Here is a 41,567-nt window from a genome sequence, read left to right as displayed (position 1 = left end):
AGCTCCCACAGGTTCCGATGTCGAGCACACAATCGTGTTCCAACCGAAAACCCTGTGGGAGCTGGCTTGCCAGCGATGAGGCCAGTAAGGCCACTGAAGATTTAGCGTTCGTGCAGTGCCTCGGCCCGCGCGCGGATGATCGGTTTGAGCAGATAACTCAACACCGACTTCTTGCCAGTGATGATATCCACCGACGCGACCATCCCCGGAATGATCAGCAACGGCTTCTCATCGGTGCCCAAGTGGCTGCGCTCGGTGCGGACCTTGATCATGTAGTAGGTGGTTTTCTTGTCTTCGTCGGTGATGGTGTCAGCGCCGATCTGCTCCAGCTGGGCCTTCAGCCCGCCGTAAATGGTGTAGTCATAGGCAGTGAATTTGACGATGGCTTCCTGCCCCGGATGCAGGAACGCGATGTCTTGCGGACGAATCTTCGCTTCGACGAGCAAGGTGTCATCCAGCGGGACGATTTCGACCATGTCACTACCCGGCTGGATCACGCCACCGATGGTGTTGACCAGCAACTTGTTGACGATGCCGCGCACTGGCGAGGTGACCAGCGTACGGCTGACACGGTCTTCCAGTGCCTTGCCGGTGGCCTGGGCCTTGTTCAGGTCGGTGCGGGCTTCGTTGAGTTGTGTCAGCGCTTCACTGCGGAATTTGCCACGGGTTTCGTCGATCTTGCGCTGCACTTCCTTGATCGCCGATTCGGCGCGGGGAATCGCCAGCGTAGTAGCGTCGAGCTGACCACGGGTTTCCACTTCGGCACGCTTGAGGCGCAGCACCTCTACCGGGGACACCGCGCCCTGCGCCACCAACGGCTCGGACATGTTGATTTCCTGGCGTTGCAGGCCGAGTTGCTGGCGGTATTGCGCCTGTTTGGAGGTGAACTCGCGCAGCTCTTGCTGACGCTGGATCAACTGCTCCTGCAAGCCGCCAATCTCGTCGTGCAGTTGCTGGCGGCGGCTGATGTAGAGGGATTCTTCGCTATTCGCCTGACCCGGCACGGCTTTGAGCACGTCCTCGGGGAACGCCAGCGGACGGTCATCGACCTCGGCGCTCAGCCGCTCGACGCGCAGCAACATCGACAGCCGATCGGCCTCGGTTTCGCCGACGTTGGAAGCGAATCGCGTGTCATCCAGACGAATCAGCGGTGCGCCGGCTTCGACGATCTGACCTTCCTTGACGAACAGTTCGGAGACGATCCCGCCCTCGAGGTTCTGGATTTTCTGAATTTTCGACGAAGGAATCGCCTTGCCGTCGCCCTTGGTCACTTCGTCGATCACGGCGAAGTTGGCCCAGAGCAGCAGAAACACGAAGAAGCCGATGATCGCCCAGATCGTCAAGCGCACGACGCGCGGGGCGTCTTCGATCAGCGCTTTGTTGACCTCCGGCAGCGGCTGACCCTGCAAGGATGCAGAGCCTTTGAAGTAGCGACGGATCGAATCCTTGAAACCCGACTTAAGCAACACTGATCTGCCCCTTCTTCAACGCTTCCATCACGGCGGCTTTCGGGCCATCGGCGAGAATTTGTCCACGGTCGATCACCAGCAGGCGATCCACCAGCGACAACAGAGATGCCCGGTGCGTCACCAGCACCACGGTCTTGTTTTCAATCACGGCGGCGAGGCGTTGCTTGAGGCGTTCTTCACCGGTGTTGTCCATGGCGCTGGTCGGCTCGTCCATCAGCAGGATCGGCGGATTGAGCAGCAGCGCCCGGGCCAGTGCAACGTTCTGCCGTTGACCGCCGGAGAGGTTCTGCCCGCGCTCACCCACTTGCAGCTCATAACCTTGCGGGTGCAGACGGGCGAATTCATGGACACCGGCCAGTTCGGCGGCTTGCAGGACAAGCTCGTCTTCTACATAACGCGCACCGGAGACGAGGTTGTCGCGCAGGGTGCCGGCGAGCAGCTGGATGTCCTGCGGCACGTAGCCGATGTTGTAGCGCAGTTCGCTGACGTCGATCTGGCGGATATCCACGCCGTCGACCAGCAACGCGCCGTCGTCCGGCTGATACAGGCCGACCAGCAGCTTGGCCAGCGAGCTTTTGCCCGAACCGCTGCGGCCGATGATGCCGATCTTCTCGCCGGGACGGATCACCAGGTTGATGTTCTTCAGCGCCGGATTCTGTTGTTCCGGGTAGGTGAAGTTGAGCTGGCGGCATTCGATGGCGCCTTGCAGCACCTTGCGGCTCAGCGGGCGCTCTTCGAAGTTGCGCTCCTGCGGCAGCTCCATCATCTGGTCGACCGAGGTCATGGTCACGCGGGCTTGCTGGTAACGGGTCAGCAGACCGGACAGCGACGCCAGCGGACTCAGTGCACGACCGCTGAGCATGTAGCAGGCAATCAGGCCGCCCATGCTCAAGTGGCCATCGATGATCTGGTACACGCCGAAGACGATCATGATCACCCCGGCCAGTTGCTGGATCAGCAGGGTAATGTTCATCGCCAGACCGGAGAGCATTTTCACCCGCAGTTCGAGGCGGCTGAGGGTGCCGATGGTCTGTTCCCACTGGTATTGGCGTTCGCTTTCGGCGTTGTTGACCTTGACCGCGTCGAGACCGGCGAGGGTTTCGATCAGGCTCGACTGACGCTCGGCACCGAGGGCCATGGTGCGTTCCATGGTGGCCACCAGCGGCTTCTGCAACGCGTAGCCGATCAGCAGCGCAATCGGGAACGCCAGCACCGGAATCCACACCAGATGCCCGCCGAGAATGGCGATGACAATAAAGATGAGGATGGTGAACGGCAGATCAATCAGGCTGGTCAGGGTCAGCGAGGCGAGGAAGTCGCGCAGGCTCTGAAACTCATGGATGTTCTGGGCGAAGCTGCCGACCCGCGCCGGGCGGTATTTCATCGCCATGCCGACGATGCGCTCGAACAGCGTGGCCGAGATGATCAGGTCGGTTTTCTTCCCGGCCAGATCCAGGCACAGGCTGCGCAGGCTTTTGAGGATCAGGTCGAAGATGTACGCACCCGTGATGCCCAGGGCGAGTACCCACAGGGTCGCCTCAGCCTGGTTCGGCACCACGCGGTCGTAGACGTTCATCACGAACAGCGGCGCGGCCATGGCGATGATGTTGATCAGGAAACTGGCGGCGATGGCGTCGGCGTACAGCCAGCGCGAACGCTTGAGAGTGTCGCGGAACCACGAGCGGGCACGCGGAATCAGCGTGCCGTGGTTGACGTCGAATTTGTGTTGCGGCTGGGCGAAGAAGACTTTGCCGGTGTAATCGTCGGCCAGCAGTTCGCGGCTGACCACGGACTCGCCACCATCGCTTTCGCTGAGCAGCACCCGCGCTTCGTTATCACCCTGCCAGCCGAGCAGGACGGCACTGCGACCATCCTTGAGCAGCAACAGCGCCGGCATCGCAATCGGCGGAATCTCCTCCAGCTTGCGCTGCAGCACCCGACCTTGCAGGCCGGCGCGAGCCGCCGCGCGGGGCAGCAACTCGACACTCAAACGTTGTTTGGGCAGCGGCAGGCCGGTGGTCAGCATCGCCGCGCTGGCGGGCTTCTGGTGCAGCATGCAAAGGGCGAGCAGACCGTCCAGTAACGGATCGTCGTGCAACGCGCGTGGATCATGACTGAGTTGAACTCGACTGACTTCTGATTCCACGCTCGACACTCTTTGACAGTTGAAAAGGGATAACTCAATTCATCCCAGGCAGCTGGACCTTGGGCTTCACGTCGTTTTGCACAACGGATGCCAACGGTGCGACCACTCCCTGGCTTCTGAGCAACTCGCCCATGGTCGCCTTGATTCGATACTGAGTAAATAACTGAATGTTTTTGATTTCCGCCAGACGCCGCGAAGCGGTGAACAACTCGTTTTCGCTGTCGAGCAAATCGAGCAGGGTTCGCTCGCCGAGGCTGAACTGGCGCTGGTACGCGGTGCGCACCGAGGTGCTGTGATCGACGTACTGCTGCGCGATCGGCACTTGCGCATTGGCGTTGTTCAAGGCGTTCCAGGCCAGGCCCAGTTCTTCGTTCAACTGACGCAGGGCGTTGTTGCGGATGTCCAGCGCCTGGTTCGACAGGTACGACTTGGATTCCAGATCGGCCTTGTTGCTGCCGCCCGAATACAGGTTGAAGCGCATGCGCAGCATGGCCTGCCATTCGTTGTTGTGACCGTTCTGGCCGTCGAGATCGTTATCGGCGGTGCGGCCCAATTCAGCATCGAAACGCGGGTAGAAGGTCGACTTGGCGGTTTCGTACTGCTTTTCGGCAGCGGCGATGTCGGACTCGGCCGAACGCAAGATCGGGCTGTTTTCCAGCATCTGCTGGCGCGCCTCATTGAGGTTGGCCGGCATCATCGCCATGAACGGCGCCGGACGCTCGAGCTGGTCAGGCATCTGGCCAACAGCGCTGAGGAAGTTGGTTTCCGAGTCGGCCAGATTGGTCTGTTCGGTGATCAGATTGTTGCGGGCCTGGGCCATCCGCGCTTCGGCCTGATCGAGGTCGGCACCGCTGCCGACGCCGCGCTGGGTGCGCAACTGGATCTGGTCGTAGATGCGCTGGTGGCTCTTGAGGTTTTCTTCGGCCAGACGCACGAATTCACGGCGGGTCAGCACGTCCAGATACACCTGGGCGACGGTCAGCGCAGTGCGCTCGGAGGTGCCGAGCAGCGAGTAGGCGCGGGAGTTAACGGTGGCTTGTTGACGCCCGACCTCGCTGGACGTCGCAAAACCGTCAAAGACCATTTGCGAGAGACGTAAACTTGACTCGCTGCGGTTCAGGGTTTCCCAGTGATTGCCGCCGCCATTGGCGCGGGTGGTCACGCTGTCGGTGCCTTCACGGCCGTAACCGCCGAGCAGATCGACCTTGGGCAGGTATCCACCTTTTGCAGCCTTTAACTGATAATCCGCGGCCAAACGACTGTTAACCCCTGCCTGGATTTCCGGATGGACATCCAAGGCCTGTTGCATGGCTTCTGGTAAGGATTGTGCTTGTGCGAATGAAGCGGCGAGAGCGAAAGGTAGAGCCTTGAACAAATACGAACGCATGGTAACGATTTCCCAGAACTACTTGTCTTGAATCACAGCAAAACGTGGTGCTGCGGCGGATGATGGCAACCGGAATGACCGTATGTCGGAAAGTTCAAAACAGGAACTGGATCACACGCTGAAGGACAGGTCGCCGCGGAAATATCAATGTGACATTAGTGGGGCGATTGTTTAGGATGGCACCCAGAAGGTCAATAGTTTGGCATAAAGTTAATAGCGAAAGAATCTAGCCAAATTATTGACGAAGAGACGCGTCAAACTTGATTCGCAAATTTTTAAAGTACGTCCAGACTGAATCGGCGCCGAGCCATCAGGCAATGGAAGTCAACTGAACGTAACACCCGGAGAGTCTTCAATGAGCAGTGTTGTTGCCATCGTCAAAAGCATTGTCGGTCAGGTATTCGTGGTCTCCCCTGAGGGTGTACGCCGCGTGCTCGTTGAAGGCGATCGTCTGTTCGTCGGCGACCAGATCGACACCGGCCTCTCCGGCGCCGTGTCGCTGGAACTGGCTGATGGCCGCACTCTGGATCTGGGTCGCGAAACTCAGTGGAGCGCCAACGCGCCCGACTCCAGCACTGACCTGGCCGAAGCCACCGCGCAGGCTGCGCCGTCGGTAGCAGAACTGCAGCAAGCGATTGCCGCGGGTGTCGACCCGACTACTGCTCTTGAAGCCACCGCTGCCGGCCCTTCAGCTGCGGGTACTGGCGGTGCGGCTGGCGGCGGCCACAGCTTCGTGATGCTCGATGCCACGGCGGGTCGCGTTGATCCGACCATTGGCTTCCCGACGGCGGGGATCAACTCCGGCGCGCAAGCGGCGCAAAACATCACTGGTGGACAGACCACCGACACCACCACCAACGCCCTGCGTGAGTCGACCCTGAGCCTCAGTGCTACGCCGACCATCACCGAGGCCGGCGGCGTGCTGGTGTACACCGCGACCCTGACCCAGGCGCCGCTGACCGACCTGACCGTTACCCTGTCCAACGGCGCGGTGATCGTGATTCCGGCCGGTTCCACCACCGGCACCGTCAACGTGCCGCTGGCACCGAACGACACCGTTTATAACGACCCGACCCAGATCGACGTGACCGTCACCGGTACCACCGGCGGCAACGGCATCACCGTGACCCCGCCGACCACTCCGGCCACGACTCAGGTCACCGACACCATCGACACCACCACCGTCACCCTGACGGCGGGCCCGAGCGTCACCGAAGGCGGCCAGATTACCTACACCGCGACCCTGACCAACCCGGCGCAAACCCCGGTGACCGTCACCCTGTCGAACGGCTCGACCATCACCATCGGCGCCGGCCAGACCACTGGCACCGTCAACGTGCCGACGCCGGCCAACGACGTCTATAACAACGGCAGCACGGTCACCACGACCATCACCGGTGCCACCGGCGGCAACTTCGAAAACCTGGTGCCGAACCCGACTCCGGCGGTGACCACCATCACCGATTCGATCGATAACACCGGCCTGACCCTGACCGCTACCGGCACAGTGGTCGAGGGCGGCCAGATCACCTACACCGCGACCCTGACCAACCCGGCGCAGACGCCGGTCACCGTCACTCTGTCGAACGGTTCGACCATCACCATTGAAGCCGGCCAGACCACTGGCACCGTCAACGTGCCGACCGCACCGAACGACGTCTACAACAATGGCGGCACCGTCAGCACCACCATTACCGGTGCAACCGGCGGCAACTTCGAGAACCTGGTTCCGAACACGACGCCAGCGACCACCACCGTGACCGACTCGATCGACACCACCAGCGTGAGCCTTACCGCCACCGGCACCGTCGTCGAAGGTGGCGAGATCACCTACACCGCGACCCTGACCAACGCTGCGCAGACACCGGTCACCATTACCCTGTCGAACGGTTCGACCATCACCATTGAAGCCGGCAAGACCAGCGGCAGCGTCAACGTGCCAACCGCGCCGAACGACGTCTACAACAATGGCGGCACCGTCAGCACCACCATTACCGGTACATCCGGTGGCAACTTCGAGAACCTGGTGCCGAACACAACGCCAGCGACCACCACCATTACCGATTCGATCGACAACACCGGTCTGAGCCTCAGCGCCACTGGTTCGGTGGCCGAGGGTGGCTCGATCGTTTACACCGCGACCCTGACCAATGCCGCGCAAACTCCGGTGACCGTGACCCTGAGCAACGGTTCGGTGATCACCATCGAAGCGGGCAAGACCACCGGCACCGTGACCGTTCCAGCGCCTGCCGATGATGTCTATAAAGATGCCGGCAAAGTCGAAGTGACGATCACGGACGCTACCGGCGGCAATTTCGAGAATCTGGTGCCGAGCACCGTTCCGGCCGTTACCGAAGTCACTGACACCATCGACACCTCGACCGTAAAACTGACCGCCGACACTACCGTGGCTGAAGGTGGCACCGTCACTTACACCGCCACTGTCGGCGCACCAGTGACCGGTTCGCCAGTCGTCGTGACCCTGGCCAACGGTCAGCAGATCACCATCGACATCGGCAAAACCACTGGCACCGTGACCACCACCGCGCCTAACGACGCGTTGGCCGGCAATGCGCCGCTGACCAACTCGATCACCGGTGTTTCTGGCGGTAATTACGAAGACCTGGTGGCCGACAAAACCCCGGTTTCGACCACTGTCACTGACGTCACCGACACTACCGACCTGACACTGAGCGCGACTGGTTCCGTGGCTGAGGGCGGCTCGATTGTTTACACCGCGACCCTGACCAACCCGGCCGGCACGCCGGTGACCGTGACCCTGAGCAATGGCTCGGTGATCACCATCGAGGCGGGCAAAACAACCGGTACCGTGACTGTTCCGGCCCCTGCCGATGACGTCTACAAGGACGCCGGCAAAGTCGAAGTGACCATCAAGGACGCTACGGGCGGCAACTTCGAGAATCTGGTGCCGAGCACCGTTCCGGCCGTTACCGAAGTCACTGACACCATCGACACCTCGACCGTGAAACTGACCGCCGACACTACCGTGGCTGAAGGTGGCACCGTCACTTACACCGCCACCGTTGGTGCGCCGGTGACCGGTTCGCCAGTTGTGGTGACTTTGGCCAACGGCCAGACCATCACCATCGACATCGGCAAAACCACCGGTTCCGTAACAGCCACCGCGCCAAATGACGCCTTGACCGGCCACGCGCCGATCACCAATGCGATCACTGACGTGAGCGGCGGCAATTACGAAGACCTCGTCGCCGATAAAACCCCGGTCAGCACCACAGTCACTGACACGACTGACACCACAGACCTGACGCTGAGCGCGACGGGGACCGTGGCCGAAGGCGGCCAGATCACTTACACCGCCACGCTGACCAACGCAGCAGGCTCGCCCGTCACCGTAACGCTGTCGAACGGTTCGGTGATTACCATCGACGCCGGTAAAACCACCGGCACCGTGACCGTTCCGGCACCTGCCGATGACGTTTACAAAGACGCCGGCAAAGTCGAAGTCACCATCAAGGACGCCACGGGCGGCAATTTCGAGAACCTCGTTCCGAGCACCGTCCCAGCCGTCACTGACGTGACCGATACCATCGACACCTCGACCGTGAAACTGACGGCCGACACCACCGTGGCTGAAGGTGGCACCGTCACTTACACCGCGACTGTTGGCGCGCCAGTCACTGGTTCGCCGGTTGTCGTGACCCTGGCCAACGGCCAAAGCATCACCATCGAAGTGGGTAAAACCACTGGCACCGTCACCACCACAGCGCCGAACGACGCACTGGTGGGCCAGGCACCACTGAGCAACTCGATTACTGGCGTCACCGGCGGCAACTACGAAAACCTCGTGGCCGACAAAACCCCGGTCAGCACCACCGTGACTGATACCACCGACACCACCAACCTGTCGCTGAGCGCGACCGGTTCCGTGGCTGAAGGCGGCCAGATCACTTACACCGCCACGCTGACCAACGCAGCAGGCTCGCCCGTCACTGTGACCCTGAGCAACGGCTCGGTGATCACCATCGAAGCGGGGAAAACCACTGGCACCGTAACGGTTCCAGCGCCCGCCGATGACGTCTACAAAGACGCCGGCAAAATTGAAGTGACGATCAAGGACGCCACCGGTGGCAATTTCGAGAATCTGGTGCCGAGCACCACTCCGGCCGTCACCGAAGTCACCGACACCATCGACACTTCGACCGTCAAACTGACCGCCGACACCACCGTGGCTGAAGGTGGCACCGTCACTTACACCGCGACCGTTGGCGCGCCAGTCACTGGTTCACCTGTCGTAGTGACCTTGGCCAACGGCCAACAGATCACTATCGAAGTGGGCAAAACCACCGGCACCGTGACCACTACTGCGCCGAACGATGCGCTGACCGGCCACGCGCCGCTGAGCAACTCGATCACCGACGTGAGCGGCGGCAATTACGAGAATCTCGTTGCCGACAAAACCCCGGTCAGCACCACCGTGACCGACACCGTCGACACCACCAACCTGTCGCTGAGCGCGACCGGTTCCGTGGCTGAAGGCGGTTCGATCGTTTACACCGCGACCCTGACCAATGCGGCTGGCTCGCCGGTCACCGTGACCCTGAGCAACGGTGCAGTCATCACCATCGAGGCTGGCAAAACCAGCGGCACCGTGACCGTTCCGGCGCCGGCGGATGACGTTTACAAAGACGCGGGCAAGGTCGAAGCGACCATTTCGACTGCCATTGGCGGCAATTTCGAGAACCTGGTGCCGAGCACCGTTCCGGCCGTTACTGAAGTCACCGATACCATCGACACCTCGACCGTGAAACTGACGGCCGACACCACCGTGACTGAAGGTGGCACCGTCACTTATACCGCCACCGTTGGTGCGCCAGTCACTGGTTCGCCGGTTGTCGTGTCCCTGGCCAACGGCCAGAGCATCACCATCGAAGTCGGTAAAACCACCGGCACCGTTACGACCACTGCACCAAACGACGCTTTGGTTGGCCAGGCGCCACTGAGCAACTCGATTACTGGCGTCACCGGCGGCAACTACGAAAACCTCGTGGCCGACAAAACCCCGGTCAGCACCAGCGTGACCGACACCACCGACACCACCAATCTGACGCTGAGTGCGACCGGGACTGTGGCTGAGGGCGGCTCGATCGTTTACACCGCGACCCTGACCAATCCGGCCGGCACGCCAGTGACCGTCACTCTGAGCAATGGCTCGGTGATCACCATCGAAGCGGGCAAGACCTCCGGCACCGTCACCGTTCCGGCGCCTGCCGATGACGTCTACAAAGACGCCGGCAAAGTCGAAGTCACCATCAAGGACGCTACCGGCGGCAACTTCGAGAACCTGGTTCCGAGCACCACGCCAGCCGTGACCGATGTCACTGACACCATCGACACCTCGACCGTCAAACTGACCGCCGACACCACCGTGGCTGAAGGTGGCACTGTCACTTACACCGCTACCGTTGGTGCGCCAGTCACCGGTTCGCCTGTCGTGGTGACGTTGGCCAACGGTCAGCAGATCACCATTGAAGTCGGCAAAACCACTGGCACCGTGACCACCACCGCGCCAAACGACGCTTTGGTTGGCCAGGCACCACTGAGCAACTCGATCACCGGTGTGACGGGCGGCAACTACGAAAATCTCGTAGCAGACAAAACCCCGGTCAGCACCAGCGTGACGGACACCACCGACACCACCAACCTGTCGCTCAGCGCCACCAACTCGGTCGCCGAGGGCGGTTCGATCACGTACACCGCGACACTGACCAACGCCGCTGGCTCGCCAGTGACCGTAACCCTGTCGAACGGCGCCGTGATCACCATCGAAGCTGGCAAAACCACCGGCACCGTGACCGTTCCAGCCCCGGCTGATGACGTTTACAAAGACGCAGGCAAAGTCGAAGCGACCATTTCGACTGCCACGGGCGGCAATTTCGAGAATCTGGTGCCGAGCACCGTTCCGGCTGTCACCGAAGTCACCGATACCATCGACACCACCACCGTCAAACTGACCGCCACCGAATCGGCATCTGAAGGTGGCACCGTTACTTACACCGCGACCGTTGGCGCGCCGGTGACCGGTTCGCCTGTGGTTGTGACCCTGGCCAATGGTCAGAACATCACCATCGAAGTCGGCAAAACCACTGGCACCGTCACCACCACCGCACCGAACGACGCGTTGACCGGCCACGCGCCGCTGACCAACGCGATCACTGACGTGAGCGGCGGCAATTACGAAAATCTGGTTGCCGACAAGACCCCGGTTTCGACCAACGTCACCGACACTGTCGACACCACCAACCTGTCGCTGACGGCGACCGGTACTGTGGCTGAAGGCGGTTCGATTGTTTACACCGCGACGCTGACCAACGCGGCAGGTTCGCCGGTCACCGTAACGCTTTCGAATGGTTCGGTAATCACCATCGAGGCAGGCAAAACAACGGGCACCGTGACCGTTCCGGCACCTGCCGATGACGTCTACAAAGACGCCGGCAAAGTCGAAGTGACGATCAAGGAGGCAACCGGCGGCAACTTCGAGAACCTCGTTCCGAGCACCACGCCAGCGGTAACTGACGTCACTGACACCATCGACACTTCGACCGTGAAACTGACGGCCGACACCACCGTGGCTGAAGGTGGCACCGTCACTTACACCGCGACTGTTGGCGCGCCGGTGACCGGCTCGCCGGTTGTCGTAACGTTGGCCAACGGCCAGAACATCACCATCGAAGTGGGTAAAACCACCGGTACCGTCACCACCACCGCGCCAAACGACGCGTTGACCGGTCACGCGCCGCTGACCAACTCGATCACTGACGTCACCGGCGGCAACTACGAAAACCTCGTGGCCGACAAAACCCCAGTCAGCACCACCGTGACCGACACCGTCGACACCACCAACCTGTCGCTCAGCGCCACTGGCACGGTGAACGAAGGTGGCCAGATCACCTACACCGCGACCTTGACCAACGCGGCCGGCAGCCCGGTCACCGTAACGTTGAGCAATGGCGCGACCATCACCATCGAGGCCGGTAAAACCACCGGCACCGTGACCGTCGACGCACCGAAGGACGACGTCTACAAAGACGCCGGCACTGTTGAAGCGACCATCAAGGGCGCGACCGGTGGCGACTTCGAAAACCTCGTCACCGATACGACTCCGGCGGTCACCACCGTCAACGACACCATCGACACGTCCACCGTGTCGCTGACCGCCACGGCCAACGTCGCCGAAGGCGAAACCGTGGTCTACACCGCGACCGTCACTGCGCCTGTGACCGGTTCGCCGGTTGTCGTGACCCTGTCCAACGGCCAGACCATCACCATCGCTGTCGGTGAAACCAGCGGTACCGTGAATTTCGTTGCGCCGAACAGCCCATTGGCGGGCGGCAGCTCGTTGAGCGTGACCATCGACGGCGCGACTGGCGGCAACTACGAAAAACTGGTGACCGACGGCAAGTCGGCCGACACCACGGTTACGGACACCACCGACACCACCAATCTGAACCTGACCGCTACCGATTCGGTGGCTGAGGGCGGTTCGATCGTTTACACCGCAACGCTGACCAACCCGGCCGGCACACCGGTGACTGTGACCTTGTCGAACGGCGCCGTAATCACCATCGACGCGGGTAAAACCACTGGCACCGTCACTGTCCCGGCTCCGGCTGATGACGTTTACAAAGACGCGGGCAAAGTTGAAGCGACCATTTCGACTGCCACCGGCGGCAACTTCGAAAACCTGGTGCCGAGCACTGTGCCGGCTGTGACCAACGTCACCGACACCATCGACACCACCACCGTCAAACTGACCGCGACCGAGTCGGCGGCTGAGGGTGGCACCGTTACTTACACCGCAACTGTCGGTGCTCCTGTGACCGGTTCGCCGGTCACCGTGACCTTGGCCAATGGTCAGAACATCACCATCGAAGTGGGTAAAACCACCGGCACCGTGACCTTCACTGCGCCGAACGATGCATTGACCGGCCACGCACCGATTACCAACTCGATCACCGGGGTAACCGGCGGCAACTACGAGAACCTGGTCGCCGACAAGACGCCGGTTTCGACCACGGTTACCGACACCGTCGACACCACCAACCTGTCGCTGAGTGCGACCGGCACCGTGGCCGAAGGTGGCCAGATCATCTACACCGCGACCCTGACCAACGCTGCTGGCTCGCCAGTGACCGTGACCTTGTCGAACGGCGCCGTGATCACCATCGAAGCAGGCAAAACCACCGGCACCGTGACTGTTCCAGCTCCGGCTGACGACGTTTACAAAGACGCCGGCAAAGTCGAAGCGACCATTTCGACTGCTACCGGTGGCAACTTCGAAAACCTGGTGCCGAGCACTGTTCCGGCCGTTACCGAAGTAACTGACACCATCGACACCTCGACCGTGAAACTCACGGCGACCGAGACCGCCGCTGAAGGTGGCGCGGTTGTTTACACCGCGACCGTGGGTGCGCCAGTCACTGGCTCTCCAGTTGTGGTGACGCTGGCCAATGGTCAGAACATCACCATCGAAGTGGGTAAAACCACTGGCACCGTGACCTTCACTGCACCGAACGATGCATTGACCGGCCACGCACCGATTACCAACTCGATCACCGGTGTAACCGGCGGCAACTACGAGAATCTGGTTGCCGACAAGACCCCGGTTTCGACCAACGTCACCGATACCGTCGACACCACCAATCTGTCGTTGAGCGCCACCGGTTCTGTCGCTGAGGGCGGTTCGATTGTTTACACCGCAACACTGACCAACGCTGCTGGCTCGCCAGTGACCGTGACCTTGTCGAACGGCGCTGTAATCACCATCGAGGCTGGCAAAACCACTGGCACTGTGACCGTTCCGGCACCGGCCGATGACGTCTACAAAGATGCAGGAAAAGTCGAAGCGACCATTTCGACCGCTACTGGCGGTAACTTCGAAAACCTGGTGCCGAGCACTGTTCCGGCCGTGACCGAAGTGACCGACACCATCGACACTTCGACGGTGAAACTGACTGCCGATACGTCCGTGGCTGAAGGCGGCACTGTCACTTACACCGCCACTGTTGGCGCTCCCGTGACCGGTTCTCCGGTCGTGGTGACATTGGCCAACGGTCAGCAGATCACCATTGAGGTCGGCAAAACCACTGGCACCGTGGCCACCACTGCGCCAAACGATGCATTGACCGGCCATGCGCCGCTGACCAACTCGATTACCGGCGTGACTGGCGGCAATTACGAGAACCTCGTTGCCGACAAGACCCCGGTCAGCACCACCGTGACCGATACCGTCGACACCACCAATCTGTCGTTGAGCGCTACCAACTCGGTCGCCGAAGGTGGCTCGATCGTTTACACCGCCACGCTGACCAACGCCGCTGGCTCGCCAGTGACCGTGACGTTGTCGAACGGTGCTGTGATCACCATCGAGGCTGGCAAAACCACTGGCACCGTCACTGTTCCGGCTCCGGCTGATGACGTTTACAAAGACGCGGGCAAGGTTGAAGCGACCATTTCCACCGCAACCGGTGGCAACTTCGAGAACCTGGTGCCGAGCACTGTTCCGGCCGTTACCGAAGTGACCGACACCATCGACACCTCGACCGTCAAACTGACTGCCGATACGTCCGTGGCTGAAGGCGGCACTGTCACTTACACCGCCACTGTTGGCGCCCCCGTGACCGGTTCACCGGTTGTCGTGACACTGGCCAATGGTCAGAACATCACCATCGAAGTGGGTAAAACCACCGGCACCGTGACCACCACCGCACCGAACGATGCGTTGACCGGCCACGCGCCGATTACCAACTCGATCACCGACGTGAGCGGCGGCAATTACGAGAATCTGGTTGCCGACAAAACGCCGGTTTCGACCACGGTCACCGACACCGTCGATACCACCAACCTGTCGTTGAGCGCTACCCCATCGGTCGCTGAAGGTGGCTCGATTGTTTACACCGCGACCCTGACCAACGCCGCTGGCTCGCCAGTCACCGTGACCCTATCGAACGGCGCCGTGATCACCATCGACGCTGGTAAAACCACTGGCACCGTTACTGTCCCGGCTCCGGCTGACGACGTCTACAAAGACGCCGGCACCGTGCAGGCAACCATCAGCAACGCCACCGGCGGCAACTTCGAGAACCTGGTGCCGAGCACTGTGCCGGCAGTCACCAGCGTCACCGACACCATCGACACCACCACGGTCAAACTGACCGCGACCGAGTCGGCGGCTGAGGGTGGCACCGTTACCTACACCGCGACGGTTGGTGCCCCTGTTACCGGTTCGCCGGTGGTCGTGACACTGGCCAATGGTCAGAACATCACCATCGAAGTGGGTAAAACCACCGGCGCCGTGACCACCACCGCACCGAACGATGCGTTGACCGGCCACGCGCCGATTACCAACTCGATCACCGACGTGAGCGGCGGCAATTACGAGAATCTGGTTGCCGACAAAACGCCGGTTTCGACCACGGTCACCGACACCGTCGACACCACCAACCTGTCGTTGAGCGCTACCCCATCGGTCGCTGAAGGTGGCTCGATTGTTTACACCGCGACCCTGACCAACGCCGCTGGCTCGCCAGTGACCGTAACCCTGAGCAACGGCTCGGTCATCACCATCGAGGCAGGCAAAACCACCGGTACCGTAACCGCTCCAGCGCCAGCCGATGACGTTTACAAAGACGCCGGCACCGTGCAGGCAACCATCAGCAACGCCACCGGTGGCAACTTCGAGAACCTGGTGCCAAGCACTGTGCCTGCCGTGACCAACGTCAGCGACACTATCGACACCACCACCGTCAAACTGACGGCGACCGATACAGCGGCTGAAGGCGGCAATGTCGTCTACACCGCCACGGTCGGCGCGCCAGTGACCGGTTCGCCGGTTGTCGTGACTCTGGCCAATGGTCAGCAGATCACTATCGACATCGGCAAAACCACCGGCACTGTCACCACCACCGCACCGAACGATGCGCTGACTGGCCACGCACCTCTGACCAACGCCATTACTGGCGCAACCGGCGGCAACTACGAAAATCTCGTAGCCGACAAAACACCGGTCAGCACCACCGTAACCGACACCGTAGACACCACCAATCTGTCGCTCAGCGCTACCCCATCGGTCGCTGAAGGCGGTTCGATTGTCTACACCGCCACGCTGACCAACGCCGCTGGCTCGCCAGTCACCGTGACCCTATCGAACGGCGCCGTGATCACCATCGACGCTGGTAAAACCACTGGCACCGTTACTGTCCCGGCTCCGGCTGACGACGTCTACAAAGACGCCGGCACCGTGCAGGCAACCATCAGCAACGCCACCGGTGGCAACTTCGAAAACCTGGTGCCAAGCACGACACCGGCCGTCACCAGCGTGACCGACACCATCGACACCACCACCGTCAAACTGACCGCGACCGAGTCGGCTGCTGAGGGTGGCACCGTTACCTACACCGCGACGGTTGGTGCTCCTGTTACCGGTTCACCGGTTGTCGTGACACTGACCAATGGTCAGAACATCACCATCGAGGTGGGTAAAACCACTGGCACCGTGACCACCACCGCGCCGAACGACGTGTTGACCGGCCACGCGCCGTTGACCAATGCGATCACCAACGTCAGCGGCGGTAACTACGAGAATCTGGTTGCCGACAAGACGCCGGTTTCGACCACGGTCACTGACACCGTCGACACCACCAATCTGTCTCTGTCCGCAACCGGCACCGTGGCCGAAGGTGGCCAGATCACCTACACCGCGACCCTGACCAACGCCGCTGGTTCGCCAGTCACCGTAACGCTGTCGAACGGCTCGGTGATCACCATCGAAGCGGGCAAAACCACCGGCACCGTGACCGTCCCGGCTCCGGCTGACGACGTCTACAAAGACGCCGGCACCGTGCAGGCCAATATCAGCAACGCCACCGGCGGCAGCTTCGAGAAACTGGTGACCAGCAACACCCCGGCGGTCACCAGCGTCACCGACACCATCGACACCACCACGGTGAAACTGACCGCGACCGAGTCGGCGGCTGAGGGCGGTACCGTCACCTATACCGCCACGGTCGGTGCGCCAGTCACCGGTTCGCCGGTCACCGTGACCCTGGCCAACGGTCAGAACATCACCATCGAAGTGGGCAAAACCACTGGCACCGTGACCACCACCGCGCCGAACGACGTGTTGACCGGCCACGCACCGCTGACCAATTCGATCACCGGCGTGACTGGCGGCAACTACGAGAATCTGGTTGCCGACAAGACGCCGGTTTCGACCACGGTCACCGACACCGTCGACACCACCAACCTGTCCCTGAGTGCCACCAACTCGGTCGCCGAGGGCGGTTCGATCGTTTACACCGCCACGCTGACCAACGCCGCTGGCTCGCCAGTCACCGTGACCCTGTCGAACGGCGCCGTTATCACCATCGACGCTGGTAAAACCACCGGCACCGTGACCGTTCCGGCTCCGGCTGACGACGTCTACAAAGACGCCGGCACCGTTCAGGCAACCATCACTGGCACCAGCGGCGGCAGCTTCGAGAACCTGGTGACCAACAACACACCAGCCGTGACCAGCGTCACCGACACCATCGACACCACCACCGTGAAGCTGAGCGCAACCGGCACAGCGGCCGAGGGCGGTAACGTCGTCTACACCGCCACCGTCGGCGCACCTGTGACCGGCTCGCCGGTCACCGTGACCCTGGCCAACGGTCAGCAGATCACCATCGACATCGGCAAAACCACCGGCACCGTGACCACCACCGCACCGAACGATGCGCTGACCGGCCACGCACCGCTGACCAACTCGATCACCAACGTCACCGGCGGCAACTACGAAAACCTCGTAGCCGACAAGACTCCGGTCAGCACCACCGTGACCGATACCGTCGACACCACCAACCTGTCCCTGAGTGCCACCAACTCGGTCGCCGAGGGCGGTTCGATCGTTTACACCGCCACGCTGACCAACGCTGCAGGCTCGCCAGTCACCGTGACCCTGTCGAACGGCGCCGTGATCACTATCGACGCTGGTAAAACCACCGGCACCGTGACCGTTCCGGCACCGACTGACGACGTCTACAAAGACGCCGGAACTGTGCAGGCGACGATCAGCACCGCAACGGGCGGCAACTTCGAAAACCTGGTGCCGAGCACGACGCCAGCCGTGACCAGCGTCACCGACACCATCGACACCACCACCGTGAAGCTGAGCGCAACCGGCACAGCGGCCGAGGGCGGCAACGTCGTCTACACCGCCACCGTCGGCGCACCTGTGACCGGCTCGCCGGTCACCGTGACCCTGGCCAACGGTCAGCAGATCACCATCGACATCGGCAAAACCACCGGCACCGTGACCACCACCGCACCGAACGATGCGCTGACCGGCCACGCACCGCTGACCAACTCGATCACCAACGTCACCGGCGGCAACTACGAAAACCTCGTAGCCGACAAGACTCCCGTCAGCACCACCGTGACCGATACCGTCGACACCACCAACCTGTCGCTGTCCGCGACCGGCACCGTGGCCGAAGGTGGACAGATCACCTACACCGCGACCCTGACCAACGCTGCTGGCTCGCCAGTGACCGTGACCCTGAGCAACGGCTCGGTGATCACTATCGAAGCGGGCAAAACCACCGGCACCGTCACCGTTCCAGCGCCAGCCGACGACGTCTACAAAGACGCCGGTACCGTGCAGGCGACGATCAGCAACGCCACCGGTGGCAACTTCGAAAACCTGGTACCAAGCACGACTCCGGCCGTGACCAGCGTGACCGACACCATCGACACCACCACAGTCAAACTGACCGCAACCGGTACAGCGGCCGAGGGTGGCACCGTCGTCTACACCGCCACTGTGGGCGCGCCAGTCACCGGCGCACCTGTCGTCGTGACCCTGGCCAACGGTCAGCAGATCACCATCGACATCGGCAAAACCACCGGCACCGTCACCACCACCGCACCGAACGATGCGTTGACCGGTCATGCGCCGCTGACCAACTCGATCAGCAACGTGACGGGCGGCAACTACGAAAACCTCGTGGCCGACAAAACCCCGGTCAGCACCACCGTGACCGACACCGTCGACACCACCAACCTGTCGCTGTCGGCGACCGGCACCGTGGCCGAAGGTGGTTCGATCACCTACACCGCAACGCTGACCAACGCCGCTGGCTCGCCGTTGACCGTGACCCTCAGCAACGGTTCGGTGATCACCATCGAAGCGGGCAAAACCACCGGCACCGTGACCGTTCCGGCACCGGCTGACGACGTCTACAAAGACGCCGGCACCGTGCAGGCAACCATCACTGGCACCAGCGGCGGCAACTTCGAGAACCTGGTGACCAACAACACACCAGCCGTGACCAGCGTCACCGACACCATCGATACCACCACCGTCAGCATCACCGGCAGCACCTCGGTGACCGAAGGCCAGACCGCCAGCTACACCGTCAGCCTGAACCACCCGGCGCAAACCGAAGTGACCCTGAAAATCGTCTACAGCGGTACCGCCGCCGACGGTTCCGACTTCACTGGCGTTTACACCGTGAAGATTCCGGCAGGTGCGAGCAGCGCGCAGTTCAACGTCGCCACCATCGATGACAAGATCACCGAAGGCACCGAGAACTTCGTGGTCAAGATCGACTCGGCCACGGGCGGCAACTTCGAGAACCTCGCGGTCAGCAGCACCAACGGCAGCGTCAGCACCTCGATCATCGACAACGATGCGCCGCCGGTCATCGACCTGGATGCCAACAACTCCAGCGGGGCGACCGGTGCCGACTACAAGGTGACCTTCACCGAAAACACCCCGGGCGCCGGCGTGTCGATTGCTGACACCGACATCAGCATCACTGACCCGGACAGCACCATGCTGACCGGCGCCACCGTGGTGCTGACCAACCGTCAGGACGGCGATGCGTTGAACCTGGGCAACAGCGTCAACGGCATCACCATCAATGCCAACAGCACCAACGGCACTGTGACGCTGACCCTGTCGGGCAATGCGACGCTGGCCGACTACATGCAGGCCATCAAGAACATCAGCTTCACCAACGGCAGTGAAAACCCGAGCACCGTGCCGCGGATCATCACCGTGACCGTGACCGATGGCGGCAACTACTCCAACACCGCGACCACCACGGTCAACGTGGTAGCGGTCAACGACGCACCGGTCGCCGCACCGAGCAACGTCACCGGTACTGAAGACACCCCGCTGGTACTCGGCTGGTCGACCTTCGGTGTGACCGACGTCGACAGCCCGGCCAGCAGCCTGGGCATCAAAATCACCCAGCTGCCGGGCGAAGGCAAACTGCAGTACCTCGACGGTTCGACCTGGAAAGACGTCGCCAACAACCAGACCTTCAGCAAGGCTGATATCGACGCTGGCAAACTGCGCTTCATGCCGGATGCCAACGAGTCGGGTGTCAACGGTTACGGCGGCACTGGCATGGGCAACAACCAGGCTGACTACGCGCAGATCAAGTTCCAGCCAACCGACGGCCAACTGCTGGGCAACACCGGCACGGTGAAGATCGACATCACGCCAGTGGCGGATGCCCCGACCGTGAGCGTGGCCGACAACAGCGTGAAGTCCACCGGCCTGATCAAGGAAGTCTGGACCGGCCTGTCGGGCCTCGGCACCAGCGGCAACGGCGCAGATTCGACCACGTTGAAAAACGTGATCGACGGTGCCGGTACGCCGAACTCCAGCGGCAGCGTGACCAACGTGCAATCCGACGGCAGCGTGGCGGCAGGTACGGCGTCGAAGACGTCCGGCCTGATCTATCTGGAAGCCGGCAAGACCTACACCTTCAGCGGCGTCGCCGATGACAGTCTGCTGATCACCATCGGCGGTAAAAACGTGGCGTCGGGCACCTGGGGCGCGGGCGGCGCGATCAATGGATCGTTCACTCCGACCACCAGCGGCTACTACACCCTGGACATCTACCACCACAACCAGAGCGGCCCGGGCAGCTACGACGTCAACCTGTCGGTCAATGGCAGCACGCCGATCGACCTGAGCAGCGCCGGCGTGCCGATCTACACCGGCGTGCAGGATCTGGTGAACTCTGGGGTAACTGTCTCCGACCTGCACGGCACCAACGGCGAAGGCTATTACGACGGCTACAAACTCAACACCGGCGCCGAAGGCACCACGGTGAAACTGTCGGCGATCAGCACCGCGCTGACCGACACCGACGGCTCGGAAACCCTGAGCGTGAAGATCAGCGGCGCGCCGGTCGGCTCGGTGCTGAGCGACGGCGCAGGCCACACGTTCACCGTCACCGCGAGCAATGGCGAAGCCAACGTCACTGGCTGGAACCTCGGCAGCCTGACCGTGACCCCGCCGACCTACTACAACGGCCAGTTCAACCTGACCGTGACCTCGACCTCCACCGAATACGTGGGCGGTTCGGCCAGCAGCACCGCGACCATTCCGGTCACCGTGGTGCCGGCGGTCTATACCGCTTCGGTCGCCACTTCCGGCGATGACACCTTCAACGGCACCGATGGCAACGACATCATGGTCGCCGACATTGGCGGTCTGACCGTGGTGCCGGGCACCAACTACAACATCGCGTTCATGGTCGACAGCTCGGGCAGTATGAGCACTTCGTCGCTGAACGCCGCGAAAGACTCGCTGACCTCGGTGTTCAACACCCTCAAGCAGAGTCTGGGCGGCAGCAACTCGGGCACGGTGAACATCTTCCTGGTGGACTTCGATACTCAAGTCAAACAGTCGGTGTCGGTGAACCTCAACGACCCGAACGCGCTGACCAAGCTCAAGGCTGTGCTGGACTCCATGACGTCCGGGGGCGGCACCAACTACGAGGACGTGTTCAAAACCACCGCCAACTTCTTCCAGAGCGCTGAAGCGGTGGCCAACACCGGTGCGAAGAACCTCACGTACTTCATCACCGACGGCCAGCCGACCTACTATCAGACCGGCGAGTCGACCAACCCGTACCTGTACGGCAACAAAACCCTCGATAGCCTGATCACCACCACCAACTACAAGTTGGGGACAGCCGTCAGCCTGTATCCGGACAGCTCGCACCAGATCGATATCAGCGCGAACGGCTCGGTGACGGTCTGGACCAAATCGGGCGGTAACTGGACGTACCAGAACTTCGGCACGCTGCACGCCCAGGGCGACGGTACCTACGAGTTCTCTGGCCTGGCGGGCAGCGGTAGCAGCACCGATTACTACACCACCACCAACGCCAACAGCAGCTTCGCATTGCTCAGCGGTCTGTCGAACGTGGAAGCCATCGGCCTCAACAGCGGCGTCAGCCTCAACGACCTGAAACCGTACGACTCGGACAAGACGCCGCAGACCAACATCGATCCGAAGGATCTGGCCAACTCGATCATCGGCCACACCGAAGCGACGATGCCGGGCAACGATATCGTCAGCGGTGGCGACGGCAACGACATCCTGTTCGGCGACCTGGTGAGCTTCAACGGTATTGCCGGCGAGGGTTACCAGGCGATGCAGGCGTTCGTTGCGCAGCAGACCGGCGTCGACGTCAGCAAAGTCACCACCAGCAACGTGCACCAGTACATCACCGAGCACTACCAAGCGTTCGATGTGTCCGGCGCACATGACGGCAACGACACGCTGTTGGGCGGAGCGGGCAATGACATCCTGTTCGGCTCCGGCGGCAATGACTTGCTCGATGGCGGCAAAGGCAATGACATCCTGCTCGGCGGCACCGGCAACGACACGCTGATCGGCGGTCAGGGCAACGACATCCTGATTGGCGGCTCGGGTGCCGACACCTTCGTCTGGAAATCGGGCGACACCGGCAACGATGTGATCAAGGACTTCAATGCCAGCCAGGGTGATCGCATCGACCTGCGTGACCTGTTGCAGGGCGAGACCGGCAGCACCATCGACAACTTCCTGAAGATCACCACGGTCGACGGCGTGTCGTCGCTGCAAGTCAGTTCGGGCGGCAAGTTCAACTCCGGCGACGCCGCCGCTGCCACGCCGGACGTGACGATCAAACTGGAAGGCAATAACTGGTCGAGCGCCAACATCCACAACCTGATCGCCGGCAGCGATCCGACCATCAAGGTTGACCACAACAACAGCTGATCCGTGAACAAACGGCCGCCCCTCTGGGGCGGTCGTCACATTCAGCGCCAGCGCACCGGTGACGATTGCGTCACCGCACCGCATACTTGCGCGCAGTTGGCTATGCTGCTGACAGCATGACGCTGGTTCATTTCCGAGGGATGCTCAATGTTTTACGTGCAACGCGATGCGCAAGGCCAGTTGATTCGCGTGGAAGCTGCGGCATACGCCGAGGCCACGGAAACGCTGCCGGCCGACCACCACGAAATCCAGGCGTGGTACGCCAACGAAGCCGTGGAAAACAGCCTCAAACAGCTCAAGCAGAGCGACTTTGAAATGATTCGGGTACTCGACGACCTGATTCAGGTGCTGACCCAGAAAGGCGTGATCCGCGTCACCGACCTGCCGCCGGCAGCGCAGGCCAAGCTGATGGACCGTACCCAAGCGCGGGAAGCGTTGGGCGGGTTGAGCCAGTTGATTGATGATGAAGAGACCGGGTTGATCTGATGTTCCAGGGCTGATCGTTCCCACGCTCCGCGTGGGAATGCATCAAGGGACGCTCTGCGTTCCGGCCGCACCGCTCAACTACCTTTGTGACGCAGAGCGTCACGGGCTGCATTCCCACGCGGAGCGTGGGAACGATCAGTTCCAGGGCTTGGGCTCACCGAACAACTGCCCCTGAACCCCATACAAGCCCATCTCGCGAATCACCGACAATTCCCCTTCCGTCTCGACCCGCTCGGCAATCAGCGGCAGGTCAATGCTGTGGGCCGCGCGCTGGATCGCTTCGATGAACAGACGCTTGTCGCTCTCCTGATCAATCGCGCGAATGTAGCTGCCGTCGATCTTCAGGTAAGCCAGGCCCAACCGCGCCAGGTTGCCGATCATGCTGAAGCGTCCGCCAAAGCGTTGCAGGCTCAGCGAGAAACCCAGCTCACGCAGACGTCGGGTCAACTGCTCCAGTACCGCTTGCTCCGGCAATTGCTCTTCGCCGATTTCCAGGGTCAGGCGTGGGCCAAGGTTGGAATGCGCGCGCAGGATCTCGAAGACTTTGTTCAGCGCCTGCGAATCGGCCAGGGTCGCCGAGGACAGATTCAGCGCCAGCGAATCCTCATGCGCTTTCATCTGCTCCAGTACACGTTCGAGCATCAGGCGATCCAGGCGTGCGGTCCAGCCGAAACGCTCCAGCCATGGCAGGAAACGCCCGGCCGGAATGGTCTGGCCCTGCTCATCTAGCAAGCGTGACAGCACTTTGTAATGCAGCACCAGTTGCGTGTCCTGCGCGGCCACCACCGGTTGGAAATACAGCTCGAAACGTTGCTGACTCAACGCCTGATCCAGCAGGCGATGCCAGGCATGGTGATCGTCACCGACATCCGCCGTCAGGCTCTGATCGATGCACGCCCAGTTCTGCTCGCCCTGCCCCTCGGCCTGCGCCAGCGCTTGATCGCCAAGGGTCAGCACGGCTTGCGGCGAGTCGCCATGGGCGAACGGCGCGAGGCCGATGGAGGCGACCGCCGGCACATCCGTCGCGCCCGTCGCGTGCAAGCTGCCCAGCGCGCTGTCGAGGTTCTGCGCCAGTTGCAGCGCTTCTTCGCGCACCAGCCCCGGCGCCAGCACGGCGAATTCACCGCCGCGAATCCGGGTGACGAGGTTTTGCGTTTCCGGGTATTTGGCGCATTCGCGCGACAGTTGCTCGCCGACCGCTTTCAATAATTCGTCGGTGCGCTGACCACCGAGACGCTGGTTCAGTCCGGCCAGATCCTTGACCCGCAACAGCAGCAGATAACCAGAACTGGCCTGCTCCGGGTTGCTCACCCGATTGTTCAACTGCATCTCGAAATAGCGCCGGTTAGCCAGACCGGTAAGGTTGTCCTGATAGGACTCGGTGCGCAGTTTTTCACTGCGCTCGGCCTGCTCCTGGAACAGCGCCTTGAGCTTCTCGACCATCTGATTCATCGCTTGCACCACGCGACGCAACTCAGGGGTGCGCGGCAATTCCGGCAGGCTGAGGAATTCGCGCCGGGCGATAGCGTGGGACTGTTTGACCATGTAATCCAGCGGCTTCAATTGCCGGCGCAGCAACAACGCACCGAGCACCGCACTTACCGCGCCGCAGATCAGCAGCCAGCCAAGGCTGCCCAACGCGCTCTGCCACAGTTTGGCCACGGCGAACATCGGATGGCTGACCACCTCGACCCGCGCCGCCTGCTCCCAGCCACGGCTGACCAGCGCGTCGCCACCGGCAGGTTCGAGACCGATCAGTTTGACGAACCAGTCCGGCACATTGCTGACGGCCGGGATGCCGTTGCGCTCGACAATCGTCTGGTCAGTCTTCAGATCGACCACACGGATGCTCGCGTAATAACCGCTGTCGAAGATCGAGCTGACCAGCAACTCCACCATCGCCGGGTCGTCGATATTCGGCGTCAGCGACAACGCCAGCGCCGTGGCGGCGTCCTGGGCGTGGGAGCGCAACTGGTTGACGTACTGGGTGCGCGAGCTCTCCAGACTGACCATGAAGCTGCCGGTGAAGGCGACCACCAGGAACAGACAGATAGCGATCAACAGCTGTTTGAACAAAGACATCTGAGCGCGTGCTCCTAGTTAATCGTTTCGACCGGAAAACCTTCGGCCTGCATTTTCTTCAACACATCCTGCCAACGCGACAGGCGTTTGGTGTCGCCAACCTTTTTGTTGCCCTTGGCCCCCGGCAGATACAGACCCTCAGCATTGAAAGAGTAGACCGGCAGCAAATCGGTTCGCTGGGAGGCTGGCTGGATCGGATCGATCAGGCTGTCGAGCACCAACGGCATCGCATCGGCAGTGGCATAGTACGTCAGCACCATGTGCGCGCGGTTCTGGCGCAGGGCCTTGACGTAGGTGATGCGCAGCTTGTCACTGGAAACCCCGAGATGGCGCAGGCTGAAATATTTGGCGATCGCATAGTCTTCGCAGTCGCCGGCGCCCTTCCACAGCGCTTCGATGGGGGTTTCCCAATAGTCGACCTCGTGCCACAGGTCGATGTCCTCGACGTAGCGCATCTGTTTGTTGAAAAACAGGTTCACCACTTTGAGCTTTTCCATTTCGCTGACTTGTTTCTGCGTGGCCAACAGATTTTGCCAAGCGTCGATCCGCTGCTGGCCGGCGCCCAGCGGTCCATAGAGGGCCGTGGCTTTGCGGCTGATGGCGGAAAAATCCCAATCGGCATGCAGGCCGCCCAGCATGAGGCTGGCCAGCAGCAGTGCGCAGCCTAGCCAGCGCAGAGTCCGGGGGATCGCGAAACGTACCGCCACAGCAGGTTTCCGGGGGGCAGGAAGGAAAGCGTTTGATGGTGAAGCTTAGCCCGCTAAAAAACAATGGCACCATGAGATCATCGCCAGCGCGCTAAACTGTTTTCAGGCACACAACCTTTACACGGTTTGACAACTTGTAGAGCAATCACTAGTGTCCTTTGGATCCAAATTCCGCCGACCTACAGGGTGCGTAGTCGTGACACAGAAGCCCAAACCGCTACAGAGCATCAAAGTCGATGGGCCGATTCCCGCGCACCTGGCCCGCTCGATCATCGAAGAAACCTTGCGTGCTGCCATCCTCGATGGTCGTTTGCCGTGCGGCACCGCCCTGCGCCAGCAGGATCTGGCCGATCTGTTCGGTGTCAGTCGCATGCCCGTGCGCGAAGCCTTGCGCCAGCTCGAAGCGCAGGAACTGCTGAGCGTTACCGCACACAAAGGCGCCGTGGTTGCGCCGTTGATTCAGGGCGACGCCACGGAAACCTACGAATTGCGGATCCTGCTCGAGACCGAAGCCATGCGCCAGTCCATCGCGCTGCTGACGCCAGCCGATCATGCACGCGCCGCCGGCTATATCGAAGAACTCGAGACGCAACACGACTACACGGAAATCGGCCGTCTCAACCGCTTGTTCCACATGGCGCTGTATTGCAAAGCCCCCAACCAGCGCCTGTTGCGCCTGGTCGAAGACGGACTCAACGAGGAAGAACGTTTCCTGCGCTTCAACCTTGAAGCCATGGGCCTGGGCAAACTCTCTCAGGACGATCACCGCGCCATGCTGCAAGCGGTGATCGAGCGCGATATCGATCACGCCGTCGCACTGCTCAAACAACACCTCAATCGCGGTGTCGAGGTTATCACCCGCTATCTCGCAAGCCCCGCCGGACAACAGCGCAAAGCCGCGCGCTGAACCCTACACGCCGGGCCCGGACCAGTGCGTCTGCCCGGCGAATAACCCGCTTACAAATCCCTCCTGCCGACAGCCACGAATCCGCTGGCATATCCCCGTCTTCGCTCTACCCTCCCTGCGCCGATCAGCCCGGAAATTGCACTCCTGCAATGAAAAATCGGTAATAGCCGTGGCGGCCATTTACCCGCACTCTTGAACGGCCAACCCAAAAAAGAACGGGCGACGCACCGCACCGCCGGCGCAGTCCCCGCAACAGGAACCTACGGAAGGAGCCTTGTCACGGGAAAAGGAAAGAATCGGCGTCGTTGCGGGCCAACTTTCATCCCCTCAAAAAACTTCATTCTTTTAATTAAAAAGTTGCTTCGAGTGAGGCATTCACTCTGTTTATTCGATTTTGGCCTTTATTAGCCGAAAGGAGCAACTACGCCCGAATAAAACTTATTCAAATAGTTTTATCGGACACTCTCATATTTGAAAAAACGACAACTTAAAATAATCAAAATTACACTTGTTAAGTTGTTTGGCGATGTATTAGTTTTTCTCCGCCGAGCTTGAACTCCAAGACCCAGGCAAGCACCGGCCAACGGCCAGGGTACCAACGGGCAGTAAAGTGCCTGAGCCGCCCTGCAGTAGCGCCCATACATTTAATGCAACTTCAATGATTTGTATGCGGCCGTCGCTCGCCTGGAAAAAAGAATAACAAGCCGCTGTTCCATTGATTGCGAAGTTGAAATAACACAGCCATTTCATATCAAGGATAAAGGCCCCGTCATGTCTCCAACAAAGCAACAACTCGCCCAGAAGAAAGCCGAACTCAGCGCTCACCCGATATTCGCCGAGATCGATTCAATGACTGTTTTGCGCCGTTTCATGGAAACCCACGTGTTTGCCGTGTGGGATTTCATGTCGCTGACCAAGCGCTTGCAACAGGAACTGACCTGCACCCGCCTGCCTTGGCTGCCGCCGCGTGATCCGCATGCAGCCCGACTGATCAACGAGATTGTTCTCGGCGAGGAATCCGACAACCGCTTGAGCCACGGTCATTACAGCCATTTCGAGTTGTACCTGGACGCGATGCGCGAAGTCGGTGCGAGCACCGCGGCGGCGGAGCGCTTCGTCGCGCTGCAGCAGGAAGGCGTGAGTTATGACGTAGCGCTGCAAAGCGTCGAGGTCGACCCGGCCGCCGCGCAATTTGTCCGCGACACCTTGCGTATTGCCCTGCATGCACCGGGGCACAGCGTTGCCGCCGCGTTTCTGCATGGCCGCGAAAGTGTGATTCCGACCATGTTCCAGCGCATCCTCGACGACTGGGGCATCGGCATCGAACAGGCGCCGACCTTTCGCTATTACCTGGAACGGCACATCGAGGTCGACTCCGAGGATCACGGTCCGGCGGCGGAGCAACTGCTGGAGCGTCTGGTCGATGGCGATCCGCAGCGCGAAGCCGAGGTCTACGCCAGCGCCATCGCCGCCGTGGAAAGCCGCATCGCCTTGTGGGATGGCCTGCGGGTGAGCATGCGCGAGCCATTGGCGGAGGTGGCCCAATGAACGCCGCCGACTATCAATCCTTCGCCGAGGCCTGGGAAGGCCGCGCGACCATCCGTACCCGCCCGCGGCGGATGCTGGAAAACGACGAACGCCTGATCTATCCGCTCAGTCGCCAACCGTTGGTGCTCAGCGACACCTTCCTGCGTGAGTGCCCGCAGCAGCGTGATTTCGCTCTGGTGCAGACGCTGTACAAGTTCATCAATGACGTGGTGATTTTCGAGACTGAAATCGTCGACAAGACCGCACGCAGCATCGCCAAGAACCGCTTCGCCGTGGCGTTCCCTTTCGCTTGCCGTTACGACGCGATGACCGTGGTGGTCGACGAGGACTACCACGCGCTGGTGGCCATGGATTTCATGCAGCAAACGGTGGCCATGACCGGCATCGAGCCAATCGAACTGCCCGGCGAAATCGAGCTGAGCCGGGCCATCCCCGCCGCAATTGCATTGGCACCGGAACACCTGCGCAGCGCCGTCGAGCTGATCTGCGTGGCCATCGCCGAGAACACCGTGACCGGCGATGTCGCGGCGTTCGCCCGGGACGACACGGTCAAGCCGTCGATCAAGGGCCTGATGGCCGACCACTTGCTCGATGAGGGCCGCCATTCGAGCTTCTGGGCGCGGATGGTGCGCATCTATTGGCACACCGCAAGCACAGCGGATCGCGAAGCCATTGCGCAGATCCTGCCGGTGTTCATCGGCCATTACCTGACCAACGACATCCAGAAAGCCTTCGACCTGCGCCTGATCGATGCCCTGCCGGTCAGCGAGGCCACACGCCATTCGCTGAAGGAGGAAATGACCGGACTGGCCTTCCCGATCAATCGCCACCATCCGCTGGTGGGCAACATCGTCAAGTTCTTCCACAGCAGTTCGCTGCTCGACACACCGTGCGTGCAGCACGCCCTGCGCGATTACCTGGTTTGATGAGGAGGCCGACATGAAACGTCTCGACATTTTGCTGAATGGCGTCAGCCAGGCCATGACCGACCTGGCGCATGAACTTGAACAACACGGTCATTCATTGGCGCGTAGCGGCGCCGCGCAACCGACGATGGATTTGATCATCGACGACGGCTTCATCGGCGCCGGCGATTTCTGCGCCATCCCCCACCTGCATCTGCGTTTGGGTGTCGGGGCGCAAAGCCTTGCCGGTCTGCCGTCACTCGACCTGCTGTGCTTCCTGGGTTCGTCACTGATCAGCCGCGTGCCGATTGCCGATGAGCCGTCCGGCAACGGCCAGGCACTGCGGCAAAGAGTGCTGGCGCAAGTGGTGGACGAAGTGTCGTTGCTGGTCAGCCGCTATTCCCGCGACCCGGAATATTTTCAGCAAGCCGCGGCGGTGACTGCGCCGGATTTCGAACGGATGGAAAACCTGCTGTTCCTCGACAGCCTGGCTTACGTCCATCGCCTCAACGACACGACGAATGTGCCACTGCTGCAACAAGCGCAGATTCCACTGATCGAGCGTCTGCAACAGAGCCTGATCCGTCATGCTGATCGTCCAGCGCTGCACCTCGCCGAGCAGTCGATCAGCTATCGCCAGTTGCATGCGCACAGTCGGGCGATTCAACAGCGCTTGCAGCCCCTGCTCGACCAGCATCCGCAACCCTGGGTCGTCGGCATCTGCCTGCCGAAAAGCCCGGCGCTGTTCGCCTCGATTCTGGCGATCCTCGGCAGCGGTGCGGTATATCTGCCGCTGGAACCGAGCCATCCGTTGCAGCGCCAGCAATACATCCTGCAAAACGCCGGCGCGTTGCTGTTGCTGCACGACGGTTCGCATCCGCTCAGCGAGTCGATCCCGGGGCTGGATGTCAGCCGCATCGACAGCCTCGATGCCGACCTTTCGCAACCGTTGATGCGCCAGCGCCCCGAACTCGATGCGCCGTGCATGGCGCTCTACACCTCGGGCACCACCGGGCATCCAAAAGGAGTGCTGCTCAGCCAGACCAACCTTGCGCACTTCACCGCGTGGTACGCCGACTACGTGCAGTTGCACGCTGAGAGTCGGGTGTTGCAGTTCTCTTCGCTGAGCTTCGATTCGTCACTGATCGACATCTTCCCGACCCTGCTCACAGGCGCCGAACTGGTGGTACCCGACGACACGCAGCGGCGCGATCCACTGCAACTGGTGGCGCTGATCCGCCGCCGACAGTTGACCCATGCCTTCTTGCCGCCGGCACTGTTGAGCATCCTGCCGCTGGAGCAACTGCAAGGCGTGCAACAGCTGATGACCGGCGGCGATGTTTGCGAACCGTTCGTCATCGAGCAACTGACCCGACAAGGCAAACTGCACAACCTCTATGGCCCCACGGAAGCCACGGTGCTGATCACCGCCCGACAACTGAAACCCGGCGACAGCAACCGCAGCCTCGGCGCGCCGATCGCCAACAGCCAGGTGCTGATTCTCGATGACGACCTGCAACCGGTGACGCAGCACACCGTCGGCGAATTGTTCATCGTCGGCCCCGGTGTCTGCCTCGGCTATCTGAACAATCCACAGCAGACTGCCGAGCGCTATCTGACGTTGAATCTGCCGGACGGCCAACAGCTGCGCGCCTACCGCAGTGGCGACATGGCCAAGTGGGGCGAGCACGGCATCGAGCTGTGCGGGCGGCGCGACAATCAGGTGAAGATCCGCGGTTTCCGGGTCGAGCCGGAAGAGATCGAACGCTGCCTGCGCGAGAGCCAGCTGTACCGGCAAATCGCCGTGGTGATCGATAGTCAGCGACGGATTCTGGCGTTCCTCGCCCGGCCGCAATCGGACGCTGCCCGCGATGCGCTGAAAGCCCACGCCCAGCAATTTTTGCCGGACTACATGCAGCCGGTAGCGTGGACTGAATTGCCGCACCTGCCATTCGCCAGCAACGGCAAAGTCGACCGAAAAGCGCTGCTGGCATTGCCGGTAAGCGTGCAGGACAGCGGGCCGAAATGCCTGCCGGCAAACGAGGACGAAGCGCTGCTGCTGCAGATCTGGGCCGAGTTGCTGGAGCTGCCGACCAGCGACATTTCCACCGACGAAAGTTTCTTCAATCTCGGTGGTCACTCGATTCTGCTGTCGCGGATGTTGCTGCGCCTGCGTGAAGAGTTCGGCCGCAGTATCTCGATCAATCGCTTCATCGAACTGCCGACCATCATCAAACTCGCGACCCTGGTGCGCGGTACCGATGACAGCGCCGTGCTCAGCGCCCAGGCCATGGCCGACGCCGAACGCACGCTGGATATCGAGCCGCTGCCGATCAGTCGCATGGGCGATGTGCACAAGGTGATTGTCACGGGTGCCAACAGCTTTGTCGGCGTGCACATCGTCGAGGCGCTGCTCGGTTGGGGCGCCAGCGAAGTGGCGTGTCTGGTGCGCGACGGTGGTGGGCAAACGGCGGCGCAACGCTTCGCCCAGGCGTTGCGCGAGAACCGCCTCGAACATCTGGACCTGAGTCGGGTGCGGGTTTACGCGGCTGACATCTGCCGCCCGCAACTGGGGCTGACTGACGGCGATTATCAGCGGCTGGATCGCGAGTTCGGCGCACTGGTGCACAACGCCGCCAACGTCAATCACGTCCTCGATTACGAGTCGTTGGCAGCGGACAACGTCGAGCCGATTTTCGAACTGCTGCGCCTGTGCGAAGGGCGCAGCAAAAAGGTCTTCAATTTCGTCTCGACGCTGTCGGCTTCAAGCACCGTTGACGCCGAGGGTCGCGTGCTGGAATTGCCCGCTGCAACGACGCCACCGATCTACATTCGAAACGGCTACAACCTGTCGAAATGGGTGGGCGAGCGCATCCTTGAACGGGCGCGCGAACGCGGTGTGCGCGTCAACCTGTATCGCCCCGGCAACATCAGCTTCAACAGCCTCAGTGGCGTCTGCCAGCCGCACAAAAACCGTTTGATGCTGATGCTCAAAGGCTCGATCCAGCTCGGTCAGGTGCCGGCCTTCGCGTTGAATTTCGACCTGATGCCGGTGGACTTTCTCGCCCGTTTCATCGCTTTCCATGCCAGCCGTTATTCGCCCGAGCGGGCGGTGTTCAACCTACACAACCCCGAGCCCTTGAGCTGGGACGCCTATGTCGCCTCGTTCCGCGAAACCGGCAGCGAATTCTCGCTGGTCAGCGTCGCCGACTGGCAGCAACAGCTCGGGCGAGTCGATGCCGACAACGCGCTGTTCGGCGTGCTCGGTTTCTACCTCAACGGCTTCGAGGAAGACATCGGCGACATCTCCCTCATCGGTCACGCCAATGCGCAAGCCGGCGTGCAGCAGATGGGCGCGCACTACCCGCAGAAATCCCCGGCGCTGCTGCGTCGCGGCTGCGATTACCTGAAAGAAATCAACTTCATCTAGTTCATCCAAAAGGAGCAACACCATGAGCACTCTGCAACCGGACACCCTGATCAAAAACCCTCACGGCTGCCACGTGGTTTCTTCGGTAGACGTGCCGGCGGAGGCGGCGCAGGTCTGGGCGGTGGTCGGCAACTTCGGCGGCTTCGACCAGTTCATTCCGGCGCTGTCGCACATCGAAATCACCGGCGAGGGCGTGTCCTCGCTACGCAAGAAATTTTTCAAGGATGGCAACGTGGTGGTCGAGCAACTCAACTCCCGCGACGAGCAGGCGCGGAGCATGACCTGGACAACGATCTACAACACCTTGGGCGTGGCCAATCTGTGGGCGGCGATGAATGTCGAATCGCTGGGGGCGGGGAAGTCGCGGGCGACCTGGACGATTATTGCCGAACCGGCTTCTGGCGGCGAGGAGGCGCTGCCGGGGTTCAAGGACTTCGTGCAGGAGTTTGCCGATGATGCGATGGGGAATGTTTTAAAGCTGTTTGTTTAAAGCTTTAGTTCAGCGGTGATTGCACCACCGCTATCGCTGGCAAGCCAGCTCCCACAGGTTCCAGGTCGGTCACGCATGCTGTGTTCGCCAGAAATCCTGTGGGAGCGGGCTTGCCCGCGATGAACGATAACGCGGTCAGATCTTGAAGCTGTCGACCAACTGCTTCAGGCGATTGGCCTGCTGCGACAACGCATCACAATCCTTCAACGTCTCGTTGAGGTTGGCCACGCTCTGCTGGTTCAACAAGTTGATCTGGTTGACGTCGACGTTGAGGGTTTCCACCACCGCCGTCTGCTCTTCCGTTGCGGCAGCGACCGACTGGTTCATGCCGTCGATTTCGCCAATGCGCTGGGTCACGCTGACCAGACGCAAACCGGCCTGGTTGGCCACTTCAACGCTCTGCTCGCTGGACGCCTGGCTAGCGTTCATGGTGCTGACCGCTTCACGCGAACCGACCTGCAACGAAGTGATCATCTTGTGGATCTCTTCCGCCGATTCCTGGGTGCGGTGAGCAAGGTTACGCACCTCGTCCGCCACCACCGCAAAACCACGACCCGCTTCACCGGCACGCGCCGCTTCGATGGCCGCGTTGAGCGCCAACAGGTTGGTTTGCTGCGAGATGCCTTTGATCACATCGAGGATGTGGCCGATGTTGTCGGTGCTGGCATTCAGGGTTTCGATCTGGGTGCACGACAGGCTGATCTTCTGCGACAGCTCGGTCATCGCCAGAATGGTTTGCTCAACCACCTGACGGCCGTCATCGGCTTGCTCGCTGGCGCCACTGGCGTGTTGCGATGCGTCGGCGGCGTTGCGGGCGATTTCCTGCGTGGCGGCGCCCAGTTCATTGATCGCGGCGGCGACGCTGTTGGTGCGCGCACTTTGCTCGTCGGAGCCGACGATGGAGGCGTTGGACGAGGCCATCACGCGTTGCGACAGGTCATGGACCTGACGGGTTGCCGACGACACTTCGGAAATCGACGCATGAATCCGTTCTACGAACTGGTTGAACGAGCTGCCCAGTTCACCGAATTCGTCTTTGCTTTCCACGACCAGACGACGAGTCAGATCGCCTTCGCCCTGAGCGATGTCCTGCATCGCGCGGCCCATGGTGATCAGGGGACGCATCAACACAGTGATCAACAGACTCAGGAACACGGCAATGGCGCCTACCGCCACGAACATCGCGATCAGCGCCGAGGTACGGAACTGGCTCAGTGCGGCGTAGGCTTTATCGCGATCAATCGACAGACCGATGTACCACTCGGCATTCGGCAGACCGGTGACCGGGGTGAACGACAGGATGCGCTCCTGACCGTTGAGCACCACGTTCTGATTGCCCTTCTCGATGCGCACGTTGGCGTTCGGATAGATGTCCTTCAGGTTCTTCATCACCTGATCTTTGTCCGGGCTGACGATCACCTGACCGTCGCCGCTGACCAGGAATGCATGGCCGAGGCCACCGAAGTCCACCGAGTTGATGATCTTCACCAGGGTTTCCAGGCTCAGGTCACCGCCGACCACACCGAGCAGTTCGCCGTTCTTTTTCACCGGCATGGCGATGGTCACCACCAAACCACCGACGGCGGCCATGTAAGGCGGCGTCAGCATGGTTTTGTCGGCGGCGACCGCTTGCTTGTACCAAGGACGCTGACGCGGGTCGTAACCGTCCGGCATCTTCGCATCAGGGCGCTGGGTGAATACACCGTTGGCCTGGCCGACGTAGGTGAACTGGAAGTTCGAAGTGAAGGCCGGTTGATCAACCAGTCCCGGGAAATCGGCGTCCTTACCCTGGTGGGCAACGTTCTGCGCGAGATTTTCCAGCACCAGAATCCGCCCGCTCATCCAGTTCTGCACGCTGCTGGCGGTCAGGTCGCCGGCCTGCTGTACAGACGACTGCAGATTCTGGCGGATGGTATTTCGCTGCAGATAGTCGTTGTAGAGGGTGAACAAAGCGAAAGCCAGGACCACGACGCCCGAGGCGGCCAACAGGATTTTATGGCTGAACTTGAGATTCATTTCATGGGACTTCTTATGCAAAAGTGGGGATGCGTTCGGGGATGCAACATTCCATGTAGCTCCAAATGTCCAATAGCTGGCAGGCAGCGTTCTGATGGCCGCTCTACTTTGGTGCACGCATGTCTCACCAGTCTGTCGGCACCATTCGCAGAAATCTTAGGGTTGTGAAGGAAATCGATGGCATTTATGGCAGATTCCCGCCGAACGGCGTGCTAGAGCGCCCGCCGAGAAGTTTTTTATGAGCGATGTTTGAGCAGCAGTTGCAAATTCTGTAACCCTTGATGACAATGCGACTAATTATCATTTGTGACGTTCGGGCTGTCGCGTTCATGTCCTCACCTGAGTTTGCAGTACAGGCGCTCTACAGTAGTCATCACGGCTGGCTCAACGCTTGGTTGCGCGCTCGGTTGGGCAACGCCGCCGATGCGGCAGATCTGGCGCAGGACACGTTCGTGCGCCTGCTGCAACGTACCGAACGCCTCGAACTCAAGGCACCCCGCGCCTTCCTGCGTACCATCGCTCGGGGTCTGGTAATCGACCATTGGCGCCGTGAAGAAATCGAACGCGCCTATCTGGAAACCATCGCCCATCTGCCTGAAGCCGAAACGCCGAGTGCCGAAGCCCGGGCGCTGGTCATCGAATTGCTGGAGAACATCGCGCGCATGCTTGAAGGACTGAAGCCGAAAGTGCGTCAGGCATTTCTGCTGGCGCAGTGCGAAGGATTGACCCATAAGCAGATCGCCGAGCACATGGGCTTGTCTCTGCGTTCGGTGGAGCGCTACGTCGCCGATGCGCTGTATCACTGCTATGTGTTGCGGTACGAAAGCTGATGCCTTCGGATAATTTCTCCCTCGGGCGCCGTGCCGAGCCGCAACCGCAAGTGGTCAAACAGGCCATTCACTGGCTGCTGCGCCTGCGCAACAACCACGGCAACTCGCAGTTGAACCGTCAGTGCGAACAGTGGCGTGCCGAACATCATGAGCATGAATTGGCGTGGCAACGGGTGCAGTCGCTGCAAGCCGAGCTGAGCAACAACCTGCGCACAGTGCCCGGCGCACAAGTGGCGTTCAATACGCTGGAAAACAGTGCGCAGGGGTTGGGTCGCCGACAGGCCTTGAAGCTGTTGTCGGGGGCGCTGTTGATGGGCTCGGCGGCATGGCTGGCCAAGGACACCGCCGCATGGCAGCAGTGGAGCGCCGATTACGCTACAGCGACCGGCGAGCGGCGCGGCTTCCAGTTACCGGACGGTACGCGGATCGAACTCAACACCGCCAGTGCGGTAGATCTGGACTACACGGAGCAGCAAAGGCTTATAAAACTGACGCGTGGCGAAATCATCGTCACCTGTGGCGGTTCGGACCAAGGCGCATCGGTCGAGCGACCGTTGCGCGTACAAAGTCGCCATGGTGTTTATGAACCGCAGGGTGCGCGGTTCATCCTGCGGCAGGACAGTGATTGCACGCGACTGAGCGTCACCAGTGGGCGCGTCGCCATTCACGCCGCTGGCAGCTCGATCGAAGCACTGGCCGGGCAGAGTTATCTGATTGATCACCTTCAAGTGCGCCCGGCACCGGCGGTGGATATGGATGTCGCCGCCTGGGTCGATGGCTTGATCGTCACGCACAATATGCGTCTGGGGGATTTCCTGAGCGAGGTCGGTCGCTATCGTCAGGGCTTTCTCAACTGCGCGTCGGACGCGGCCGATTTGCGCTTGTCCGGTGTGTTCCGCCTGGAAGACACCGACAAGCTGCTGGCCATCCTGCCGCAGACCCTGCCGGTGCAATTGCGCTACCGCACTCGCTGGTGGGTAACCCTGGAACGTGTAGCCTGAAATTATTTTGGCGGGTTTTCGCAGCAAGTCCGGCTTAGTCAGTAAGCACTTCAACTCAGCCTTCGCGACTTCCTACGGAAACCCACAATGACTGTCCGCGCTACCTGTAAGAACCCTCTGTATTTCACTGCCGAATCGGGCCTGTTGCGCCATGCCGTTCGGGCTGCGCTGATTTCCACCGCATTGGGTGTTGGGATACTGCCGAGCGTTAGCCTGGCAGTGGGTATCAGTGCCGAAGAAGTCAGCCATCGCTACAACGTCGCCTCCGGACCTTTGGGTGAAGCGTTGAATCAGTTTGCGCGTCAGGCCGGCATCACCTTGGCGATGACGCCACAGCAGACCCAGGGTCGCCAATCTCCGGGCGTACAGGGTGAGTATTCCACCGATCAGGCACTGAGCCATTTGCTCGGCGGTTCGGGTCTGGAAGCGGTCAGCCAGGATGGCAGCAGTTATGTACTGCGTCCGGTAGCCGAAACCGAAGCACTGGCCCTGCCGACCACGGACATCAAAGGCTTCGCCCTCGGCAACGCGCTGGGCAGCATGGACGGCTACAACGCGACCCACAGCCAGATCGCCACCAAAACCAGCACGGCGCTGCTGGAAACCTCGCAAAGCGTGTCCGTGGTCACTCGTGAGCAAATGGACGACCAGGGCTCGCAAACCGTCTCGCAAGCGATGCGCTACACACCGGGCGTGCTCACCAACCCGTACGGCGCCACGCACCGCTATGACTACGTGGCGATGCGCGGTTTCAACGACGGCTCGGTGGATAACATCTACCTCGATGGCCTCAAGTCGATGGGCGACAGCGGCACCTACAGCACCATGCAGGTGGATCCGTATTTTCTTGAGCGCGTGGACATTCTCAAAGGTCCGTCGTCGGTGCTGTATGGACGCAGTTCGCCGGGCGGTCTGGTGGCACTGACCAGCAAAAAACCGCTGTATGAGGCCTACCATCAGGTTCAAGCCACGATCGGCACTCAGGGCCAGCGCGGGGTCGGTTTCGACTTCAGCGGTCCGGTCGATGACGACAAGCGCATCGCCTATCGTCTGACCGGTTTGACCGATCAGTCCGACACGCAATTCGACCACAACAAGGAAAAACGCTTCGCCCTCGCACCGACCCTCAGCATTGATTTCAGCGAGGACACTTCGCTGACACTACAGGCGTATCTGCAACATGACCCGGATGGCGGCTACCACGGTGGCGTACCGGCTGACGGCACGATCCATCAGCACAATGGCCAGCGGATCTCTCCAAACTTCTTCGAAGGCGAGCCGGGAATCGATGGCTACTCGCGCGATCAGCAGTCGTTCGGTTATCAGTTCGAACACCGCTTCAACGATGTCTTCACCGCACGCCAGAATTTCCGTTACCTCGACTCGAAAGTAAACATGGATCAGGTCTACGCCTATGGCTGGACCACGCCGACCAGCAACGAGCTGAACCGCTACTACACAGGTGGTGACGAGCGCTTGCATGCGTTTATCGTCGACAACATGCTCCAGGCCGAATTCTTCACCGGCGCGACCAAGCACACGGTACTGATGGGTGCGGATTATCAGCGACGCAAGACCGTGGTCGACTGGGCCAGCGGCGGCCTCGCGCCGATCAACGCGTTTAACCCGGTTTATGGCAACTCGGCGATCGACATGTACGGTGAGACCAGCTACCTGCGTCGCCTGGAGCAGACCGGCGTTTACCTGCAAGACCTGATCGAGATGGACAAGTGGCGCTTCTCGCTGGGTCTGCGTCAGGACTGGGTCGAGACCTCTGACGAAAATCGCATCGCCGAAGCCGGGCGTTCGCTGGGCACCGAAATCAACGACCGACGCACCAAGCTGACAGGGCGTGCGGGCGCGCTGTATCTGTTCGATAACGGCCTGGCGCCGTATATCAGCTACTCCGAGTCGTTCAACCCCAATTCCTATGCTGACAGCGCGGGCAACCCGCTGGCTCCAACCGATGGCACCCAATGGGAAGTCGGCCTGAAGTATCAGCCACCAGGCACCGATAACCTGTTCACTGCGTCGCTGTTCCGCATCGATCAGGAAAACCTGGCGACCAAACTGCCGCAGGAAAACTTCTATCGCGCTGTAGGCGCTGTTCGCTCTCAGGGGCTGGAACTGGAAGCGCACATGCAGTTGACCGATAACCTGAAGTTACTCGGCAGCTATACCTTCACCGATATCGAATACTCGAAGTCGATGGTCAGCACCCTGAGCACGGCGACCGACGTGATCGAGAACAAAGGCAATTCGCCGACCCAAGCGCCGCGTCATATGGCCTCATTGTGGGCCGACTACAAGTTCGACAGCGCAGCACTGGATGGCCTTCGTTTAGGCGGCGGTGTGCGTTATGTCGGCTATAGCTGGGCAGATGCCGAAAACACCTTGAAGGTGCCGTCCTACACCTTATTCGACGCATCGATCGGCTATGACTTGGGCAAAGTCGGCTTGAAGGGCGTTGACGTACGTCTCAACGCAAACAATCTGACAAACGAGTCCTACGTGGCTTCCTGCGCCAGTCTGAACTTCTGTTACATGGGTGAAGAGCGCAACGTCACCGCGACCGTCAGCTACCAGTTCTAAACCATTGCCTTGTGCATAAAAAAGCCAGCCCCTGACCTTCAGGGGCTGGCTTTGTCGTCTCTGTGGGGAAATTTTTCGTGCGCGCATTTCTGGTTTTGTTGCATCGCTATATCGGATTGGCCACAGCAGTGTTTCTGCTGCTGGCCGGGATCACGGGAAGCATTCTGGCGTTCAATCATGAGCTGGATGAGTGGTTGAACCCGCAGTTTTATGCGGCGTCTGCCGAGGGTGAGCGACTGGCACCGGGGGCGCTGGTGGATGCGGTGCAAACGGCTCATCCGAAACTGCAGGTCTGGTACATGGAGTACCCGCATGAGGTCGGGCATACGGCGTTGCTGGCAGCAGTTCCACGCAATGATCCGGCGACCGGCAAGCCGTTCGATGAGCGTAATCAGGTGTTCTATCTGGACCCGGTCAGTGCCGAGCAGAAGGGGCAGCGTTACTGGGGAGAGTGTTGCTTTGCGCGAGAGAACTTTGTCCCGTTCATTCTCGAATTCCACTACAACCTGACGTTGCCGGGTAACTGGGGATTGCTGTTGATGGGGCTGGTCGCCATTGCCTGGGTGATCGATTGTTTTGTGGCGCTGTGGCTGACATTGCCGCGTGGAAAGCCGTTCTGGAAGAAGTGGTCGACCGCCTGGAAGGTGAAAGGCGGGCATGCCTATCGTCTCAACTTCGATCTGCACCGAGCCGGGGGACTATGGCTATGGCTGTTGTTGCTGCCGATCGCGATCAGCAGCGTGGCCATGAACTTGCCGAGTCAGGTGTTCAAGCCCGCAGTGTCGTTGTTTTCAGCAGTTGAACCGAGCGTCTATGAAGCTCGAGGACGAATGCCTCCCTCGGAATTGGGAGTGACTCAACTGAGTTATCAACAGGCTTACGACAGGGCATTGCAGGAGGGGAAAAGGTTGGGGCTGACAGCGGCGATCGGGGAGTTGTATTACAGCTTTGAGTACAACTTTTACGGTGCAGGGTTCGGACAACATGACACCGAGGCCCATGGCAAATCCTGGTTGTTCTTCCATGGTACGGACGGGCGATTATTAGGGCAGGAAATCGCGGGACAGGGAACGTTGGGAGAGCGGTTCTATCGGTTGCAGCTGCCGATACATGGGGGACGGATCATTGGTTTCACTGGGCAAGTAATGATCGCGGTATTAGGTATCTTGATTGCGACATTGTCAGTGACGGGCGTCTACATCTGGTGGCGCAAGTGGCAAGCGCGGCGTATCAGCAAGGCACGTAAAGCCGTTTGATCGTTTGATCGTTTGATTTGATAGGCCCTGAAACGAGAAAACCCCTGTCTGGATTAGCAGACAGGGGTCTCGGAATTCAATCTTGACGATGACCTACTCTCACATGGGGAAACCCCACACTACCATCGGCGATGCATCGTTTCACTTCTGAGTTCGGGATGGGATCAGGTGGTTCCAACGCTCTATGGTCGTCAAGAAATTCGGGTACTGAGTCGTGACCAGAT

At 60.8% G+C, this 41,567-nt stretch carries 17 protein-coding genes, 1 rRNA gene and 1 pseudogene; 11 read left to right on the top strand and 8 right to left on the bottom strand.

Features of this window, described 5'->3' with window-relative positions; all coding sequences use genetic code 11:
- Nucleotides 1–101: 101 nt before the first annotated feature.
- From AC3WMT_RS27325 to AC3WMT_RS27315, 3 genes are read right to left on the bottom strand one after another with little or no spacing between them, the layout of a single operon-like run.
- A complete protein-coding gene (locus AC3WMT_RS27325) occupies nucleotides 102–1,469 on the bottom strand; it encodes an HlyD family type I secretion periplasmic adaptor subunit (RefSeq protein ID WP_103306857.1) in 1,368 nt (455 codons plus the stop codon).
- A complete protein-coding gene (locus tag AC3WMT_RS27320) occupies nucleotides 1,459–3,615 on the bottom strand; it encodes a type I secretion system permease/ATPase (RefSeq protein WP_103306856.1) in 2,157 nt (718 codons plus the stop codon). Before AC3WMT_RS27320 ends, AC3WMT_RS27325 begins: the two co-directional genes overlap by 11 nt.
- A 34-nt stretch (nucleotides 3,616–3,649) precedes the next feature.
- Nucleotides 3,650–5,002, bottom strand: a complete 1,353-nt coding sequence (locus tag AC3WMT_RS27315) for a TolC family outer membrane protein (protein ID WP_103306855.1) — start codon at nucleotides 5,000–5,002, stop codon at nucleotides 3,650–3,652.
- 355 nt (nucleotides 5,003–5,357) lie between these two features.
- On the opposite strand from AC3WMT_RS27315, the gene AC3WMT_RS27310 reads away from it, so the two are divergent.
- A complete protein-coding gene (locus AC3WMT_RS27310) occupies nucleotides 5,358–23,093 on the top strand; it encodes an immunoglobulin-like domain-containing protein (protein ID WP_103306854.1) in 17,736 nt (5,911 codons plus the stop codon).
- Between the two features lie 147 nt (nucleotides 23,094–23,240).
- Nucleotides 23,241–23,579: a tryptophan synthase subunit beta gene (locus AC3WMT_RS27305; protein WP_103306853.1), complete on the top strand. Its 339-nt coding sequence runs from the start codon at nucleotides 23,241–23,243 to the stop codon at nucleotides 23,577–23,579.
- Nucleotides 23,580–23,714: 135 nt separating this feature from the next.
- Here AC3WMT_RS27305 and lapD read toward each other — a convergent pair whose 3' ends face one another.
- The gene (lapD, locus tag AC3WMT_RS27300; protein ID WP_103306852.1) at nucleotides 23,715–25,661 is read right to left on the bottom strand and encodes a cyclic di-GMP receptor LapD; all 1,947 of its coding nucleotides are present in this window, start codon (nucleotides 25,659–25,661) and stop codon (nucleotides 23,715–23,717) included.
- A gap of 14 nt (nucleotides 25,662–25,675) precedes the next feature.
- Complete coding sequence (lapG, locus tag AC3WMT_RS27295; protein ID WP_103306851.1) at nucleotides 25,676–26,368, bottom strand: cysteine protease LapG; 693 nt, start codon at nucleotides 26,366–26,368, stop codon at nucleotides 25,676–25,678.
- A gap of 196 nt (nucleotides 26,369–26,564) precedes the next feature.
- Here lapG and AC3WMT_RS27290 point away from each other — a divergent pair, with 196 nt between their 5' ends.
- From AC3WMT_RS27290 to AC3WMT_RS27270, 5 genes are all read left to right on the top strand, one after another.
- The gene (locus AC3WMT_RS27290; protein ID WP_103306850.1) at nucleotides 26,565–27,275 is read left to right on the top strand and encodes a GntR family transcriptional regulator; all 711 of its coding nucleotides are present in this window, start codon (nucleotides 26,565–26,567) and stop codon (nucleotides 27,273–27,275) included.
- A 771-nt stretch (nucleotides 27,276–28,046) separates the two neighbouring features.
- Nucleotides 28,047–28,823, top strand: a complete 777-nt coding sequence (locus AC3WMT_RS27285; protein ID WP_103306849.1) for a DUF3050 domain-containing protein — start codon at nucleotides 28,047–28,049, stop codon at nucleotides 28,821–28,823.
- The gene (locus AC3WMT_RS27280) at nucleotides 28,820–29,749 is read left to right on the top strand and encodes a diiron oxygenase (protein ID WP_103306848.1); all 930 of its coding nucleotides are present in this window, start codon (nucleotides 28,820–28,822) and stop codon (nucleotides 29,747–29,749) included. Before AC3WMT_RS27285 ends, AC3WMT_RS27280 begins: the two co-directional genes overlap by 4 nt.
- Before the next feature lie 13 nt (nucleotides 29,750–29,762).
- Complete coding sequence (locus tag AC3WMT_RS27275) at nucleotides 29,763–33,158, top strand: non-ribosomal peptide synthetase (RefSeq protein ID WP_103306847.1); 3,396 nt, start codon at nucleotides 29,763–29,765, stop codon at nucleotides 33,156–33,158.
- A gap of 22 nt (nucleotides 33,159–33,180) precedes the next feature.
- Entirely contained in the window at nucleotides 33,181–33,648 is a 468-nt protein-coding gene (locus tag AC3WMT_RS27270; RefSeq protein WP_103306846.1) for an SRPBCC family protein, read from the top strand.
- A gap of 135 nt (nucleotides 33,649–33,783) precedes the next feature.
- Here AC3WMT_RS27270 and AC3WMT_RS27265 read toward each other — a convergent pair whose 3' ends face one another.
- Together AC3WMT_RS27265 and AC3WMT_RS27260 are read right to left on the bottom strand one after the other, a co-directional pair.
- Nucleotides 33,784–34,569, bottom strand: a complete 786-nt coding sequence (locus AC3WMT_RS27265; RefSeq protein ID WP_371857642.1) for a methyl-accepting chemotaxis protein — start codon at nucleotides 34,567–34,569, stop codon at nucleotides 33,784–33,786.
- 69 nt (nucleotides 34,570–34,638) lie between these two features.
- Nucleotides 34,639–35,664 (bottom strand): annotated as a pseudogene (locus AC3WMT_RS27260) (HAMP domain-containing protein); the annotation flags it as partial.
- Between the two features lie 329 nt (nucleotides 35,665–35,993).
- Between AC3WMT_RS27260 and AC3WMT_RS27255 the strand changes: the two are divergent.
- From AC3WMT_RS27255 to AC3WMT_RS27240, 4 genes are all read left to right on the top strand, one after another.
- Entirely contained in the window at nucleotides 35,994–36,494 is a 501-nt protein-coding gene (locus AC3WMT_RS27255) for a sigma-70 family RNA polymerase sigma factor (RefSeq protein WP_103306844.1), read from the top strand.
- On the top strand, nucleotides 36,494–37,495 hold the full coding sequence (locus tag AC3WMT_RS27250) for a FecR domain-containing protein (protein WP_103306843.1): 1,002 nt from the start codon (nucleotides 36,494–36,496) through the stop codon (nucleotides 37,493–37,495). Before AC3WMT_RS27255 ends, AC3WMT_RS27250 begins: the two co-directional genes overlap by 1 nt.
- A gap of 87 nt (nucleotides 37,496–37,582) precedes the next feature.
- Nucleotides 37,583–40,087: a TonB-dependent siderophore receptor gene (locus AC3WMT_RS27245; protein ID WP_103306842.1), complete on the top strand. Its 2,505-nt coding sequence runs from the start codon at nucleotides 37,583–37,585 to the stop codon at nucleotides 40,085–40,087.
- Between the two features lie 77 nt (nucleotides 40,088–40,164).
- The gene (locus AC3WMT_RS27240) at nucleotides 40,165–41,343 is read left to right on the top strand and encodes a PepSY-associated TM helix domain-containing protein (RefSeq protein ID WP_103306841.1); all 1,179 of its coding nucleotides are present in this window, start codon (nucleotides 40,165–40,167) and stop codon (nucleotides 41,341–41,343) included.
- A gap of 80 nt (nucleotides 41,344–41,423) precedes the next feature.
- Here the strand turns inward: AC3WMT_RS27240 and rrf are convergent.
- Nucleotides 41,424–41,539 (bottom strand): 5S ribosomal RNA (gene rrf / locus AC3WMT_RS27235).
- Nucleotides 41,540–41,567: the final 28 nt, after the last annotated feature.

The organism is Pseudomonas sp. FW305-7, assembly GCF_058786735.1.
The sequence above is the reverse complement of the archived record's forward strand: the minus strand, read 5'-3'. Positions and strand labels throughout refer to the sequence as shown.

Excerpts from the sequence above, each read along its gene's own strand:
- AC3WMT_RS27250 (WP_103306843.1), top strand. The coding sequence starts at position 36,494 with ATGCCTTCGGATAATTTCTCCCTCGGGCGCCGTGCCGAGCCGCAACCG.
- AC3WMT_RS27305 (WP_103306853.1), top strand. The coding sequence starts at position 23,241 with ATGTTTTACGTGCAACGCGATGCGCAAGGCCAGTTGATTCGCGTGGAA.
- AC3WMT_RS27245 (WP_103306842.1), top strand. The coding sequence starts at position 37,583 with ATGACTGTCCGCGCTACCTGTAAGAACCCTCTGTATTTCACTGCCGAA.
- AC3WMT_RS27255 (WP_103306844.1), top strand. The coding sequence starts at position 35,994 with ATGTCCTCACCTGAGTTTGCAGTACAGGCGCTCTACAGTAGTCATCAC.
- lapD (WP_103306852.1), bottom strand. The coding sequence starts at position 25,661 with ATGTCTTTGTTCAAACAGCTGTTGATCGCTATCTGTCTGTTCCTGGTG.
- AC3WMT_RS27280 (WP_103306848.1), top strand. The coding sequence starts at position 28,820 with ATGAACGCCGCCGACTATCAATCCTTCGCCGAGGCCTGGGAAGGCCGC.
- AC3WMT_RS27310 (WP_103306854.1), top strand. The coding sequence starts at position 5,358 with ATGAGCAGTGTTGTTGCCATCGTCAAAAGCATTGTCGGTCAGGTATTC.
- AC3WMT_RS27275 (WP_103306847.1), top strand. The coding sequence starts at position 29,763 with ATGAAACGTCTCGACATTTTGCTGAATGGCGTCAGCCAGGCCATGACC.
- AC3WMT_RS27270 (WP_103306846.1), top strand. The coding sequence starts at position 33,181 with ATGAGCACTCTGCAACCGGACACCCTGATCAAAAACCCTCACGGCTGC.
- AC3WMT_RS27285 (WP_103306849.1), top strand. The coding sequence starts at position 28,047 with ATGTCTCCAACAAAGCAACAACTCGCCCAGAAGAAAGCCGAACTCAGC.
- AC3WMT_RS27315 (WP_103306855.1), bottom strand. The coding sequence starts at position 5,002 with ATGCGTTCGTATTTGTTCAAGGCTCTACCTTTCGCTCTCGCCGCTTCA.
- AC3WMT_RS27265 (WP_371857642.1), bottom strand. The coding sequence starts at position 34,569 with ATGGCCTCGTCCAACGCCTCCATCGTCGGCTCCGACGAGCAAAGTGCG.